Source organism: Roseateles sp., from assembly GCF_019237615.1.
Lineage (GTDB): Bacteria > Pseudomonadota > Gammaproteobacteria > Burkholderiales > Burkholderiaceae_C > Pelomonas.
This window is the reverse complement of sequence record NZ_JAFAGT010000029.1, coordinates 1-43,156: the sequence shown is the minus strand read 5'-3', so window position 1 is coordinate 43,156 and position 43,156 is coordinate 1. Positions and strand designations below refer to the sequence as shown.

Here is a 43,156-nt window from a genome sequence, read left to right as displayed (position 1 = left end):
CCACTCGAGCACGGTGATGGAATGGATGGTCACGGCGCGCGGCTGGCGTTGGATCTCGACGCCCTGGCGAGCGTATTCATAGAGCGCCTTGCCTTCGTGCTTGAGCGCGGAGTGCATCGGCGGCAGCTGCGAGATCGGCCCGGTATGGGCGGCGCAGGCGGCCAGCACCTGCTCAGGCGTGACGGCCACCGCGCGCGTCTCGACGGGTTCACCTTCGGCGTCGCCGGTCGTCGTCGTCTGGCCAAGCTGGAGCGTCGCGGTGTAGCGCTTGTCCGAATCGAGGCTGACCTGCGCGAACTTGGTCGCCGCGCCAAAGCACAGCGGCAGCAGGCCAGTGGCGAGCGGATCGAGCGTGCCCGTGTGGCCGGCTTTTTCAGCGCGCAGCAGCCACTTGGCCTTCTGCAATGCATCGTTGCTCGACAGGCCGAGCGGCTTGTCGAGCAGCAGCACGCCGTGGATCGGGCGGCGCTGGATGCGTTGCTTGGGTTCGCGCGGTGCGTTCATCGGCGTCTTGCCAGCTCAGTCGTTGGGCTCTTCGCCCGCCACTTCATCGACCGCGCGCATGGCATTGGCGCGGCTGATCAGCGAATTCATCTCGGCCGCCCGTTCGGTCGTGCGGTCGAAGTGGAAATGCAGCGTCGGCACGGTGTGGATCTGCAGGCGCTTGAACAGGCCGTTGCGCAGGAAGCCGGCGGCCTCGTTGAGCGCCTCTTCGGTTTCCTTCGGATCGCCGATCAGCACCGAGAAGAATACCTTCGCGTGCGCGTAGTCGGGCGTGACCTCGACGGCGGAGATCGTCGGCATCTTGATGCGCGGATCCTTGAGCTCGCGGATGAGCTCGGCCAGATCGCGCTGGATCTGGTCGGCCACGCGGAAACCGCGGTTGGGGATGGCACGTTTATGTCGCATCTTCAACTCCTGCAGAAGTGGCGAACCCCGCCCAGGGCGGGGTTTACACCAAGACCGATGACGGTCTTTACAGCGTGCGGGCCACTTCCTTGATTTCGAAGATTTCCAGCTGGTCGCCTTCGGCGATGTCGCTGTAGTTCTTCAGCTTGATACCGCACTCGAAGCCTTCCTTGACTTCGCGGACGTCGTCCTTCTCGCGGCGGACCGATTCGACCTCGCCGGTGTAGATCACGACGTTCTCGCGCAGCAGACGGAACCTTGCGCCACGGCGGACCAGGCCCGACGTGACCATCGAACCGGCCACCGTGCCGATCTTCGAGGCATTGAACACCACGCGGATCTCGGCCGTGCCGAGCGCTTCCTCGCGCTGCTCGGGCGCCAGCATGCCGCCCATCGCCGCCTTCACCTCGTCCACGGCGTCGTAGATGATGTTGTAGTAGCGCAGGTCGACGCCATTGCCCTCGGCGAGCTTGCGCGCGCCGGCATCGGCACGCACGTTGAAGCCGATGATGATGGCCTTGGAGGCGATCGCCAGATTGACGTCCGACTCGCTGATGCCACCGACCGCGGCGTGCACGATCTGCACCTTGACCTCGTCGGTCGAGAGCTTGAGCAGCGAGGTCGCGAGCGCTTCCTGCGAGCCCTGCACGTCGGCCTTGACGATCAGCGGCAGTGTCTGCACGTCGCCGGCAGCCATGTCGGAGAACATGTTCTCCAGCTTGGCGGCCTGCTGCTTGGCCAGCTTGACGTCGCGGTACTTGCCCTGGCGGAAGGTTGCGACTTCACGGGCACGGCGTTCGTCGCCGAGGACCATGAATTCATCGCCGGCCTGCGGCACTTCGGTGAGACCCTGGATCTCGACCGGAATCGACGGGCCCGCTTCGGTCGAGGGCTTGCCGTCCTCGTCGAGCATGGCGCGCACGCGGCCGAAGGTCGAGCCGGCCAGGACCACGTCGCCGCGCTTGAGCGTGCCGGACTGGACCAGCACGGTCGCGACCGGGCCGCGGCCCTTGTCGAGCTTGGCTTCGATCACGAGGCCCTTGGCCATCGAGTCCTTAGGTGCCTTGAGTTCCAGCACTTCGGCCTGCAGCAGCACTTGCTCCAGCAGTTCGTCGATGCCCTGGCCGGTCTTGGACGACACGCCCACGAACGGCGACTCGCCACCGAAGTCCTCGGGCACGACTTCCTCGGCCACGAGCTCGCTCTTGACGCGCTCGACGTAGGCGTCGGGCTTGTCGATCTTGGTCATGGCCACGACGATGGGCACGCCCGCCGCCTTGGCATGGTGGATGGCTTCCTTGGTCTGCGGCATCACGCCGTCGTCTGCGGCGCAGACGAGGATGACGATGTCGGTGGCCTTGGCGCCACGGGCACGCATGGCCGTGAAGGCCGCGTGACCCGGGGTGTCCAGGAAGGTGATCACGCCACGCGGCGTCTCGACGTGATAGGCGCCGATGTGCTGCGTGATGCCACCGGCTTCGCCTGCGGCCACGCGGCTGCGGCGGATGTAGTCCAGCAGCGAGGTCTTGCCGTGGTCGACGTGACCCATCACGGTGACGACCGGTGCGCGCGGCAGCAGCTCGTGCTGCTGGTCGGCGCTGGCGCCCTCTTCCTCGAGGAACGCGTCCGGATCATCGAGCTTGGCAGCGAAGGCCTTGTGGCCCATTTCCTCGACGAGGATCATGGCCGTTTCCTGGTCCAGCTGCTGGTTGATGGTGACCATCTGGCCCAGCTTCATCAGCTGCTTGATGACCTCGGCAGCCTTGACCGACATCTTGTGGGCGAGGTCGGCCACCGAGATGGTCTCGGGGATATGGACCTCCTGCACCTGCTGCTCGACCGGTGCCTGGAAGCTCGAGCCCCCGTTGCCACCACGGTCGCCGCGGCGGCCCGCGGCACCGCGTGCCGGAGCACGCCAGTTGCCGCCGCCACCCGGGCGGCCGGCGCCGGCGGGGCCGGCACCGATGGTCTTGAGGCCGCGCTTCTTGGCGGCGTCATCGGCCCAGCTGGACGACAGCTTCTCGGACTTGACCGACTTCTTGTCGCCAGGCTTGCCGGTGCCTGCGCTGGCGGGGGCGCCGGCCGGTGCCGGTGCGCCAGCCTTCTTGTGGATGGTGCCCTTGATGCCCGCGCCTTCGGCCGGCTTGGGCTCCTCGGGCTTCTTCGCGATCAGCACCTTCTTGGGCGCATTCATCATCGCGCGGATCTTGGCGGCCTCGTCCTCTGCGGCCTTGCGGCGGCGGGCCAGGTCGTCCTGCTTCTGCTTCTCCTCGGCCGCGGCATCCACGGCCTTGACGACACGCAGTGCCGGCTTGGCGGCCTCGGCGGGCGCGGGCGGCGGCGGGGCCACGACTTCGGGGGCCGGAGCGGGCGGCGGCGGGGCCACGACCGCACTAGGCGCCGGCGCGGACTTGGCGCCGCGCTTGGTGGCCGCAGCCTTGTTGATGGCAGCGGCCTCGGCTGCTGCTGCTGCCGCACTGCGGGCGCGGGCCTCGGCCTGATCTTCGACCTTCTCTTCGGCCTTGGCGGCGGCCGCAGCTGCCGCTGCAGCCGCGGCGGCTTCGGCGGCGGCCTTGGCGGCGGCTTCCGCGGCCGCGGCTTCGGCGGCGGCCTTGGCAGCGGCGGCTTCGCGCGCGGCGCGCTCGGCCTCCTCGCGGGCCTTCACCTTGGCAGCCAGCTCTTCCTCCTGGGCACGCAGTGCGGCGGCCTGGGCCTGAGCCTCTTCCTCGCGGCGCAGCAACTCGGCCTCGTCCGTGCTGGCGCTGGTTTCGTCGGCGGCTTCGTCACGCTTGACGAAGGTGCGCTTCTTGCGCACTTCGACCTGGATGGTGCGGGCCTTGCCGGAGGCATCGGCCTGCTTGATCTCGGTGGTCGACTTCTTGACGAGGGTGATCTTCTTGCGTTCGGTGCCGGCGGTGCCGTGGGCAGAGCGCAGGTGGTCGAGCAGGCGTTCCTTGTCGGTCTCGCTGAGCGAGTCGTCGACGGAAGACTTCTTGACGCCCGCGGCTTGCAGCTGCTCCAGCAGCGTGCCCGCCGGCTTGCTCAGCTCGGCGGCGAATTGGGCGACGGTAGTCACGGCCATGTGGGGATCCTTCAAATTGCTTTCGGTGCGGCGCGGCTTGAGTGCTTGATCAGGCGTTGAACCAGTGTTCGCGGGCCTTCATGATCAGCGCGCGCGCGGCCGCCTCGTCCATGCCGGACAGTTCGACCAGTTCGTCCACGGCCAGGTCGGCCAGGTCGTCGCGGGTGTTGATGCTGCCTTCGGCGAGCTTGGCGAGCAGCTCGGGCGTCATGCCTTCCAGGTCGCGCAGGTCCTGGGAGACTTCCTCGACCTTCTCTTCCTTGGCGATTTCCATCGTCAGCAGCGCGTCCTTGGCACGGGTGCGCAGCTCGGTAACGGTGTCCTCGTCGAAGGCCTCGATCTCCAGCATCTCCTGCATCGGCACGTAGGCGACTTCTTCCAGGCTGGTGAAACCCTCGGCGATCAGGATGTCGGCGACCTCGGCGTCCACGTCGAGCTTGTCGACGAAGAGCTTGCGCACGCTCTCGGTCTCCTGCTCATGCTTGGCGGCGGACTCCTCAGCCGACATGATGTTGATGCGCCAGCCGGTCAGCTCGGACGCCAGGCGAACGTTCTGGCCGCCACGACCGATGGCGATGGCGAGGTTCTCCTCGTCGACAACGACGTCCATCGCGTGACGCTCTTCATCGACGACGATCGACTGCACGTTGGCCGGCGCCAGCGCGCCGATGACGAATTGGGCGGGGTCTTCGCTCCACAGCACGATGTCGACGCGCTCGCCGGCCAGCTCGGTCGTCACGCCGTTGACGCGCGAGCCGCGCACACCGACGCAGGTGCCGATGGGGTCGACGCGGCGGTCATGGCTGACGACAGCGATCTTGGCGCGCGAACCGCTGTCACGGGCGCAGCTCTTGATCTCCAGCAGGCCTTGCTCGATCTCGGGCACTTCCTGGGCAAAGAGTTCCTTCATGAACTCAGGGCTGGAGCGCGACAGCATGATCTGCGGGCCGCGTTGCGTCGGGTCCACGCCCAGGATGACGGCGCGCACGCGGTCACCGGTGCGCAGGTTCTCCTTGGAGATCATCTCGCTGCGCTTCAGGCGGCCTTCGACGCGACCGCTCTCGACGATCATGTCGCCCTTGTCCAGGCGCTTGACGGTGCCGACGAAGATCTTCTCGCCGCGCGACATGAAGTCGTTCAGCAACTGCTCGCGCTCGGCGTCGCGGATCTTCTGCAGGATGACCTGCTTGGCGGCCTGCGCGCCGATGCGGCCAATGGGCACGGACTCGACGGGCTCCTCGATGTGGTCGTCCACCTCGATGTCGGCGATCTGCTCCTGGGCCTCGAACAGCAGGATCTCGGCGTCGGCGTTCTGCAGGCCGGCCTCGTTGGGCACGACATGCCAGCGGCGGAAGGTCTCGTACTCGCCGGAATCGCGGTCGACGCTGACGCGGATGTCGGCTTCACCGCCGTAAATCTTCTTGGTGGCCGAGGCCAGCGCGGCTTCCACCGCACCGAACACGACATCGCGCTCCACGCTCTTCTCGCGCGAGATCGCGTCCACCAGCATCAACATTTCGCGGTTCATTGCTTGAGACCTCCGTCAACCTTGTCTTGGCCGGGCGCAGCCTGGGGCTCTCCCGTTTGTTTCTTAGCCGCTGCCTGCTTCGGCTTGATGACGCCCCGCTGGCCGGGCTTGCGATCGGGCGCCGGCTCGCCGCCGCGCCCCTTGAAACTGAAGGCCGGCACCAGGCGCGCCTCGCGCACCTCGTCCAGCGTGAAGTCCATCGCCTGCTCGGCCGTGCCGTCGTCGAACACCAGGCGCCAGGCCTGGCCGTCGGCCGCGCCGGGCTGCGCGCCGAGCACGCCGCGGTATTTCTTGCGCCCCTGGAAGGGCAACTTCAGAGTGATGTCGATTTCCTGACCGGCAAAGCGCGCGTAATGCGCGGTATTTTTCAACGGCCGATCCAGCCCCGGCGAGGAAACCTCCAGCCGGGCATAGTCAAAGCCTTCGACTTCCAGCACATACTGCAACTGGCGCGTCACCTTCTCGCAGTCATCCACCGTGATCAGCTCACCGGCGTCGGCTTGCGCGGGCAGCTTGTCGATCGTCACGCGCAGCAATCCGCCGGCACTGCGTTCGCAGTCCACGAGTTCGTAACCCAGGCCGGTCACGGTCGTTTCCACAGCGGTTTGCCAACTCATTCGGTGTTACGGTCTTCGCGTCGAAAAGAAAATCGAAAAAGCAAAAAAAATGGGCTGGATGAATCCGCCCACTCGTTCACCGGATATCGCGCACCGGGGGATGCCGTCCGGTACTCGTCGGGAACCTCTGTCGAGATCTCCCGTTTCTGGTGAAGCTCGGATTGTACTGTGCAAGTCCCGTGCCGGCAAGCCGCCTCCCCCTAGACATGCCAGAATCGCGGGCTGTTTGAGACCTCACAGGAGACAAGAATGGGCTTTCTCGCCGGCAAGCGGCTGCTGATCACGGGCGTGCTGTCCAACCGCTCCATCGCCTACGGCATTGCCCGCGCCTGCCACCGCGAAGGCGCAGAGCTGGCCTTCAGCTACCAGGGCGAGCGCTTCAAGGACCGTATCAGCGAGTTCGCCGCCGAATTCGGCTCCAGCCTGATCTATGACTGCGACGTCACCAGCGACGAGCAGATGCAGGCCTTGTTCGACCAGCTCGGCGAGGTGTGGCCGGAGTTCGACGGCTTCGTCCACTCCATCGGCTTTGCGCCGCGCGACGCGATCGCGGGCGACTTCCTCGACGGCATGACGCGCGAGAACTTCCGCATCGCCCACGACATTTCGGCCTACAGCTTCCCCGCCATGGCCAAGCTGGCCGCGCCGCGGCTGCGCCAGGGCTCGTCGCTGCTGACGCTGAGCTACCTGGGCGCCGACCGCTTCGTGCCCAACTACAACACCATGGGCCTGGCCAAGGCCAGCCTGGAGGCCAGCGTGCGCTACCTGGCCCACTCCCTGGGCGACAAGGGCGTGCGCGTGAACGGCATCTCGGCAGGCCCGATCAAGACGCTGGCGGCCTCCGGCATCAAGGACTTCGGCAAGCTGCTGAGCCAGTTCGCCAGCGCCGCACCGATCCGCCGCAACGTGACCATCGACGACGTGGGCAACGCCGCGGCCTTCCTGCTGTCGGACCTGGCCGGCGGCGTCAGCGCCGAGATCCTCTACGTGGACGGCGGCTTCAGCCACGTCGCGCTCGCCGGCGAATAAACCGCGCGCCTCCCCAAGCAACAAGGGCTCCTCTCGGAGCCCTTGTTTTATTGCTTCACGCAGTCCACGTAGTAGTGGCCGCGCCCGGTCTCCTCGTCCACCTCGTGCACGAGGCCGTGCACATCGGTCGCAAAGCCCGGGAACTTGGCATTGAAGCCACGCGTGAACTTCAGGTAGTCGACGATCTTCCTGTTGAAGCGCTCGCCCGGGACCAGCAGCGGAATGCCGGGCGGGTAAGGCGTCAGCAGCGAGGTCGTGATGCGGCCTTCCAGCTCGTCGATGCCGACACGCTCGGTCTTGCGCTGCGCGATGTGGGCATAGGCATCCGTGGGCGTCATGGCCGGCTGCAGGTTGGACAGGTACATGTCCGTCGTCAGGCGCGCGATGTCACCCTCGGCATAGGCCTGGTGGATGGCCTGGCAGAGGTCGCGCAGGCCCATGCGCTCGTACTTGGGATGCTGGGCACAGAACTCGGGCAGGATGCGCCACAGCGGCGCGTTCTTGTCATAGTCGTCCTTGAACTGCTGCAGTGCGGTCAGCAGCGTGTTCCAGCGGCCCTTGGTGATGCCGATGGTGAACATGATGAAGAAGGAGTACAGCCCCGTCTTCTCGACGACCACGCCGTGCTCCACGAGGAACTTGGTGACGACGGACGCCGGGATGCCGGTGGCGGCAAAGCGGCCTTCCATGTCCAGCCCCGGCGTGATGATGGTGGACTTGATCGGGTCCAGCATGTTGAAGCCCTCGGCCAGCGCGCCGAAGCCATGCCATTCCTCGTCGGCATGCAGCATCCAGTCGGCCGCCACCGGCTCCCCACCCTCCTCGGCACGCAGGAAGTCAGGCCCCCAGACCTTGAACCACCAGTCGTCGCCGTAGTCGCCCTCCACCTTGCGCATCGCGCGGCGGAAGTCCAGCGATTCGCGGATGCTTTCCTCCACCAGCGCCGTGCCGCCGGGCGGCTCCATCATCGCGGCGGCCACGTCGCAGCTCGCGATGATGGAGTACTGCGGCGAGGTCGACGTGTGCATCAGGTAGGCCTCATTGAAGAGGTGCTTGTCGAGCTTCACCGACTGCGAGTCCTGCACCAGCACCTGCGAGGCCTGCGAGATGCCGGCCAGCAGCTTGTGGGTGGACTGGGTCGCATAGACCATGGCCTCCTTGGGGCGCGGGCGGTTCTTGCCCATCGCGTGGAACTGCCCATAGAAGTCATGGAAGGCCGCGTGCGGCAGCCAGGCCTCGTCGAAATGCAGCGTCGGGATGTACCCGTCGAGCTTCTTCTTGATGGTCTCGGTGTTGTAGAGCACGCCGTCGTAGGTGCTCTGCGTCAGCGTGACGATGGAGGGCCTGACGGTCGCCGGGTCGACATGGGCCAGCAGCGGGTTGGCGGCGATCTTGGCGCGGATCGCCTCGGGGCTGAACTCACTCTCGGGGATGGGCCCGATGATGCCGTAGTGGTTGCGCGTCGGCGTCATGAAGACGGGGATGGCGCCGCACATGATGATGGCGTGCAGATTGCTCTTGTGGCAGTTGCGGTCGATGACGACCACGTCGCCCGGCGCGACCGTGTGGTGCCACACCATCTTGTTGGAGGTGGACGTGCCGTTGGTGACGAAGAAGCAGTGGTCGGCATTGAAGATGCGCGCGGCGTTCTTCTCCGACGCGGCGACCGGGCCGGTGTGGTCCAGCAGCTGGCCGAGCTCCTCCACCGCATTGCAGACGTCGGCGCGCAGCATGTTCTCGCCGAAGAACTGGTGGAACATCTGGCCCACGGGGCTCTTCAGGAAGGCGACGCCGCCCGAGTGGCCCGGGCAGTGCCAGGAGTAGGAGCCGTCCTGGGCGTAGTCCATCAGCGCCTTGAAGAAGGGCGGCGCCAGGCCGTCGAGATAGCTCTTGGCCTCGCGGATGATGTGGCGGGCCACGAACTCAGGCGTGTCCTCGAACATGTGGATGAAGCCGTGCAGCTCGCGCAGCACGTCGTTGGGCAGGTGCTGGCTCGTGCGCGTCTCGCCGTAGACGTAGATGGGGATGTCCGGGTTGCGGTTGCGGATCTCGCCGATGAATTTGCGCAGGTTCAGCACGGCCGGATCGAGGTCGGGGCCGGAGGTGAACTCCTCGTCGTCGATGGACAGGATGAAGGCCGAGGCGCGGCTCTGCTGCTGGGCGAACTGCGACAGGTCGCCATAGCTCGTCACACCCAGCACCTCCATGCCCTCTTTTTGGATGGCCTCGGCCAACGCACGGATGCCCAGGCCCGAGGTGTTCTCGGAGCGGTAGTCCTCGTCGATGATGACGATGGGAAAGTGAAAACGGATCATCGCGGCCTCCAGCGGGCGGGCATCAAAAAAACGAAGCCGCGAAGTGTAGGGCCGCAGCGTGTCCCGGCCATGTCGCCGCAGCCCCTGCGCCGCCCTACACTGACCTTTCAACAAAGACCGAGGGAGACGGCATGGACTGGAGCTGGAGCACCTATTGGTGGATCGCCGCGGGCATACTGGTCGCCGCAGAGCTGGCCAGCGGCACCTTCTATCTGCTGATGCTGGCCCTGGGCGCCGCGGCAGGCGCCCTGGCCGCCCATCTCGGGCTGGGTCTCCCGGGCCAGATGCTGGTCGCGGCCGCCGTTGGCGGCGCGGCGACTACGGCCTGGCATATGCGCCGCCGCGGGGGCGAGCCGGCGGCGCCGGCAGCCAGCAATCCCGACGTGAACCTGGACATTGGCCAGACCGTGCATGTCGAGGCCTGGTCGGCCGAAGGCACGGCCCAGGTCCAGTACCGCGGCGCGGCCTGGCAGGCCCGCTACATCGGCCAGACGCCCGCCGAAAGTGGCCGGCACGTGATCCGCGCCATCGAAGGCAGCCGCCTGCTGCTGGACCGTTGACCCACCTCCCCTAGCAAACCCGTTCGAGAGGCCACATGGAAATCGCACTCGTCATCCTCGTCATCGCCGCCATCTTCGTGGCCCGCTCGATCAAGGTCGTGCCCCAGCAGCACGCCTGGGTGGTCGAGCGCCTGGGGCGATATCACGCCACGCTGACGCCGGGCCTGAACTTCCTCGTACCTTTCGTCGACCGCCTGGCGTACAGGCACTCGCTGAAGGAAATCCCGCTCGACGTGCCCAGCCAGATCTGCATCACCAAGGACAACACGCAGCTGACCGTCGACGGCATCCTCTACTTCCAGGTCACCGACCCGATGCGCGCCAGCTACGGCGCCAGCAACTACGTTGTCGCGATCACGCAGCTGGCGCAGACCACGCTGCGCTCTGTCATCGGCCGCATGGAGCTGGATCGCACCTTCGAAGAACGCGCCGTCATCAACACCTCGGTCGTGGAGGCGCTGGACGAGGCGGCGCTGAACTGGGGTGTCAAGGTGCTGCGCTACGAGATCAAGGACCTGACGCCGCCGCCGGCCATCCTGCACTCCATGCAGGCCCAGATCACTGCCGAACGTGAAAAGCGCGCGCTGATCGCCGCATCGGAAGGCCGGCGCCAGGAGCAGATCAACATCGCCACCGGCGAGCGCGAGGCGGCGATCGCGAAGTCCGAAGGCCAGAAGCAGGCCGAGATCAACAAGGCCCAGGGCGAGGCGGCCGCCATCACGGCGGTGGCCGATGCGACGTCCGACGCGATCCGCAAGATCGCCGCCGCCATCGAGCAGCCGGGCGGTGGACAGGCCGTGCAGCTCAAGGTCGCCGAGAAGGCCGTCGATGCCTACGCCCACCTGGCACAGAAGAACAACACGATGATCGTGCCGGGCAACATGACCGAGGTCGCCGGCCTGATCGGCACCGCCATGGCGCTGCTCAAGGGCGGCGTGAAACCCTGAGACCTGAAAATAAAAAAACCCGCGAAGCCGCCCTAAGGGCGGTCGCGGGTGCAAGACGTTCGGGGGGCGCCGAACGAAAGCGATGGAGGTGTCGCTTTTCCTGTTAAGGGTCCTGTCAAAGGTCTCGCTGCAGGCTTAGTTACCACCGCCGTAAGGCAGACCCAACAATTCGGCAATCAGTGTCCACATAACTTGCTCCCATCTGGCCATCGGGCCGTACACAGATGAGCGCAGTTTGTCGGAGGGTCGCTCGGCAGGGAACTACAAACCCTGGTAGGGGCGCATTCAAAGCAGGCCCAACTCCATCGCCTTCAAAACGGCGTGAGGCTTGTTCGAAACATCCAGCTCCTTGAAGAGCTGCTTCATGTGGTAATTGACCGTGTTCTCGCTGATGCCGAGGATGCTGCCTACGACCCAGGCACTTTTGCCTTCCATCGTCAGCTTGAGGATCTCAAGCTGACGCACAGACAGCTTCGGCTTGTTGTCCTGGCCCTTGGACGACAACAGCAGCCGCGCTGCCGCGTCCTGAGCATGAACCGCCAGAAGCTGAAGATCGGCAATCATCCGATTGAGCTTGACCGAGTCCTTCGGCAGCGCCTTGTCGCGGTCGACGCCGAGCAGAAACCGTCGATAGCCGGGCATGTGAACGCTGACCGCCAGACCTGCCCTATACCCGAACGGGGCCTGCATTTCCCATAGATCGCCGGCGTCGGCGTTGACGTAGAGGCTTTGGTCGTAGATCAGCGGCGTTGAATGCCGCATCACATGCTGGTGGACCGGATCCCTCTTGGCGTTCGACGCGTCATTGAACGCTTCCAGGAAAGCAGTCGGCGTGTTGCTGATCGTGACGTATTCGGTCTTGGCCCCCGGCCCACGGTGCTCATAGGCCAGAACTCCTGCAATCAAACCAAAGTCCAGGTCATTGGCGAAGTCGATCAGCCCTTGCTTGAAGGACGCGAAATCTTCCGCTTGACTGACTTGTTCGTACCGCTGCAGGTTCATGCGCTACTAGGGTTGGTAGGAGCAGCCTGGCCCGGGTGAACGCAAACTGCAAACCATCCAAATGAGAGGAGTCCCGAATGCAGATTGCAGCTTGGCAACTGATGGCCTGCGAGACGGTCGTCAAGACTGTAAACGAGTTCGAATTAGCGACCCATGAGCTGCGGCAAGTGGGAAGTAGTGTCAGAGTGCACGATTCACGCTCTGGGCTGCGTTCTGGGCAGGAGGTCTGGGCCACGTCGGATGGCGGCGAGCCCATCCAGATCGCCTGGGAGTGGACCGAGATCCAACCTGACGTCGTCGCGCTGTTCGATCCGATGAACATCCTCTGCAATGTCGCGCTGATTGATGGCCACGGGCATACGCTGGCACGCTCGCGCCGCATGCTGCACCTCAACAATGTCATCCATCAACTCGACTGGCGCGATGCATTGGACAGGCGCGGCGCAAATCGAACCCGTAATTTGCAGGCATGAGCCTCGTATTGCGCTATGATGGCGGGCTTGCAGGAGAGGTGGATGAGCGGTTTAAGTCGCACGCCTGGAAAGCGTGTGTGGGTTAATAGCCCACCGCGGGTTCGAATCCCGCCCTCTCCGCCAAGCATGAACGGGCCCCTCAGGGCCCGTTTTGCTTTCCGCGCCGCTCCATTCGCATCGCTCGACTGCAATTCGTCCCCGGGAAAGCGCAATTCGTCGCTCGACGCTGGCTTGCCGGCCTCACATGCTGAACACTGCAACGCGTGCCTTGCCGTCTGCAAGGCGGGAGGTAGAGATGACGCGACTGCTTAGGGGATGGATGAGCCTGTGCCTGGCGCTCGGCCTGGTGGCTGGCGGCTTTCCAGCGCAGGCCAGCGAGGTCGTCAAGCTGGCGCGCCTGGTCGTCAGCGGCAAGCGCAGCCCCAGCGAAGCTCCGCGCACCAGTTCCGCCGAGTCCCGCCCGGCCGGCACCGCCGGCCCGCAAGCCCATGGCAGTGACGGTGGCACCGATGAGGCCGGCACGGCGCCGGCGCCCTCACGCGGAGTCTCCTGACGATCCCCATACCTCTCGAGCCCAAAAGAAAATGCGCCGAGGCCCGCGAGGGCTTCGGCGCATTGGCATTTTGGCGGAGTGGACGGGGCTCGAACCCGCGACCCCCGGCGTGACAGGCCGGTATTCTAACCAACTGAACTACCACTCCGCGTGGGATGAATTCGATACCGTCTTTCGACAATATCCAAGCTCATCAAACTTGGCGTCCCCTAGGGGATTCGAACCCCTGTAATCACCGTGAAAGGGTGGTGTCCTAGGCCTCTAGACGAAGGGGACTGAATTTTCAAAACTACTGCGAAGCCACCGAATATCCCAAGGGATATCTGGTGGAGGTAAGCGGGATCGAACCGCTGACCTCTTGCATGCCATGCAAGCGCTCTCCCAGCTGAGCTATACCCCCGTCAAATGACGGTCGCAAAAAATAAACGGCCGTATTGGCCGTTCATTTATCGGGCGAACCCGATGGAATCCTTGGCGGAGTGGACGGGGCTCGAACCCGCGACCCCCGGCGTGACAGGCCGGTATTCTAACCAACTGAACTACCACTCCGCGTGGGATGATTTTAATACCGTCTTTCGACAATATCCAAGCTCATCAAACTTGGCGTCCCCTAGGGGATTCGAACCCCTGTAATCACCGTGAAAGGGTGGTGTCCTAGGCCTCTAGACGAAGGGGACGAAACCTTCGCGACTTGAACTGCGCGCCACTCAAAAACCCCTAAGGATTCTTGGTGGAGGTAAGCGGGATCGAACCGCTGACCTCTTGCATGCCATGCAAGCGCTCTCCCAGCTGAGCTATACCCCCAATGTGCTTACGTTTTGATTTGCGATCTTGTCGTTACCGACTCAATCGCTCATCGCTTCGTTTGCAGCGCTGTTCAAGCGAGACCAAGAGTATATGACGAAATTCAGGTGGATTGCAAGCGATCGAGAACTTTTTTCTGTTCGAAGTGCTCCAGCACCGCATCCAGGCTGGGCGTCTGCGTGCGGCCGCACACCAGCACGCGCACCGGCACCGCCAGTTGCGGCATCTTCAATCCGGTCGCCGCCAGCGTGTCCTTCAGCGCCTGCTGGATGCCGGATTTGCTCCACTCCGTCAGGGCAGCCAGGCGCTCGGCCAGCATGGCCAGCGCGGGGCGCACCGCATCCGTGACGTGGGCCGCCCGGTCCTCCGCGGAGGGTGCGACCGGCGCGAAGTACATGGCCAGCCAGCCGGCCAGCGCCGCAACGGTCGCGCAGCGCTCCTTGAACAGCCCGACCTTGGGCTGGACCTGCTCCAGCGTCACGGCGATGCCCTGGGCTGCCAGCTGCACCACGGCCAGCTCTGCCAGCCGGGTTTCGTCGATCTGCTTCACGTAGTGGCCGTTGACCCAGTCCAGCTTGGCCGGGTCCCATTGCGCAGGACTCTTGGAAAGGTGCGAGCCGTCGAACCAGCTCACCATCTGCGCGGCCGAGAACAGCTCGTCATCGCCATGGCTCCAGCCCAGGCGGGCCAGGTAGTTCAGCATGGCCTCGGGCAGGTAGCCGTTGGCGGCGTAGTCCATCACGCTGACGGCGCCACGGCGCTTGGACAGCTTCAGGCCGTCGTCGCCCAGGATGATGGGCAGGTGGCCGAAGGCAGGCAGCGGCGCGCCCAGCGCGTTGAAGATGTTGATCTGCCAGGGCGTGTTGTTGACATGCTCGTCGCCGCGGAACACATGGCTGATGCGCATGTCCCAGTCGTCGACGACGACGGCGAAGTTGTAGGTCGGCACGCCATCGGCACGGGCGATGATGAGATCGTCGATCTCGCGGTTGTTGATCGTGATCGAACCCTTGACGACATCGTCCCAAGTCACGTCGCCATCGACGGGGTTGGCGAAGCGCACGACCGGCTTCACGCCCTCGGGCGGCACAGGCAGCAGCTTGCCGGGCTCCGGGCGCCAGCGGCGGTCGTACAGCGTCTTCTCGCCGCGGGCACGCTGGGCCTCGCGCATGGCGTCCAGCTCCGCCGGCGTGGCGTAGCAGTGGTAGGCCTTGCCTTCGGCGATCAACTGCTCGATGACGGCCTGGTAACGGTCCAGGCGTTGCATCTGGTAGATCGGGCCCTCGTCGTAGGAGAGGCCCAGCCAGTTCATCGCCGCGATGATCTGGTCCACCGAGTCCTGCGTGGAGCGCGCGACGTCGGTGTCCTCGATGCGCAGCACGAACTCGCCGCCATGGTGGCGGGCATAGGCCCAGGAATAGAGCGCGGTGCGGGCCGTGCCCAGGTGCAGGAAGCCAGTCGGCGACGGCGCGATGCGCGTGCGGACCTTGTCGAATTGGGAAGTCATCGGGTCGTGAGGGTGGAAAGGCCGCGCAGCAGGTCGTCGCAGATGTCGTCGACATGCTCCAGGCCGACGGCCAGGCGGATCAGGCCCTGGCCTATGCCCGCGGCCTGGCGCTGCGCCTCGCTGAGGCGGCCGTGCGAGGTCGTCGCGGGGTGGGTGATGATGGTCTTGGTGTCGCCCAGGTTGGTGGCGATGGAGACAACGCGCGTGCTGTCGATGACGTGGAAGGCCGCGGCGCGTTGGGCCTCGGGCGTGTCGCCCTTGAGGTCGAACGACACCACCGCCCCGCCCTGCCCGCTCTGCTGGCGCATGGCCAGTTCATGCTGGGGGTGCGAGGCCAGGCCCGGGTAGTAGACGCGGTCGACCTCGGGCTGGGCTTCGAGCCAGCGCGCGACGGCCAGCGCCTGCTCGCTCTGCGCCTTCATGCGCAGCGACAAGGTCTCCAGGCCCTTCAGCACGACCCACGCGTTGAACGGCGCCAGGGTCATGCCCACCGTGCGCAGGATGGGGCCGAAGACGTCGCGGATCAGCTTGTTGGGGCCGCACAGCGCACCGGCCATCACGCGGCCCTGGCCATCCATGTACTTGGTGGCCGAGTGCATGACGATGTCGGCGCCCATGCCGGCCGGGCGCTGCAGGGCTGGCGTCGAATAGGTGTTGTCGACCGCCAGGATGGCGCCCGCGCCATGGGCCAGCTCGGCCAGCGCGCGGATGTCGCAGACCTCGGTCAGCGGGTTCGTGGGCGTCTCGGCGAACAAGAGCCTGGTCGTCGGCTTGATGGCCGCGCGCCATTCGGCCAGGTCAGTCTGCGACACGAACGTCGTCTCGACGCCGAACTTGCCGAATTCCTTGGCGAACAGGTTGATCGTGGAGCCGAACACCGAGCGCGAGCAGACGACATGGTCGCCTGCCTTCAGCACGCCCATGCCCAGCAGCAGGATGGCGCTCATGCCGGTGGACGTCGCGATGGCGGCCTCGGTGCCCTCCATCGCGGCCAGGCGGGCCTCCAGGCTGCGCACGGTCGGGTTGCTGGTGCGCGAGTAGGTGAAGTCCTCGGAGTTGGAGAACTTGCGCGCCGAGGTCTCGGCATCCGACTGCACGTAGGCCGTCGTCAGGAACAAGGCCTCGGAGTTCTCGCCGTGCTGGCTGGGCGCCAGCGCCGTGCGCACGGCCAAGGTCTCTGGCCGCAGTCCTTCGGGCAGGGGGCGGTGGTCGCTCATGGGTCAGCCCCTCACGGCTCGCTGCCGCTTTGCAGCGCCAGCCGGCTGCGCGCGTCGGCATCCTCGTCGCCCGGCTGGCTGGTGCGCTGCTCGCGCATCGCGGCGAAGTCCGCCAGGCTGACGTCGCCCGTCACGTAGTGGCCGTCGAAGCAGCTCGCCTCGAAGCCTGCCAGGCCCGGGTGCAGCGCGGCGACGACGCGCTTCATCGCGTCCACGTCCTGGTAGATCAGCGCATCGGCGCCGATGTACTCGCGGATCTCCTCGATGCTGCGGCCATGGGCGATCAGCTCCTCCTGCGTCGGCATGTCGATGCCGTAGACGTTGGGGAAGCGCACCGGCGGCGCCGCCGAGGCCAGGTAGACCTTGCGGGCGCCGGCGTCACGCGCCATCTGCACGATTTCCTTGGACGTGGTGCCGCGCACGATGGAGTCGTCCACCAGCAGCACGTTGCGGTTCTTGAACTCCAGGCCTATGGCGTTGAGCTTCTGGCGCACACTCTTCTTGCGCGCGCCCTGCCCCGGCATGATGAAGGTGCGGCCCACGTAGCGGTTCTTCACGAAACCCTCGCGGTAGGGCTTGCCGATGCGGTGCGCCAGCTGCATGGCCGACGGGCGGCTGCTCTCTGGGATGGGGATGACGACGTCGATCTCGTTGGGCGGCATCGTCGAGATGACGCGCTGGGCCAGCGTCTCACCCATGTTGAGCCGCGCCTGATAGACCGAAATGCCGTCCATCACCGAGTCCGGGCGCGCCAGGTAGACGAACTCGAACATGCAGGGGTTGAGCGCCGGGCTATCGTTGCACTGCTCGGTGTGGAGCTGGCCGGCCATGTCGATGAACAAGGCCTCGCCGGGCGCCACGTCGCGCTCGAGCTGGTGACCCGTACCTTCGAGGGCGACGCTTTCGCTGGCCACCATGAAGTCGCCGCTGCCCGAACGACCGAAACACAGCGGGCGGATGCCGAAGGGGTCGCGGAAGGCCAGCAGGCCATAGCCGGCGATCAGCGCGATGACGGCATAGCTGCCCTTGATGCGCTTCTGCACCGCGCGCACCGCGGAGAAGATCTCCTTGGGCGCCAGCGGCAGGTCGCGCGCAGCCTGTTGCAGCTCGTGGGCCAGCACGTTGATCAGCACCTCGGTGTCGCTCTCGGTGTTGATGTGGCGGTGGTCGACGGCGAACAGCTCCTCCTTCAGGGCGTGGGCATTGGTCAGATTGCCGTTGTGCACCAGCACGATGCCGAACGGTGCATTCACGTAGAAGGGCTGGGCCTCTTCCTCGCTGTAGGCGTTGCCGGCCGTCGGGTAACGCACCTGGCCCAGGCCGATGTTGCCGGGCAGCGCGCGCATGTTGCGGGTGCGGAACACGTCGCGCACCATGCCGCGCGCCTTGTGCATGAAGCACTTGTGGCCCTGCATGGTGACGATGCCGGCGGCGTCCTGGCCGCGGTGCTGCAGCAGCAGCAGCGCGTCGTAGAGGAGCTGGTTGACGGGGGAGGCAGCGAGAGTGCCGACGATGCCGCACATGGCAGGGGTCCTTATTCGGTCGATTCCGCCTCAGATGGGGTCATCGAGCGGGAAATGAAACGGGCAACGGGTTCGGGCAGCAGCGGCGTGACGTCGCGCAGCACGCCGGCCAGCAGGGGCGCGGCGCGCGAGGCCTGCCAGGTGGTCGACTGGGCCAGGGGCGACGCGCCGATGACCAGCACCAGCAGCAGCGCGATGAAGACGCCGCGCAGCGCGCCGAAGCCGGCGCCGCCAAGGCGGTCCAGCACGGACAGCGGCGTGGCATGGATGAGCGTCTTGACGAGGCGCGTGGCCAGGCTCCACACGACCAGCACGCAGCAGAAAGCCAGCACCAGCGCAACGAGGTGCAGCGCGGCGGGGCCGAACTTGTCCTGGGGCAGCAAGGCCTCCACGACGGGCGCCAGCGGCGGCGCGGCGAAATAGGCGACGACCCAGCCGGCCAGCGACATGACCTCGAACACGAGGCCGCGCCACAGGCCGATGCCGATGGAGATCAGCAGCAGCGCGAGCAGCGCGAGGTCGACCCAGCTCAGCGCGACGTCCATGGCAGCGTCCTTACAGCGTCAGGATGGCGCCGGGCAGGCCCGCACCCTTGAGCTTGGCGGCAGCACGCTCGGCCTCGTCGCGGCTGGCGAACGGGCCCAGGCGCACGCGCACGCGGCGGCCGTCAGCCGTGTCCACGGCCTGGGCATAGGTCTTGAGGCCCAGCTTCTCGACCTTGCTGCGCATGTCCTGGGCGGCCTTGTTCTCGCCATAGGCACCCACCTGCACGATGAAGCGGCCGGCCACGGCCGGCGCGGCGGCCGGCTCCTTGCCGTCCAGCAGCGCCTGGGCGCGGGCACCGTCGGCGGCGTGGGGCTTGGGCTTGTCGACGGGCTTGTCGCCGGACTTCTCGACGTGCTTCTCGGCGACCTTGACGGGAGGCTTCTCCTGCGACCTCTCGGCCACCGGCTTCTCGGCGGGCTTCTCGAGCGGCTTCTCTGCCGGCTTCTCGACGGGCCTTTCGACCGGCTTTTCAACGGCCTTCTCGGCCATCGGCGGCGGGCTGGCCGCTGCCACCACCGGCTCGGGCGTCGACGCCGGTTCGGCCTGCGCCAGCGGCTCGCGCGTGGGCACGACCAGCGGCGGTGCGGTCTCCTTGCGCGGGATGTCTATGGGCAAGTCCACGGGAATGGGCCGCGGCTGCGTCTCGAAGATGAGCGGAAAACCCACCACGCCGGCCGCCACCAGCACCGCCGCACCGATGAGGCGGCGGCGGGCGCGGACGCGCAGCACCTGCACGTCCTCGGCCGCGGAGGCCTTGGCGCCGGACTTGGCCGACTTCTTGGGCGCCGCCGCGGTGGCGGCGGCATCGCGCTTGAGGAAGGAAAACAGGCCCATCGGCGGCGTCTGGCTTCAGTGGAGGGTGGGAGGCTGAGGTTCGGCGGCGCCGGCGGTCACGCGGGGCAGGCCCTGCTGCAACACGCCCCCCACGGTGTAGAAGGATCCGAAGACGAGGATTCTATCGGCCGTGGTCGCGCCGGTCGCCGCAGCATGCAGGGCGTCGAGAGGGTTGGCATGGGTATGCGTCGCCACGCCGGGCGGCGTCTTCAGGCCGGCGGCGAGGAAGGCGGCCTGCAGCTGCCCGGCTGTCGCGGCGCGCGGGATGGGCAGGTCGGTGAAGTGCCAGACATCCACCAGCGGCGCGATCCGGGCCAGGATGCCGGCCAGATCCTTGTCCGCCATCGCGCCGAAGACGGCATGGGTGCGCGGGAAGAAACCCATCTGGTCCAGGTTTTGTGCCAGTGCCGCCACGGCGTGCGGGTTGTGGGCCACGTCCAGAACGACGGCCGGCTGGCCGGCCAGCACCTGGAAGCGGCCGGGCAGCTCGACCAGGGCCAGGCCGGTGCGCACGGCCTGGGCGCTGATGGGCAGGCGATCGGCCAGCGCCTCGAAGGCGGCCAGCACGCCGGACGCGTTCAGCAACTGGTTCACGCCGCGCAACGCCGGGTAGGCCATGCCGGAGAAGCGCTTGTCGCGCCCGGCCCATTGCCACTGGGTGCGGTCGCCGCTGAACGTGAAGTCGCGCCCCAGTTGGCGCAGGTCGGCGCCGATCTCCAGCGCCCGCTCAGCCAGCGAGGCCGGCGGCATGGGGTCGCTGACGACGACCGGCCGGCCGGTGCGCATGATGCCGGCCTTCTCGCGGCCGACGCTGTCACGGTCCGGGCCGAGGAACTCGGTGTGATCCAGGTCGATGCTGGTGATGACGGCGCAGTCGGCGTCGATGACGTTGACGGCGTCCAGCCGCCCGCCCAGGCCCACCTCGAGGATGACCAGGTCCAGCGGCTCGTGCTGCAGCCGGCGCATGATGGCCAGCGTGGTGAACTCGAAGTAAGTCAGCGTGATGTCGCCGCGCGCGGCCTCGACGGCCTCGAAATGCGGCTCCAGCGACTCGGCTGCCACCGGCGCGCCGCCGACGCGGCAGCGCTCCTGGAAATGCACGAGATGGGGCTTGATGTACAACCCCACGCGATAGCCCGCATGCAGCGCGATGGACTCCAGCATCGCGCATGTCGAGCCCTTGCCGTTGGTGCCGGCGACGACGATGGTGGGACAGTCAAAGGCGATGCCCAGCCGCCGCTTCACCGTCGCCACGCGGTCCAGCGTCATGTCGATGGTCTTGGGATGCAGGCGCTCGCAGTGCGCGAGCCAGTCTTCAAGCGTCATGGCGGATCGAAAAAAACAAAGCCAGGCACGGGGGCCTGGCTCGGAACTCTGGGGACGACGCTCAGGCCACCGCGTCGGCGCTCTGACGCTGAAGCATGGCGAGCTGGCGGGCGATCGTTTCGCGCAGTTGGCGACGGTCCACGATCATGTCGACGGCACCCTTCTCCAGCAGGAACTCGGCGCGCTGGAAGCCCGGCGGCAGCTTCTCGCGCACGGTGTTCTCGATGACCCGCGGGCCGGCGAAGCCGATCAGCGCCTTGGGTTCGGCCAGCACGATGTCGCCGACGAACGCGAACGAGGCCGACACGCCGCCCATGGTCGGGTCGGTCAGCACGCTGATATAGGGCAGCTTGGCCTTGGCCAGGCGGGTCAGCGCCGCGTTCGTCTTGGCCATCTGCATCAGCGACAGCAGGCCTTCCTGCATGCGCGCGCCGCCGGTGGCGGTGAAGCAGATGAAGGGCGTCTTCTGCTCTATGGCCGTCTCGACGCCGCGCACGAAGCGCTCGCCAACGACGGAACCCATGGAGCCGCCCATGAAGTCGAACTCGAAGCAGGCCGCGACGACCGGCACGCTCATGATGGCGCCGCCCATGACGACCAGCGCGTCGGTCTCGCCGGTGTTCTCCAGCGCTTCCTTCAGGCGGTCAGGGTACTTCTTGCTGTCCTTGAACTTCAGCGCGTCGACCGGCAGCACCTCTTGACCGATCTCGTAGCGACCCTCGCCGTCGAGAAAGGCGTCCAGGCGCGCACGCGCGCCGATGCGGTGGTGATGCGAGCACTTGGGGCAGACGTTGATGTTCTGCTCCAGGTCAGTCTTGTAGAGCACCGTCTCGCAGCTGGGGCACTTGATCCACAGCCCTTCCGGCACGGTGCGCCGGTCTGCCGGGTCGCCTTGCTGGATCTTGGGCGGGAGCAGTTTGTCGAGCCAACTCATGTCTCAGTCCTTGTCGAGTGCGGCGCGGATTTCACGGATGAAGGCCGCGCCAGTCAAGGCGACATTATCGGCTGGCTGGCGCTCCAGCAACTCGACCAGCTTGGAACCGATGACCACGGCGTCCGAAACGTCGGCCACCGCCCGTGCCGTCACGCCGTCGCGGATGCCGAAGCCCACGCCCACCGGCACGCTGACATGCCGGCGTATGCGGGGCACGGCTTCCGCCACGGCGGCCGTGTCCAGGTGGCCGGCACCGGTCACGCCCTTCAGCGACACGTAGTAGACGTAGCCGCTGGCGAGCCGCCCCACCTGGGCCATGCGGGCCTCGGTGGACGTCGGCGCGAGCAGGAAGATCGCGTCCATGCCGGCGGCGCGCAACCTGGCGGCGAACTCCTCGCACTCCTCGGGCGGGTAGTCGACGATGAGCACACCGTCGACGCCGGCCGCCTTGGCATCGGCCACGAAGGCGTCCAGGCCGTAGCGCTCGACCGGGTTGGCATAGCCCATCAGCACCAACGGCGTCCTGTCGTTGCGGGCGCGGAACTCTCGCGCATAGGCCAGCACCGTACGCAGACTGACGCCCTGCTTCAGGGCGCGCTCGCCGGCACGCTGGATGACGGGGCCGTCGGCCATGGGGTCAGAGAACGGCACGCCCAACTCGATGACGTCGGCGCCGGCCTCGGCCATGGCCAGCAGCAGGTCCACCGTGGCCGTCGGGTGCGGATCACCGGCGGTGACGAAGGGGATCAGCGCCTTGCGGCCGCTCGCCTTGAGCGCGTCGAAGGTGGTCTTGATGCGGCTCATTGCACACCTCCCTTGACCTTTTCGCCGGCCTGCGAGGGGCGGTCGAAATAGGCTGCGCCGGACAGGTCGGCGACGGTGCCGATGTCCTTGTCGCCACGGCCGCTGAGGTTCACGAGCAGCACCTTGTCCTTGGCAAGCGTCGGGGCGAGCTTCATCGCATGCGCGACGGCATGGCTGGATTCGAGCGCCGGGATGATGCCTTCCGTGCGGCAGAGCCTGTGGAAGGCGGCCAGCGCCTCGCTGTCCGTGATGCCCACATACTCGGCGCGACCGATGTCCTTCAGATGGGCATGCTCGGGGCCCACGCCGGGGTAGTCCAGGCCGGCGGAAATGGAATGCGTCTCGATGATCTGGCCGTTCTCGTCCTGCAGCAGATAGGTGCGGTTGCCATGCAGCACGCCGGGACTGCCGGCGGTCAGCGTCGCGGCATGCTTGCCGCTGGCGACGCCCTGCCCTTCGGCCTCGACGCCGATGAGACGCACGTTCTCATGGGGGATGTAGGGGTGGAAGATGCCGATGGCATTCGACCCCCCACCCACGCAGGCGATGACGGCGTCGGGCTGGCGACCGGCCAGCTCGGGCATCTGCTCCAGGCACTCCAGGCCGATGATGCGCTGGAAGTCCCGCACCATCATCGGATAGGGATGCGGGCCGGCCACGGTGCCGATGATGTAGAAGGTGTTCTCGACATTGGTGACCCAGTCGCGCATGGCCTCGTTGAGCGCGTCCTTCAGCGTCTTGCTGCCGCTCTCCACCGGCACGACCGTCGCGCCGAGCAGCTTCATGCGGTAGACATTGGGCGACTGGCGCTTGACGTCCTCGCTGCCCATGTACACGACGCATTCCAGGCCGTACCGCGCGCAGATGGTGGCGGTGGCCACGCCATGCTGGCCGGCGCCGGTCTCGGCGATGACCCGCGGCTTGCCCATGCGCTTGGCCAAGAGGGCCTGGCCGATGACATTGTTGATCTTGTGCGCGCCGGTGTGGTTCAGGTCCTCGCGCTTCAGGTAGATCTGTGCGCCGCCCAGTTCCTGGCTCAGGCGCTCGGCGTGGTAGATGGGGCTGGGGCGGCCGACGAAATGCTTGAGCTCCTTCTGGAACTCCTTGATGAATTCCGCGTCATCGCGGTAATGGGCGTAGGCATCCCTGAGCTGGTCCAGCGCATGGACGAGGGTCTCGGAGACGAAGCTGCCGCCATAGGTGGGCGCGCCGGCATGGCGGAAATGCCCGGTCGCATCGGGCTGGTCGTAGGCAAACATGGTCTTTCCTAGCGGGTCGGTTCGGCATCGGCGCGCCCATCGGCGAGACGGACCGCGTTGCAGAACTCGTGGATCAGGTCGGCGCTCTTGATGCCCTTGGACACCTCGACGCCGGAACTCACATCAACGGCCCAGGGCCGCACCCGGGCGATGCCATCGGCTACGTTGGCAGCATTCAACCCACCAGACAAAACGAGGCGAGAGCTGACGCTTGGAGGAACGAGTGACCAATCGAAGACCTTGCCGCCGCCGCCATAGCCGTCGACATGGGCGTCGAGCAGGATGGCCTGGGCGTTGGAAAAACGTGTTGCGAAGTCTAGCAAATCGACTCCCGGCGCCATGCGGGCGGCGCGCAGATAGGGGCGGCGCATGCGGTCGCAGTCGGCGGGCGTTTCGTCGCCGTGGAACTGCACCAGCATGTTGGGCAGCGCCTCCAGGCCCGCCTGCAGCTCGGCATCGGTCGCGTTGACGAACAGGCCCACCGGCGTCACGAAGGGCGGCAGCAGCCTGGCCAGCGCCCTCGCCCTCTCCGGCGTCACGGCGCGCGGGCTCTTGGCGTAGAAGACGAAGCCGATGGCATCGGCGCCGGCCTCGACGGCGGCCTCGACATCGGCCTCGCGCGTGAGGCCGCAGATCTTGATTCGGGTCATGGCAACCAGTCGAGCGCGGCCACATGCCGCGGGATGTCCAGCTCGGCATCGTAGGTCGGGCCGAGGAAATAGAGGCCGTCGGGGGCAAATGTCGGCGCCGCGGCCTTGCGGTCGCGGGCGGCAAGCACCTCGGTGACCCAGTCCGGCGCGCGCGTGCCGCTGCCCACCGCGAGCAGGCAGCCCATCAGGTTGCGCACCATGTGGTGCAAGAAGGCGCTGGCCTCGAACTCGAAGCGCCAGTAGGCGCCGCGCCGCTGCACGTTGATCTCCCGCAGCGTCTTCACCGGCGACGCGGCCTGGCATTCGGACGAGCGGAAGGACGAGAAGTCGTGCTCGCCGATCAGGCGCTCGGCGGCGGCCTCCAGCGCAGCCTGGTCCAGCGGCCGGAACACCCAGCCGCATTGGCCGGACTCGATGGCCGGCCGCACGGCCGACTCCAGCAGCAGATAGGCATAGCGCCGGCCGCGCGCCGAGTTGCGGGCATGGAAATCGTCGCCAGGGAAGCGGCACCACTGGATGGCGATGTCGGGTGGCAGATATCGGTTGCTGCCGCGCACCCAGGAGAAGGGCTCGCGATCGACCTCGGTATCGAAGTGCACGACCTGGTTGATGCCGTGCACGCCGGCGTCGGTCCGGCCGGCGCAGAGGGTGCGGATGGGCCGGGCCGCGAAGGCAGACAGGCCTTTCTCCAGCGCGTCCTGGACGGTGCGACCGTCGGGCTGGCTCTGCCAGCCGTTGTAGCCGCCTCCGCGGTAGCTGACTCCTAGTGCGACTCTCATGGGCTCCAAAGTAAAAACGCCCGGCCAAGGCCGGGCGTCGAAGTATCGCGGCTGCGCCTCAGCGAAGCTCGCCCAGCATGGCCCGCGCCTTGTCGCGCAGCGCACCGCTGGAGCGCTGGACCAGCTCCTGCAGCACCTCGCGGGCGCCTTCGGTGTCGCCGATCTGGCGGAACTCGTCGGCCAGCTCCAGCTGGCGCAGCAGCGGGTCGCCCTCGTCGTCGCCCAGCGCCTTCAGGGCCTGCCCGAGCGGATCCGTGCCGCCCTCGCCGGCGGGGATGAGCTCGCCCAGATCGAAGTCCAGATCGGTCGCCGCGGACATGGGCGCCGGCGCCGCGTTGACCGGCAGGTCGCCCATGCCGCTGAGGTCGAAGTTCAGGTCCGGCGCGGGCGGCGCCGTGCGGGTGCCCCGGCTGGAGATGTCAAAGTCCATCTTCATCGGCGCCTGCTCCACCGAGGCCGGCATGGCCTGCGTGGCGGCCATCGCCGTCGGCGACACCGGCTCCGGCGCGTCCAGGTCCAGGTCCAGGGCAAGGTCGAAGCCGCTCACGGGGCCCGTGTCCGGGCCGCCGCGCATCACGTCGGTCGCCAGATGGGCCCCAGTGGCGGCGGCCACAACGTTCGGCGGCAGCGCCGTTTGCGGCAGCGTGCTGGCGTTCATCGGCTCGGGACGCAGTTCGGGGCCGGTCTCGGCCAGGGCGGGGGCGCCGCCAGGCTGGTAGAGCGGGTTGTCCGGATCGATGCCGCGGCCCAGCTCCTGGGCCTTGGCCCAGTCCTCGCCCGTGCCCTTGGTCTCGGCGAAGAGCTGCACGGCCAGTTGCTCGAAGCCCTTGGCGTCGCGACGCTTGGCATAGACCTCCAGCAGCTTGAGGCGGATGGCCAGCCGCGTCGGGTTGGCGCGCAGTGCTTCCTTGAGGATTTCCTCGGCCTGCAGGTCGCGGCCATAGGCCAGGTAGACATCGGCCTCGGCGACCGGGTCCACGTCGCCGATGGCGTCCAGCTGGCTGAGCGAGTAGCTCATCGACGACTGGCCGCTGTTCTGCGTGTCGCGCGTGTCGACGCGCTGGCCGCCGGTGCCGCCGAAGAAGGAGTCCGGCTGCATCCGGCTTTCGTGGAAGCCGGTTTCCACCGCATGCGCCGGACGACGCGAACGCAGGCGGTACAGGCCCAGGCCGCCCAGCACGGCCACGAGGACGCCGGCCAGCGGCAGCACGATGGGGCTGTCCAGCAGTTGTTCGATGAAGCCCGGCGGCTCCGCGGCCGGCGGCGGGGCCAGCGGCGCGCTGGCGCGGACGGCTGGCCTGGAAGCAGCCGCGCTGGCCGCGGCCGGCATCGTCGCCGATGCGGCCTCGGCGGCGGCCACCAGCGGCGCAGGGGCCGGCAGCGCCGCGCCCGATGCGGAAGCACCGGGCGTCGCGGGCTTGGTGGCGCTGGAGAGCTTCTTCAGTTCCTCGACGTTGCGCGTCAGCTCGGCGACCCGCGCCGCGGCGTCCTTCTTCTCCGCGTCCTTCGACAGCTTGGCCTCGGCGGCGCTGGCGGCGGCGCCACCGGCCTTGCTGAGGGTGAGCTTGTCGGGGGTGGGGGCCGCGGCGGGCCTGCGGTCTTCGATGGCGGCCTGCACCTGCCCCTTGGACTGGCGCTCGCTCTCGGTGTTCTGCAGCGTCGGCGCGGCTGACGCAAGGCGCTGGCGATAGGCGGAGAAATCGGCGCTCTGGGCCTGGATGACCTGGCGCGCCTCGCCGTGGGAGATGGCGGCCAGCGTGTCGCTGCCCGGCACGCGCAGCGTCGAGCCGGCCTTGAGCCGGTTCATGTTGCCGTCGATGAAGGCGTCGGGGTTGTTGCGGAACAGGCCCACCAGCATCTGGTCCAGGGAGATGCCGCTGACCTGGGTCCGGGCCGCGACCTTGGACAGCGAATCGCCCGAGCGCACCGCGTACTCGGAGGCCGCGGTGACGGGTGGGCGCTGGACCTCGGCGGCCGGGGCCGGCGCACGCGTCGCGGCGACCGGCGCCGGTGCGGCCGCGTTGCGCGGCAACGCCACCGTGGCGGCCGGTGCCGGCGCGGGTACGGCCTCGCTGGAGGCGGCCGCGGCGGGTGCAGGCGCGGCGGCGATGGCCGGCGGCGCGGTGATGACGGGGGCCGGCTTGGTCAGGCTGGGCGGGTCGAACAGCAGCGTGTATTCGCGCACCAGGCGGCCGCTGGACCAGCTCAGCTCGAGGATGACATCGACGAAGGGCTCCTGCACCGAGCGGTCGCTGCTGACGCGCAGCACGGTGCGGCCGTTGTTGCGCACGACCTGGACATGGGTCGAGGTCAGCACCGGGTTGTAGTCGATGCCGGTGGCGCGGTAGGCATCGGGCAGCGCGATGCGCGCCTTGAGCGTGGCGGCTTCCTCGGGCGTCAGGCTGGTGACGTCGATCTCGGCGCGCATGGCCTCGCCGAGGGCCGACTGCACGTTGAGCTTGCCCAGGCCCAGGGCCTGCGCACCGCCGCTGACCATGAGCAGTGCGGCAAGCGCGAGGTGATGGCGAGCGAAGCCCATGGGTCGAACTCCCTCGAATGCGTCGCGGATGTGGTCTTTCAAGGCATTCCCCAAAGCAACAAGGCGGGGCTGATGAGGGCCCCGCCTGTCTCGATCTTCAGCACGCGCTGCATGAACCTGGTCTGCACGGTGTGGCATGCATCGAGTTTCGAATCAAAAACACAACGGCATCAAGCATATACGCGGAAATGCTCACGCGATACCTCATGTGTAGTTTGGTTTCAATATCGATGTTCGGGTGAACCCTAGGTCCAAGCGTAAAAGACCGTAAGCAGATTCCCACCCTGCGCCTGTATGGACCAGCCCTGCGTCGGGCGTCAAACAGGCCCCGGCAGGGGCCTGTTCCCGATCCCGGCTCAGCGCTCCAGCAGGATGCGCAGCATGCGGCGCAGCGGCTCGGCGGCGCCCCACAGCAGCTGGTCACCGATGGTGAAGGCACCCAGGTACTCCGGGCCCATGGCCAGCTTGCGCAGGCGACCCACGGGGATGGTCATGGTCCCGGTGACGGCCACGGGCGTCAGGTCACGGAGGGTGGCCTCGCGCGTGTTGGGCACCACCTTCACCCAGGCGTTGTCGGCGGCGATCATGGCCTCGATATCGGCCAGCGGCACGTCCTTCTTCAGCTTGAAGGTCAGCGCCTGGCTGTGGCAGCGCATGGCGCCCACGCGCACGCAAAAACCATCGACAGGAATGGCGCCGGAGCCGAGGATCTTGTTCGTCTCGGCCATGCCCTTCCACTCCTCCTTGGACATGCCGTTGCCCAGGTCCTTGTCGATCCACGGGATCAGCGAGCCGCCCAGCGGCACGCCGAAGTTGGCCGTCTCGTCGGCGGACAGTGCACGCTGCTTGGCGATGACCTGACGGTCGATCTCCAGGATGGCGCTCTTGGGGTCGTCCAGCAGCGGCCTCACGGCGGCGTTCAGCGTGCCGTACTGCGTCAGCAGTTCGCGCATGTGCTGCGCGCCACCGCCGGACGCGGCCTGGTAGGTCTGCGTGGACATCCACTCGACGAGGCCGGCCTTGTACAGCGCGCCCACCCCCATCAGCATGCACGACACCGTGCAGTTGCCGCCGATCCAGTTCTTGCCACCCTGGCTCAGCGCCTGGTCGATGACGGGACGGTTGACGGGGTCGAGGATGATGACGGCGTCATCGGCCATGCGCAGCGTGGAGGCGGCGTCGATCCAGTGGCCGGACCAGCCCGCGGCGCGCAGCTTGGGGTAGACCTCGGTCGTGTAGTCGCCACCCTGGGCGGTGATGATGATGTCGCAGCGCTTGAGCTGCTCCACGTCATAGGCGTTCTGCAGCGACTTCTCGTTCCTGGCCTGGGCCGGGGCGGCGCCGCCGGCGTTGGAGGTGGAGAAGAACAGCGGCTCGATGAGGTCGAAATCGCGCTCGGCGGTCATGCGCTCCATGAGCACCGAACCCACCATGCCGCGCCAGCCTACAAGGCCTACCAAGGTCGTCATCTTCAAATCCTTTGTCGTTCAGTCACCAAACCCCATCCACTTTGGGCCCCGGCTCGTTCGCCGGGTTTGGTCGGGGCGAGACGAGACGGAGCGATCAGCTCTTGATGGTTTTGGTGGTCGTGATGGCTTTGACGACAGCGTCGCCCATCTCGAGGGTCGTGACCTTCGAGGTACCTTCACTCCAGATGTCGGCGGTGCGCAAGCCCTCAGCCAGCACCGACTGCACGGCCGCCTCGATACGAGCGGCAGCGTCGGGCAGGTTGAGCGAGAACTTGAGCATCATGGCAGCGGAGAGGATTGTAGCCAGAGGGTTGGCAATCCCCTTGCCCGCGATGTCCGGCGCGCTGCCATGGCTCGGCTCGTAGAGGCCCTTGTTGTTCGCATCCAACGAGGCGGACGGCAGCATGCCGATGGAACCGGTCAGCATCGCGGCCTCGTCGGAAAGGATGTCGCCGAACATGTTGCCGGTCACGACGACGTCGAACTTCTTGGGCGCCTTGACGAGCTGCATGGCGGCGTTGTCCACATACATGTGGTCCAGCTCGACGTCGGGGTACTGGGCGTGGACCTCGATGACGACGTCTTTCCAGAGCTGCGAGGTCTCCAGCACATTGGCCTTGTCGACGCTGGTCAGACGCCTGGACCGCAGACGCGCGGCCTGGAAGGCGACGTGGGCGATGCGCTCGATCTCGGGACGCGAGTAGCGCATCGTGTCGAACGCCTCGTCGGCGCCGGGGAAGTGGCCGTCCACCGCCGTGCGGCGGCCGCGCGGTTGGCCGAAGTAGATGTCGCCGGTCAGCTCGCGGATGATGAGGATGTCCAGGCCCGCCACCAGTTCGGGCTTGAGCGACGACGCATGCGTCAGCTGCTCGTAGCAGATCGCCGGGCGGAAGTTGGCAAACAGGCCCAGCGCCTTGCGCAGGCCCAGGATGGCCTGCTCGGGCCGCAATGCACGCTCCAGCTTGTCGTACTTCCAGTCGCCCACGGCGCCGAACAGCACCGCGTCGGCCTCCTGGGCCAGCTTGAGCGTGGCGGGCGGCAGCGGGTGGCCGCTGGTCTCGTAGGCCTTGCCGCCGACGTCGGCCCATGCCAGTTGCAGCGGCAGATCCAGCGCATTCAGCACCTTGACCGCCTCGGCCATGATCTCCGGGCCAATGCCATCGCCCGGAAGGACTGCAATCTTCTTCATCAAATCACTCGGTTGTTCAGCCAGGGCTTGGCAGCGATGCGGGCGGCCTCGAAGGCGCGGATCTTGTCGGCGTGCTGCAGCGTGAGGCCGATCTCGTCCAGGCCCCCCAGCAGGCATTCCTTGCGGAAGGGCTCGATGTCGAACGGGATCTCCGCGCCATCGGGCTTCACGACGACCTGGCGCGGCAGGTCGACGACGAGCTGGTAGCCCGGGAAGGCCTTCACCTCGTCGAACAGCTGGTTCATCGCGGACGCCGGCATCACGATGGGCAGCAGGCCGTTCTTGAAGCAGTTGTTGAAGAAGATGTCGGCGAAGCTGGGCGCCAGGATGGCGCGGAAGCCGTACTGCTGCAGCGCCCAGGGCGCGTGCTCGCGGCTGGAGCCGCAGCCGAAGTTCTGGCGCGCGATCAGCACGCTTGCCGCCGCGTAGCGCGGCTGGTTCAACACGAAGTCGGGATTGGGCCGACGGCTGGCCGGGTCCTGCCCGGGCTCGCCATGGTCCAGGTAGCGCCACTCGTCGAACAGGTTGGGGCCGAAGCCGCTGCGCTTGATCGACTTCAGGAACTGCTTGGGGATGATCGCGTCGGTGTCGACGTTCTCGCGGTCCATGGGTGCGACCAGGCCCTTGTGGAGGATGAACTTGTCCATGGCGGTCAGGCGAAGGTTCGGACGTCGACGAAATGGCCGGTCATCGCGGCGGCAGCGGCCATCGCCGGGCTGACGAGATGGGTACGACCACCGGCGCCCTGCCGGCCTTCGAAATTGCGGTTGCTGGTGGATGCGCAGCGCTCGCCCGGCTCCAGCCGGTCGGCGTTCATCGCCAGGCACATGGAGCAGCCCGGCTCCCGCCATTCGAAGCCGGCGGCCTTGAAGACCTGGTCCAGCCCTTCGGCCTCGGCCTGGGCCTTCACGAGGCCGGAGCCCGGCACGACCAGCGCCAGCTTGATGTTGCGGGCCACGCGTCCGCCGACGCGGCGCACGATGGCCGCGGCCTCGCGCATGTCCTCGATGCGGCTGTTGGTGCAGGACCCGATGAAGACCTTGTCGACGTGGATGTCGGCGATGGCCTTGTTGGGCTCAAGCGCCATATAGGTCAGCGCACGCTCGATGGCGCCGCGCCTGACGTCGTCCTTCTCCTTGTCGGGGTCGGGCACGCGATCATCGATGGACAGCACCATCTCGGGCGAGGTACCCCAGGTGACCTGCGGGCGGATCTGGTCGGCGGCTATCTCGACGACCTTGTCGAAATGCGCGCCGGGGTCGGAGTGCAGCGTGCGCCAGTAGGCGACAGCCTGCTCCCACTCCACGCCTTGCGGCGAGAAGGGGCGGCCCTTCACGTAGGCAATGGTCGTGTCGTCCACGCCGATCAGGCCGGCGCGGGCGCCGGCCTCGATGGCCATGTTGCAGACCGTCATACGGCCTTCCATGCTCAGCGCACGGATGGCGGAGCCAGCGAACTCGATGGTGTAGCCCGTGCCGCCAGCGGTGCCGATCCTGCCGATGATGGCAAGCACGATGTCCTTGGCGCCGACGCCCTTGGGCAGCTGGCCTTCCACCCTGACGAGCAGGTTCCTGGCCTTCTTGGCCGACAGCGTCTGCGTGGCCAGCACATGCTCCACCTCGCTGGTGCCTATGCCATGCGCCAGCGCGCCGAACGCACCATGCGTGGACGTGTGGCTGTCGCCGCAGACCACCGTCATGCCGGGCAGCGTCGCGCCCTGCTCCGGGCCGATGACGTGCACGATGCCCTGCCGGCGGTCGCTCATCTTGAACTGCGTGATGCCGAAGCGGTCGCAGTTGGCGTCCAGCGTGTCCACCTGCAGACGCGAGACCGGGTCGGCGATGCCGGCGCTGCGGTCCGTCGTCGGCACGTTGTGGTCGCTGACGGCCAGGTTGGCCGAAAGGCGCCAGACCTTGCGGCCGGCCAGGTCCAGGCCCTCGAAGGCCTGCGGGCTGGTCACCTCGTGGACGAGGTGACGGTCAATGTAGAGCAGCGCCGTGCCGTCAGGCCCGGTGTGCACGACATGCTCATCCCAGAGCTTGTCGTAGAGAGTGCGGGAAGTCATTGCTTGTCTCGTGGAATCAGCGTGTCGACGAAGCGCTGCACGACCGTCGGCAGCCGCTGTTGGCGCAACACGCCCAATACATATTCGCGCTCGGCCCAGGGTTCTTCCAGCCGCAGCGCACGCACGCCGAAAACGCGCGTGAAGCGTTCGGCCGGCTGCTCGGGCAGCACGGCCACGCCCAGGCCCGCCTCGACGAGCTGGGCGATGGCATCGAAGCCGCGCACCTGCCAGCGCGCGTTCAGCGTCTTGCCGCGCGCAGCCGCCTGCTCGCGCATCAGCTCCTGCGCGCTGGCGCCGGCATGCAGCCCGATGAGGTCGTAGGACAGCAGGTCGTCGAACCTCACCTCCTCGCGCTGCGCCAGCGGATGCTTCAGCGGCACCAGCGCGGCCAGCCGGCCATGGGCGAAGACCCAGGTCTGCAGCCGGTTGTCCAGCAGCGGCGGCGTGAAGACGCCCACGTCGGCGCGCCCCTCCGCCACCGCGGCCTGCACCTCGGCGCTGGTCAGGTCTTCCAGGCTGATGCGGATCTGCGCATGGGCCTGCGAAAAGCCCACCAGATGGGGCGGCAGCGCCTCGGTGATGGCGCTGCTGTTGGCGGCTATGCGCAGATGCCCCTTGATGCCGCGCGAGAACTCCATGACCTCGGTCTCGAGGGCATAGAGCGACGCATGCAGCGAACGTATGTGACGCACCAGCGCCCGCCCCGCCTCGGTCGGCTCGACGCCGCGCGCGCGCCGCTCGAAGAGTTGCACGCCCAGGCGGCTTTCCAGGTCCGAGAGACGCTTGCTGGCGGCAGCCAGCGCCAGGTGCTCCTGGGCGGCGCCGCGCGTGATCGAGCGGGTCTGCTCGATGGCCAGCACGAGGTTGAGGGTGGTGAGGTCGTGTCGCATGATGAGTCGGACTCCAGCATAGCCTTCGCGAATCGCGCGATTCTGCGCCAGAAAGCGACTTTTGTTTCGCCGCTCACGAAATCACTGCAGGATCTGGCCAGCCTGCTTCAACAGCCCGCGCAAGGCGTTGCGGCTGTGGGCACCGAAATGCCCCAGGAGTTCGGCGACGGCAGCATGCAGGCCGTCGCGCTGGCCCTGCAGGTCACGCACCAGTTCGGGGCCGAAGCGATCCTCGTTGGCGGCGAAGTCGAAATTGGGGTCGGTGACGAATTTCGCCGGCGCGCCGACAACGATGGCCGCATCCGTCGCCAGGCCGGCCTGGAAGGCCTCGGCGGCCACGGTGTCACGCACATAGCCGGCGCTCCAGGCCGGGTAGCGCGCGTCGCGGGCCGCGTCCCGCAGGGCCAGCTCCAGCGGCCCGTCACGGCGCTGGCGGGCGCCGTCCATGATCCAGCGCGTCTGGAACTCCTCCAGCACGAAGTGGCGGTTGCCCTGCAGCACCACCAGCCCCTGGCGGTCCGCCGGCGCGCCGAGCTGTGCCTTGAGGTTGACCCACATCATGCGGCCCAACGTGGCGCCCGGCGCGGCGCTGGCATGGTAGGGCTGGGTCATGTCCTCGACATGGTGCAGCGCCATGCCGGCAAAGCGCCAGCCCCAGTAGGCATGGCCGGTCTGCCAGGCCAGCACGGCCAGGCCACCGTACTGCTGCACGCGCAGCTCGGTGAAGGTGCGCGCAAAACTGGGCGCCAGCGTGTTGAAGATGCCGCCCTGGTGGAAGAAGCCCATGTGGAAGGGCGCCTGCGAGCCGATGGCAACGGCCGGGTTGCCGAAGGGCTGCCTGCCGAAGCCATAGGGCGGGTTGTCGGGGTGGCCCGGGTTGTCGTCGAAGAGGTTGAGGTCGTGGCCGTAGTCGGGCTCGTCGCAGGCCGACGCCAGCACGGCCAGGGCCGGGACCGCCTCGCCCGGCCGCAGCGCGACAAAACGCTGCGTGGCGCCAGCCCCCGGCTTGGCGGCGGTGACGAGGGGCGCATCGATGGGCGGCCGCATCGACGCAGCCTCGCGCGGGTCCGGCTGCAGATACAGGGCCAGCCGGGACTGCGGCGACAGGCGCAGTGCGCGCAGGAAGGCGGCACGGCGGTCGGCGTCGCTGCGCCCGGCATCGGGCATGAAGCGCAAGGACGCGGGGCGTGGCGCATGGCCTTTCAGGTACTCGCGCGCCCAGTCCTCCTGCGCATCCAGCGCACGGGCGATGGCCGGCTCCTGGTCGCGCAGGAAATCCGCCAGGGACTCGGCCTTCACCGGCGCTGCGTTCGCGACCTCGGGCATGCGCTCGAAGGCGCGATAGCACATGGGTGTGTGGTTACCCCAGGCCTGCGCTAGGGCGGGCAGCAGCAGGGTCAACGTGACAAGGGCAAGGCGCATGGGGCGGCTCGGAATTCGGAGGCGCCGATTCTGGCCCGCGCAAAGCCTTGCGACCGAATCCACGAAGCAGCTTGTGGCCGCCCCGCCTCCCGGTGTGCCACGGGCCGGTCAGCCCAGCGAGGCACGCGCAAGTCTTGCTGTTCCGCAGATTAGGCGCCGGCAGGCGCGCGCAGAAGCCGCGATTGCGCAACCCGCACTTCGCCAAAGCTACATCTGCTTGAAGCGCGCCTGAAAACTCTGACTGATGCCCAGCCTCTCGGGATGGTTCTTGAGGTGGACGGTCATGTGGCCCAGCGCGTTGCGCTCCACCCAGTCGACATGCGCGAGGTTGACGATGGCGTTGCGATGAACCTGCCAGAACTGCTGGCCATCCAGCCGCTCGACCAGTTCCTTCAACGACAGTCGCACCCACCAGCTGCCGCCGCCGGTGACCACCTGCGTGTACTTGGTCTCGGCACGAAAGAACAGCACGTCGCCGACGGTGATCAGCCGCAGCTGATCACCCTGCCCCACCTGCAGCCAGCGCAGCGGCCCGGTCGTGCCCGTGTCGGTGCCGGCGGCGCCCGCCTGCAGTGCGCGCAACAGGCCGCCGAGATCGGGTGGCGCCTGCTGCAGCCGTTGCCTGAGCCGCTGCACCGTCTGCGCCAGGCGGGCCGGCTGCAGGGGCTTGAGCAGGTAGTCGACCGCGCCCTGCTCGAAGGCGGCCAGCGCATGCTGGTCCAGCGCGGTGACGAATACCAGATGCACGTGGCGGCTGATGCCCTGGGCCAGCTCGATGCCACTCATGCCTGGCAGGCGAATGTCCACGAACGCGATGTCGGGCCGCCGCGCGCTCACCAACGCCAACCCCTGCAGCCCGTCCTCGGCTTCACCGACGATTTCCAGTTCGGGCCAGAGCCGTTCCAGTTGCTCGCGCAGGTCGGCGCGGGGCAGCGCTTCGTCTTCGATCAGTACGGCCGTCGGCATGGATTCAAGAGTCCTGATGGGGCACCCAGATGACTGCGCTGACGCCCCCCTGCGCATTGGCCCCGACGTCGAGGCGGGCCGCCTGGCCGTAAAGCAGCAGCAGGCGTTCACGCAGGCTGCTGAGGCCCAGGCCGCTACCGGCCGACTGGCCGAGCGCCGCGGCCTGCAAGCCGACGCCGCTGTCGCTGACCTCCAGCTCAAGCCCACCCTCCCGCGCCCGCGCCTGGACGTGCAGCGCGCCGCCGCCGGGCTTGGGCTCGATGCCATGCTGGACGGCGTTCTCGATCAGGTTGCCCAGCATCAGTGGCGGAAACGGGCGGCCGGCCAGCGCCTGGGGCAGGTCGATCGTGACCCGCAGGCGCTCACCCAGCCGCATCTGCATCAGCGCAAGATAGGCGTCCGCCAGCGCGAACTCGCTGCCCAGCGTGGACATGGGCTGACGCATCGCAGGCAGGGCCAGGCGCAGATAGTCGTGCAGGCGGCCCAGCATGCGGTCGGCCAGCACGGCGTTGTGCCGCACCAAGTACTGGATGCCGGCCAGCGTGTTGTAGAGGAAGTGCGGCTCGACCTGGGCCTGCAGAGTCTTCAGCTCCGCCAGCGTGACCTGCCTTGACAGGTCGGCCACCGCCGCGGCCTGCCGCAGTCGCGAGGCCTCGGCGGCGTGTTTGCGCCGCTCTCTCCAGCGAGCCGCAAGCGGCAGCAGATGCAGGGCCAGCGCGAGGCTGATGGCCGGCAGCAATTGCATGGCGAGCGCAGGCCCCGCGACGAGCCGGTGCCAGGAAAAGTCAGCCGTCAACGGAAGCCCCAGCAGCGCGCCAAGCGTGGCCGCCAGCAACAGGCCCGCCGGCACCCATCCGCCCGGCCAGACGCGGCGACTCACCGCCAGCCCGGACAAGGCCCACCACACCAGGGCGTAGGCGATCCAAAACTGCGCCGCGAGGCCCATGGCGCGCTGCGGCGGGCCTGCGGGGAGTTGCCATCGCAGCAGCGCCCACGCCAGCCAGAACAGCGCAGCCGGCAGCAGGTGCGCACGGCGCGGCCGATAGTCGTGCAACAGCTCGACAGCCGGCCGGCTCATTCAAGGCTCAGGTTGGGCGGGATGCGACGTGATGCCTTCTCTACCAGCCGGCGGGCTTCGGCCTCACGCTGCGCCGAGGTCGGCAACGGCATGCCGATGCGCGCCGACGTCACGGGCACCTCTGGGCCGACCTCCTCGAACCGCATTGCACTCAACCACACCTTGCCCTCGCCAACCACCATGGCGCCCATCGACACCATGGCTGCCGGCGTGTTGGGTACGTCGGCCACGATACTCACCTCGACCCAGCGATCCTGGGCCGCGGCACTGCCGGCGCCAAACGGCAGGTCCTCAGTCTTCAGGTCCGACCGACCTGAGCCGAAGAAACGCTCCGTCCCTTCCGCATCCACGCGCAGGAATGCGCCCGCCCACTGCTTGACGTCAGCACTGCGCATCCAGCCACTGAAGCGCACGCGTCGCCCCTGGTAGCCGAAGGCGTTCTGGATGACCGCGCCATGCGAGTCCGCCTTGGTCAGCCCCTCCTGGGACTGCACCGACACGCTGCGCTGCCCCTGGAACTGCACGCCGTTGTCTATGCCCATCTGGTAGGCCTTGGACGAGATGCCCATCGACCCGGACGACCAGCCATTGAGCGGCGACAGCGGTGCAGCGCTGGCCACCAGCAGCGCCGCCGCGAGCGGGGCGGCGGCGAATATTTTCCAGTCCATGGAAGCTTTCGAAGTAGTGGATGACGTCGCCACTGTGCGGCGGCCCCGTTCAGCCCGGGGCGCTGTGCGACGAGCCAACTCCCCGGGCGATGAGCCAGCCCGGTGACCGACGATCGCCCGGCTCAGCCCAGGGCCTTCACCACCTCCGGCGGCGCCTGCACCAGCTCGATCAGCACACCCTCGCCGCCGAACGGGAACTGCTCGTTGCCCTTGGGGTGGACGAAGCAGATGTCGTGGCCGGCCGCACCGCGGCGGATGCCGCCCGGTGCGAAGCGCAGGCCCTGCGACTCCAGCCACTGCACGGCCGTGGGCAGATCGTCCACCCACAGGCCGATGTGGTTCAGCGGCGTCGCGTGGACGGCCGGCTTCTTCTCGGGGTCCAGCGGCTGCATCAGGTCCACCTCCACGGCGTGGGCGCCCTGCCCCAGCGTGCAGATGTCCTCGTCGACGTTCTCGCGCTCGCTCTTGAAGTTGCCGGTCACAGGCACGCCCAGCAGGTCCACCCAAAGGTGGCGCAGCTTGGCCTTGTCGAGGCCGCCGATGGCGATCTGCTGCAGGCCGAGGACTTGGAAAGGTCGGGTGTTGCTCATGGTCGTCGTCACAGTTTGAGCCGTCCCCACAGCCAGCCGGTCTTGACGCCGGCCAGGGTGGCGATGGATTGTTGATGGATGTAGGGCAGCCGGCCACCCCAGCCGAAGAAACGGTCGCGCAGCCAGGGGGCCACCACGGCGTGAGACTGGAACATCGGCGTCAGGCCCTTGCTGGCCTGGCCGTAGAAGCGCAGGTGGGCGCGGCGGCGGCGTGTGTAGCGCTCGAAGACCTGCGGCCAGTCGCCTCCGACTTCGGCGGCGAGTTCATGCGCATCGATGAGGGCCATGTTGGCGCCCTGCCCCAGTTGCGGGCTCATGCCATGGGCGCAGTCGCCGATGGCCAGCACGCGGCCATCGTGCCAGCGCCGCATCCAGACATCGGCATAGCGCGCCTCGCGCAGCTGGGCCGCGTCGGTCAGGCCCGCGATCAGCGGCGCCACGTCGGGGAAGAGTTCGGCCATCTGCTGCTTGAGCCGGTCCAGGCCCATGCGCGTGGACCAGCCGTCCAGCTCGGCCACAGGCAGGCTCCAGAACAGGTTGACGCCGCTCTGCGCGTCGGCATGGGTCGCCCGGCCGACGGGCATCAGGCCCAGCATCTGCGAGGCCGAGCGAAAGCGCTGGCGCAGCTCGATCTGCGCAAAGCCCGCGGGCGCGGGCAGCACGGTCCAGACGGCGCCCCAGGGAAACGGCCGGGCGCTCTGCCCGACGTTCATGCCTTCGCGCAGCCTGGAAAAGCTGCCATTGGCAAGGACCAGGGCGGAATGGCGCTCGGTTTCCCGCCCAGCCAGGCGCAGCGTCACGCCCCGGACGTCCTGATCGAAGCCATCGACCGCCACGCCGCAATGCCAGCGCACGCCCAGTTCGCGCAGGCGCCCCCACAGCAGGCCCATCAGCGCACCGCGCTGTATGCCCAGGCCATAAGCCTCGGGGTGGAAGCGGCGATAGCTCATGTCCAGCACCGTGCGGCCCGCGGGCGTGTCGCCGAACAGCCGGTCCACGCGCGTGCCCAGCGCCAGCGCCTCGTCCAGCAGGCCCATCGCGGCCAGCACGCGCTGGCCGGTGGGCTGCAGCAGCAGGCCGGCACCTATGGGGCGCGGCTCGGGCACGGCCTCGTAGACGTCGACCTCGATACCGCGCTCGGCCAGCCGGGCGGCCGCCGCCGCGCCGGCGACGCCCGCGCCGACGATGGCGACCGACCCGTCAGGCAAAGCGCAGGATGGGCTGGTCCACCGACAGGCTCTCACCCGGCTTGGCCAGGATCTCGGCGATCGTCACGTCCTGCTGGGCCGCCAGGATGTTCTCCATCTTCATCGCCTCGATGACGGCCAGCCGCTCGCCGGCCTGCACGGTCTGGCCCACCTGGGCGGCCAGGTGCACGAGCAGGCCCGGCATGGGCGACAGCAGCAGCTTGGAGGTGTCGGGCGGTGCCTTGTAGGGCATCAGCGCCTGCAGCTCGGCCGCACGCGGGCTCAGCACGGTCAGCTCGACGGAGCGGCCGCCATGCTGGATGCGATATGCCAGCGGGTTCCTGGCCGTGCCGCGCTCGGCCTGGGCCGTGAAGGCCAGGCCGTTGACGGTACCCGTGATGCGCACATCGTTGAGCCGCGAGCCGGAGACGATGCGGTAGTCCTTGCCGCCCACCTGCACCCGCGCTTCGCCCAGGGCACCGGCGAATTCGGTGATGCGCAGCGCATGCTGCTCGCTGCGCCCCCCGCCCAGGTTCACGACGGCGACATAGTCATGCTCGATCTTCACCTCGTGGCCCGGCATCTGGCCGCTGATGCCGGCCTCACGCTCGCGTGCCTTGCGGCGGATGAAGCCGGCCAGTGCGACGAGGAACAGCGGGTCGGCATGCGGCACGTCCTCGGCCTTGAAGCCGCCGGCATAGTGCTGGGCGATGAAGCCGGTGTTGAAGTTGCCGGTCGCGAAGTCCGGATGGGACAGCAGCGCCGCCTGGAAGGGAATGTTGCTGGACACGCCGCGGATGACGAAGCCGTTCAGCGCCTCGCACATCTTGGCGATGGCCTCGGTGCGATCCTGCCCGTGCACGATGAGCTTGGCGATCATCGAGTCGTAGAACATCGGGATCTCGCCGCCCTCGTAGACGCCGGTGTCCACGCGCACGCCAAAGCGCTGCGGCTCGGCCTGCTGCATGGTGGTTTCCGGCGGCTGGTAGCGCACCAGGCGACCGGTTGACGGCAGGAAGTTGCGGAAGGGGTCTTCCGCGTTGATGCGGCACTCGATGGCCCAGCCGTCACGCTTGATGTCGGCCTGCGTGAAGGCGAGCGCCTCGCCGGCCGCGACGCGGATCATCTGCTCGACGAGGTCCAGCCCCGTGATGCATTCGGTGACCGGATGCTCCACCTGCAGCCGCGTGTTCATCTCCAGGAAGTAGAAGTCCTGGTCCTTGCCGACGACGAACTCCACCGTTCCGGCGCTCTGGTAGTTGACGGCCTTGGCCAGGGCCACGGCCTGCTCGCCCATGGCGCGACGGGTGGCCTCGCTGATGAAGGGCGACGGCGCCTCCTCGATGACCTTCTGGTGGCGGCGCTGTATGGAGCACTCGCGCTCGTGCAGGTAGACGACGTTGCCCTGCGAGTCTCCCAGCACCTGGATCTCGATGTGGCGCGGCTGCTCGACGAACTTCTCCATGAAGACGCGGTCGTCGCCGAAGCTGTTGCGCGCCTCATTGCGGCAGGACGTGAATCCGTCGAAGGCGTCCTTGTCATTGAAGGCCACGCGCAGGCCCTTGCCGCCGCCGCCCGCGCTGGCCTTGATCATCACCGGGTAGCCGATGCGCTTGGCGATCTGCACCGCCTCCTCGGGCGACAGGATGGGCTCGTTGTGCCCTGGGATGGTGGAGACCTTGGCCTCGTTGGCCAGCTTCTTGGACGCGATCTTGTCGCCCATGGCAGCGATGCTGTGGTGCTTGGGGCCGATGAAGACAATGCCCTCGGCCTCGCAGCGGCGCGCGAAGTCCTCGTTCTCGGACAGGAAGCCATAGCCCGGATGCAGGGCCTGGGCGCCGGTGGCCTTGCAGGCGGCAATGATCTTGTCAGCCACGAGATAGCTCTCCCGCGATGGCGCCGGCCCCAGAAGCACGGCCTCGTCGGCCAGCTCCACGTGACGGGCGTCCTTGTCGGCCTCGGAGTAGACGGCGACGGTCTGGATGCCCATCTTGCGGGCCGTGGCGATCACGCGGCAGGCGATCTCGCCACGGTTGGCAATGAGGATCTTGGTGAACATGTTGAGCCTCGTTATTTCTTTGTGCCGAGCAGCTTCTTGCGCCGCTCGGTGAAGTTCCACCACGGCTGGGCAGGCCCGCCGTTCATGAAGTCGTGCGCGGCCAGGAAGGTGTCCAGCACGCAGGGGTCATGCCGCCGGCCCATGGGGTCGCGCAGGCGGTCATACGTCTCAAAAGGATCCATGCGCTTCACGTCGGCGGGCGTCGCGATGCCCAGCCCCACCAGGTCGGCGGCCATGGCCTTGCCGATGTTGGGGATGTCGGTCAGCTGGCGCGCCTGGTCGGCCAAGGTCGCCTTGGGCATGCTCACTGCAGCCCCAGCTGCTTGCGCATGGCCTGATTGCGCTCATGGGCGCGCTGGTAGGCAGGGCGCGCGTTCAGGCGATCGACATAGGCCTGGAACAGCGGCGTCGGCTCGATCTGCTTGAACTCCAGCATGAAGCGCAGCGTGCCGCCGAACACCACATCTGCCATGGAGAACTCGTCGCCCAGCACATAGGGTCGGTCAGCAATGGCGCTATGCGCGGCGGCGAGCATGGCCGCGTAATTGCCCCAGCCCGCCGCGACCTCGCGCACTTCCCATTTGCCGCTGTGGGCCATGACGGCGGGCTCGATGACACCGGGCGCGAAAAACGACCAGCGCAGATAGGTGCCGCGCCGCGGATCGTCGAGCGCCGGGGCCAGGCGGCCGGCGGCATAGCGGTCGGCCAGGTACAGGCAGATGGCGGCGGCCTCGGTCACCACCACGTCGCCGTCGACCAGCGTCGGCAGCTTGCCCATCGCGTTCTTCGCCAGCAGCTCGGGAGCCTTCTGCTCGCCCCTCATGATGTCGGTGACTTGCAGCTCGTAGGGCACGCCCGCTTCCTCGAGCGCCCAGAGCGTGCCCGCGGCGCGGGAGTACGGGTGGTAGTACAGGCGGATGGTCATGGTCGCTCCTGGTTACAACGGGATGTTTCCGTGCTTGCGCCACGGGTTCTCGAGCTTCTTGTCCTTCAGCATCGCCAGCGAGCGGCAGACGCGCTTGCGCGTCTCGTGCGGCTGGATCACGTCGTCGATGAAGCCGCGGCTGCCGGCAACGAAGGGGTTGGCGAAGCGGGCCTTGTACTCGGCCTCGCGGGCCGCAAGCTTCTCCGGGTCGCCCTTGTCCTCGCGGAAGATGATCTCCACCGCCCCCTTGGCGCCCATCACGGCGATCTCGGCATTGGGCCAGGCGAAGTTGACGTCGCCGCGCAGGTGCTTGGAAGCCATCACGTCGTAGGCGCCGCCGTAGGCCTTGCGCGTGATGACGGTGATCTTGGGAACCGTCGCCTCGGCGTAGGCGTACAGCAGCTTCGCACCATGCTTGATGATGCCGCCGTACTCCTGCGAGGTGCCGGGCATGAAGCCGGGCACGTCGACGAAGGTGATGACGGGAATGTGGAAGGCGTCGCAGAAGCGCACGAAGCGCGCGGCCTTGATGCTGCTCTTGATGTCCAGGCAGCCCGCCAGCACCAGCGGCTGGTTGGCCACGATGCCCACAGTCTGGCCCTCCATGCGGCCGAAGCCGATGATGATGTTCTTGGCGTAGTCGGGCTGGAGCTCGAAGAAGTCGCCGTCGTCGACCGTCTTGACGATCAGCTCCTTCATGTCGTAGGGCTTGTTGGGGTTGTCGGGCACCAGGGTGTCCAGGCTCAGGTCCATGCGGTCGGCCGGGTCGTTGCTCGGGCGCACGGGCGCCTTTTCCTTGTTGTTGAGCGGCAGGTAGTTGTACAGGCGCCGCAGCATCATGAGCGCCTCCACGTCGTTCTCGAACGCCATGTCGGCCACGCCGCTCTTGGTGGTGTGCGTCATGGCGCCGC

At 67.5% G+C, this 43,156-nt stretch carries 39 protein-coding genes and 7 tRNA genes; 6 read left to right on the top strand and 40 right to left on the bottom strand.

All coding sequences use genetic code 11. The features are described 5' to 3' along the window. The 5 genes from truB to rimP form a co-directional block, all read right to left on the bottom strand. On the bottom strand, positions 1–504 hold a 504-nt coding region (gene truB, locus JOY88_RS05305), incomplete at its 3' end, for a tRNA pseudouridine(55) synthase TruB (protein WP_293500982.1). A 15-nt stretch (positions 505–519) separates the two neighbouring features. Continuing rightward, positions 520–909 (bottom strand): 30S ribosome-binding factor RbfA, encoded by a 390-nt coding sequence (gene rbfA / locus JOY88_RS05300; RefSeq protein ID WP_293500980.1) that lies wholly within the window; start codon positions 907–909, stop codon positions 520–522. Between the two features lie 67 nt (positions 910–976). Next, the gene (infB, locus tag JOY88_RS05295; protein ID WP_293500978.1) at positions 977–3,991 is read right to left on the bottom strand and encodes a translation initiation factor IF-2; all 3,015 of its coding nucleotides are present in this window, start codon (positions 3,989–3,991) and stop codon (positions 977–979) included. A 49-nt stretch (positions 3,992–4,040) separates the two neighbouring features. Then, positions 4,041–5,519, bottom strand: a complete 1,479-nt coding sequence (gene nusA / locus JOY88_RS05290; protein WP_293500976.1) for a transcription termination factor NusA — start codon at positions 5,517–5,519, stop codon at positions 4,041–4,043. After that, positions 5,516–6,136: a ribosome maturation factor RimP gene (gene rimP / locus JOY88_RS05285; protein WP_293500974.1), complete on the bottom strand. Its 621-nt coding sequence runs from the start codon at positions 6,134–6,136 to the stop codon at positions 5,516–5,518. The genes nusA and rimP overlap by 4 nt, the downstream gene beginning before the upstream one ends. Before the next feature lie 249 nt (positions 6,137–6,385). On the opposite strand from rimP, the gene fabI reads away from it, so the two are divergent. Next, positions 6,386–7,165, top strand: coding sequence for an enoyl-ACP reductase FabI (gene fabI / locus JOY88_RS05280; protein WP_293500972.1), 780 nt, complete (start codon positions 6,386–6,388; stop codon positions 7,163–7,165). A gap of 47 nt (positions 7,166–7,212) precedes the next feature. On the opposite strand, the gene JOY88_RS05275 is transcribed toward fabI, so the two are convergent. Then, positions 7,213–9,480 (bottom strand): arginine/lysine/ornithine decarboxylase, encoded by a 2,268-nt coding sequence (locus JOY88_RS05275; protein WP_293500970.1) that lies wholly within the window; start codon positions 9,478–9,480, stop codon positions 7,213–7,215. A gap of 131 nt (positions 9,481–9,611) precedes the next feature. On the opposite strand from JOY88_RS05275, the gene JOY88_RS05270 reads away from it, so the two are divergent. Both JOY88_RS05270 and JOY88_RS05265 read left to right on the top strand, forming a co-directional pair. Further along, positions 9,612–10,040: an NfeD family protein gene (locus tag JOY88_RS05270; RefSeq protein WP_293500968.1), complete on the top strand. Its 429-nt coding sequence runs from the start codon at positions 9,612–9,614 to the stop codon at positions 10,038–10,040. Positions 10,041–10,075: 35 nt separating this feature from the next. Then, entirely contained in the window at positions 10,076–10,987 is a 912-nt protein-coding gene (locus tag JOY88_RS05265; protein ID WP_293500966.1) for an SPFH domain-containing protein, read from the top strand. A gap of 285 nt (positions 10,988–11,272) precedes the next feature. On the opposite strand, the gene JOY88_RS05260 is transcribed toward JOY88_RS05265, so the two are convergent. Further along, positions 11,273–11,989: a helix-turn-helix transcriptional regulator gene (locus JOY88_RS05260; protein WP_293500964.1), complete on the bottom strand. Its 717-nt coding sequence runs from the start codon at positions 11,987–11,989 to the stop codon at positions 11,273–11,275. A gap of 77 nt (positions 11,990–12,066) precedes the next feature. Between JOY88_RS05260 and JOY88_RS05255 the strand changes: the two genes are divergently transcribed. The 3 genes from JOY88_RS05255 (at position 12,067) to JOY88_RS05245 (ending at position 13,015) form a co-directional block, all read left to right on the top strand. Beyond that, positions 12,067–12,462, top strand: a complete 396-nt coding sequence (locus JOY88_RS05255; RefSeq protein ID WP_293500962.1) for a DUF4902 domain-containing protein — start codon at positions 12,067–12,069, stop codon at positions 12,460–12,462. A 32-nt stretch (positions 12,463–12,494) separates the two neighbouring features. Then, positions 12,495–12,585 (top strand) — tRNA-Ser (locus JOY88_RS05250). 172 nt (positions 12,586–12,757) lie between these two features. Further along, the gene (locus JOY88_RS05245) at positions 12,758–13,015 is read left to right on the top strand and encodes a hypothetical protein (protein ID WP_293500960.1); all 258 of its coding nucleotides are present in this window, start codon (positions 12,758–12,760) and stop codon (positions 13,013–13,015) included. Positions 13,016–13,086: 71 nt separating this feature from the next. Here JOY88_RS05245 and JOY88_RS05240 read toward each other — a convergent pair. The 33 genes from JOY88_RS05240 to JOY88_RS05080 form a co-directional block, all read right to left on the bottom strand. Then, positions 13,087–13,163: transfer RNA gene (locus JOY88_RS05240), tRNA-Asp, on the bottom strand. 52 nt (positions 13,164–13,215) lie between these two features. After that, positions 13,216–13,291 (bottom strand) — tRNA-Glu (locus JOY88_RS05235). Positions 13,292–13,339: 48 nt separating this feature from the next. Next, a tRNA-Ala gene (locus JOY88_RS05230) sits at positions 13,340–13,415 on the bottom strand. A 72-nt stretch (positions 13,416–13,487) separates the two neighbouring features. Continuing rightward, a tRNA-Asp gene (locus JOY88_RS05225) sits at positions 13,488–13,564 on the bottom strand. A gap of 52 nt (positions 13,565–13,616) precedes the next feature. Next, a tRNA-Glu gene (locus JOY88_RS05220) sits at positions 13,617–13,692 on the bottom strand. Between the two features lie 51 nt (positions 13,693–13,743). Continuing rightward, positions 13,744–13,819 (bottom strand) — tRNA-Ala (locus tag JOY88_RS05215). Positions 13,820–13,922: 103 nt separating this feature from the next. Next, positions 13,923–15,326 carry a glutamate--tRNA ligase gene (gltX, locus tag JOY88_RS05210; protein ID WP_293500958.1) on the bottom strand — a complete coding sequence of 468 codons (1,404 nt, stop codon included), beginning with the start codon at positions 15,324–15,326 and terminating at the stop codon, positions 13,923–13,925. Then, positions 15,323–16,543, bottom strand: coding sequence for an O-succinylhomoserine sulfhydrylase (locus JOY88_RS05205; protein ID WP_293500956.1), 1,221 nt, complete (start codon positions 16,541–16,543; stop codon positions 15,323–15,325). Before JOY88_RS05205 ends, gltX begins: the two co-directional genes overlap by 4 nt. A gap of 11 nt (positions 16,544–16,554) precedes the next feature. Next, positions 16,555–18,066 carry an amidophosphoribosyltransferase gene (gene purF, locus JOY88_RS05200; RefSeq protein ID WP_293500954.1) on the bottom strand — a complete coding sequence of 504 codons (1,512 nt, stop codon included), beginning with the start codon at positions 18,064–18,066 and terminating at the stop codon, positions 16,555–16,557. A gap of 11 nt (positions 18,067–18,077) precedes the next feature. Continuing rightward, the gene (locus tag JOY88_RS05195) at positions 18,078–18,611 is read right to left on the bottom strand and encodes a CvpA family protein (protein WP_293500952.1); all 534 of its coding nucleotides are present in this window, start codon (positions 18,609–18,611) and stop codon (positions 18,078–18,080) included. A gap of 10 nt (positions 18,612–18,621) precedes the next feature. Continuing rightward, a complete protein-coding gene (locus JOY88_RS05190) occupies positions 18,622–19,446 on the bottom strand; it encodes an SPOR domain-containing protein (protein WP_293500950.1) in 825 nt (274 codons plus the stop codon). Between the two features lie 15 nt (positions 19,447–19,461). Beyond that, on the bottom strand, positions 19,462–20,772 hold the full coding sequence (gene folC, locus JOY88_RS05185; protein WP_293500948.1) for a bifunctional tetrahydrofolate synthase/dihydrofolate synthase: 1,311 nt from the start codon (positions 20,770–20,772) through the stop codon (positions 19,462–19,464). 61 nt (positions 20,773–20,833) lie between these two features. After that, positions 20,834–21,706 carry an acetyl-CoA carboxylase, carboxyltransferase subunit beta gene (gene accD, locus JOY88_RS05180; RefSeq protein ID WP_293500946.1) on the bottom strand — a complete coding sequence of 291 codons (873 nt, stop codon included), beginning with the start codon at positions 21,704–21,706 and terminating at the stop codon, positions 20,834–20,836. A 3-nt stretch (positions 21,707–21,709) separates the two neighbouring features. Further along, the gene (gene trpA / locus JOY88_RS05175; protein ID WP_293500944.1) at positions 21,710–22,510 is read right to left on the bottom strand and encodes a tryptophan synthase subunit alpha; all 801 of its coding nucleotides are present in this window, start codon (positions 22,508–22,510) and stop codon (positions 21,710–21,712) included. Continuing rightward, complete coding sequence (gene trpB, locus JOY88_RS05170) at positions 22,507–23,769, bottom strand: tryptophan synthase subunit beta (protein WP_293500942.1); 1,263 nt, start codon at positions 23,767–23,769, stop codon at positions 22,507–22,509. Before trpB ends, trpA begins: the two co-directional genes overlap by 4 nt. An 8-nt stretch (positions 23,770–23,777) precedes the next feature. Then, positions 23,778–24,419 carry a phosphoribosylanthranilate isomerase gene (locus tag JOY88_RS05165; protein WP_293500940.1) on the bottom strand — a complete coding sequence of 214 codons (642 nt, stop codon included), beginning with the start codon at positions 24,417–24,419 and terminating at the stop codon, positions 23,778–23,780. Further along, positions 24,416–25,198, bottom strand: a complete 783-nt coding sequence (gene truA / locus JOY88_RS05160) for a tRNA pseudouridine(38-40) synthase TruA (RefSeq protein WP_293500938.1) — start codon at positions 25,196–25,198, stop codon at positions 24,416–24,418. Before truA ends, JOY88_RS05165 begins: the two co-directional genes overlap by 4 nt. Positions 25,199–25,256: 58 nt before the next feature. Next, entirely contained in the window at positions 25,257–27,737 is a 2,481-nt protein-coding gene (locus tag JOY88_RS05155; RefSeq protein ID WP_293500936.1) for a motility hub landmark protein FimV, read from the bottom strand. A gap of 356 nt (positions 27,738–28,093) precedes the next feature. Continuing rightward, on the bottom strand, positions 28,094–29,206 hold the full coding sequence (gene asd / locus JOY88_RS05150; protein ID WP_293500934.1) for an aspartate-semialdehyde dehydrogenase: 1,113 nt from the start codon (positions 29,204–29,206) through the stop codon (positions 28,094–28,096). A gap of 94 nt (positions 29,207–29,300) precedes the next feature. Next, positions 29,301–30,395, bottom strand: coding sequence for a 3-isopropylmalate dehydrogenase (gene leuB, locus JOY88_RS05145; RefSeq protein WP_293500932.1), 1,095 nt, complete (start codon positions 30,393–30,395; stop codon positions 29,301–29,303). Beyond that, on the bottom strand, positions 30,395–31,042 hold the full coding sequence (gene leuD / locus JOY88_RS05140; protein WP_293500930.1) for a 3-isopropylmalate dehydratase small subunit: 648 nt from the start codon (positions 31,040–31,042) through the stop codon (positions 30,395–30,397). Before leuD ends, leuB begins: the two co-directional genes overlap by 1 nt. Before the next feature lie 5 nt (positions 31,043–31,047). Next, positions 31,048–32,460, bottom strand: coding sequence for a 3-isopropylmalate dehydratase large subunit (gene leuC / locus JOY88_RS05135; protein WP_293500928.1), 1,413 nt, complete (start codon positions 32,458–32,460; stop codon positions 31,048–31,050). Beyond that, on the bottom strand, positions 32,457–33,350 hold the full coding sequence (locus JOY88_RS05130; RefSeq protein ID WP_293500926.1) for a LysR substrate-binding domain-containing protein: 894 nt from the start codon (positions 33,348–33,350) through the stop codon (positions 32,457–32,459). The genes leuC and JOY88_RS05130 overlap by 4 nt, the downstream gene beginning before the upstream one ends. A gap of 81 nt (positions 33,351–33,431) precedes the next feature. After that, positions 33,432–34,772, bottom strand: coding sequence for a phospholipase C/P1 nuclease family protein (locus JOY88_RS05125; protein WP_293500924.1), 1,341 nt, complete (start codon positions 34,770–34,772; stop codon positions 33,432–33,434). A 207-nt stretch (positions 34,773–34,979) separates the two neighbouring features. Next, positions 34,980–35,738, bottom strand: coding sequence for a LytR/AlgR family response regulator transcription factor (locus JOY88_RS05120; RefSeq protein WP_293500922.1), 759 nt, complete (start codon positions 35,736–35,738; stop codon positions 34,980–34,982). Positions 35,739–35,742: 4 nt separating this feature from the next. After that, entirely contained in the window at positions 35,743–36,816 is a 1,074-nt protein-coding gene (locus JOY88_RS05115) for a sensor histidine kinase (RefSeq protein WP_293500920.1), read from the bottom strand. Then, a complete protein-coding gene (locus JOY88_RS05110; protein ID WP_293500918.1) occupies positions 36,813–37,484 on the bottom strand; it encodes a hypothetical protein in 672 nt (223 codons plus the stop codon). Before JOY88_RS05110 ends, JOY88_RS05115 begins: the two co-directional genes overlap by 4 nt. A gap of 122 nt (positions 37,485–37,606) precedes the next feature. Continuing rightward, a complete protein-coding gene (locus tag JOY88_RS05105; RefSeq protein ID WP_293500916.1) occupies positions 37,607–38,074 on the bottom strand; it encodes a VOC family protein in 468 nt (155 codons plus the stop codon). Between the two features lie 8 nt (positions 38,075–38,082). Then, positions 38,083–39,282, bottom strand: coding sequence for an FAD-dependent oxidoreductase (locus JOY88_RS05100; RefSeq protein WP_293500914.1), 1,200 nt, complete (start codon positions 39,280–39,282; stop codon positions 38,083–38,085). Further along, complete coding sequence (locus JOY88_RS05095; RefSeq protein ID WP_293500912.1) at positions 39,275–41,320, bottom strand: acetyl-CoA carboxylase biotin carboxylase subunit; 2,046 nt, start codon at positions 41,318–41,320, stop codon at positions 39,275–39,277. The genes JOY88_RS05100 and JOY88_RS05095 overlap by 8 nt, the downstream gene beginning before the upstream one ends. 11 nt (positions 41,321–41,331) lie before the next feature. Beyond that, positions 41,332–41,622, bottom strand: coding sequence for a helix-hairpin-helix domain-containing protein (locus JOY88_RS05090; protein WP_293500910.1), 291 nt, complete (start codon positions 41,620–41,622; stop codon positions 41,332–41,334). Positions 41,623–41,624: 2 nt separating this feature from the next. Beyond that, a complete protein-coding gene (locus JOY88_RS05085; RefSeq protein WP_293500908.1) occupies positions 41,625–42,245 on the bottom strand; it encodes a glutathione S-transferase family protein in 621 nt (206 codons plus the stop codon). Between the two features lie 12 nt (positions 42,246–42,257). Then, a partial coding sequence (locus JOY88_RS05080; RefSeq protein ID WP_293500906.1) for an acyl-CoA carboxylase subunit beta occupies positions 42,258–43,156 on the bottom strand: 899 nt, incomplete at its 5' end.

What these genes read in the sequence shown, in the direction of transcription:
- rbfA (WP_293500980.1), bottom strand. Translation starts at nt 909, where the DNA reads ATGCGACATAAACGTGCCATCCCCAACCGCGGTTTCCGCGTGGCCGAC.
- infB (WP_293500978.1), bottom strand. Translation starts at nt 3,991, where the DNA reads ATGGCCGTGACTACCGTCGCCCAATTCGCCGCCGAGCTGAGCAAGCCG.
- nusA (WP_293500976.1), bottom strand. Translation starts at nt 5,519, where the DNA reads ATGAACCGCGAAATGTTGATGCTGGTGGACGCGATCTCGCGCGAGAAG.
- rimP (WP_293500974.1), bottom strand. Translation starts at nt 6,136, where the DNA reads ATGAGTTGGCAAACCGCTGTGGAAACGACCGTGACCGGCCTGGGTTAC.
- fabI (WP_293500972.1), top strand. Translation starts at nt 6,386, where the DNA reads ATGGGCTTTCTCGCCGGCAAGCGGCTGCTGATCACGGGCGTGCTGTCC.
- JOY88_RS05275 (WP_293500970.1), bottom strand. Translation starts at nt 9,480, where the DNA reads ATGATCCGTTTTCACTTTCCCATCGTCATCATCGACGAGGACTACCGC.
- JOY88_RS05270 (WP_293500968.1), top strand. Translation starts at nt 9,612, where the DNA reads ATGGACTGGAGCTGGAGCACCTATTGGTGGATCGCCGCGGGCATACTG.
- JOY88_RS05265 (WP_293500966.1), top strand. Translation starts at nt 10,076, where the DNA reads ATGGAAATCGCACTCGTCATCCTCGTCATCGCCGCCATCTTCGTGGCC.
- JOY88_RS05260 (WP_293500964.1), bottom strand. Translation starts at nt 11,989, where the DNA reads ATGAACCTGCAGCGGTACGAACAAGTCAGTCAAGCGGAAGATTTCGCG.
- JOY88_RS05255 (WP_293500962.1), top strand. Translation starts at nt 12,067, where the DNA reads ATGCAGATTGCAGCTTGGCAACTGATGGCCTGCGAGACGGTCGTCAAG.
- JOY88_RS05245 (WP_293500960.1), top strand. Translation starts at nt 12,758, where the DNA reads ATGACGCGACTGCTTAGGGGATGGATGAGCCTGTGCCTGGCGCTCGGC.
- gltX (WP_293500958.1), bottom strand. Translation starts at nt 15,326, where the DNA reads ATGACTTCCCAATTCGACAAGGTCCGCACGCGCATCGCGCCGTCGCCG.
- JOY88_RS05205 (WP_293500956.1), bottom strand. Translation starts at nt 16,543, where the DNA reads ATGAGCGACCACCGCCCCCTGCCCGAAGGACTGCGGCCAGAGACCTTG.
- purF (WP_293500954.1), bottom strand. Translation starts at nt 18,066, where the DNA reads ATGTGCGGCATCGTCGGCACTCTCGCTGCCTCCCCCGTCAACCAGCTC.
- JOY88_RS05195 (WP_293500952.1), bottom strand. Translation starts at nt 18,611, where the DNA reads ATGGACGTCGCGCTGAGCTGGGTCGACCTCGCGCTGCTCGCGCTGCTG.
- JOY88_RS05190 (WP_293500950.1), bottom strand. Translation starts at nt 19,446, where the DNA reads ATGGGCCTGTTTTCCTTCCTCAAGCGCGATGCCGCCGCCACCGCGGCG.
- folC (WP_293500948.1), bottom strand. Translation starts at nt 20,772, where the DNA reads ATGACGCTTGAAGACTGGCTCGCGCACTGCGAGCGCCTGCATCCCAAG.
- accD (WP_293500946.1), bottom strand. Translation starts at nt 21,706, where the DNA reads ATGAGTTGGCTCGACAAACTGCTCCCGCCCAAGATCCAGCAAGGCGAC.
- trpA (WP_293500944.1), bottom strand. Translation starts at nt 22,510, where the DNA reads ATGAGCCGCATCAAGACCACCTTCGACGCGCTCAAGGCGAGCGGCCGC.
- trpB (WP_293500942.1), bottom strand. Translation starts at nt 23,769, where the DNA reads ATGTTTGCCTACGACCAGCCCGATGCGACCGGGCATTTCCGCCATGCC.
- JOY88_RS05165 (WP_293500940.1), bottom strand. Translation starts at nt 24,419, where the DNA reads ATGACCCGAATCAAGATCTGCGGCCTCACGCGCGAGGCCGATGTCGAG.
- truA (WP_293500938.1), bottom strand. Translation starts at nt 25,198, where the DNA reads ATGAGAGTCGCACTAGGAGTCAGCTACCGCGGAGGCGGCTACAACGGC.
- JOY88_RS05155 (WP_293500936.1), bottom strand. Translation starts at nt 27,737, where the DNA reads ATGGGCTTCGCTCGCCATCACCTCGCGCTTGCCGCACTGCTCATGGTC.
- asd (WP_293500934.1), bottom strand. Translation starts at nt 29,206, where the DNA reads ATGACGACCTTGGTAGGCCTTGTAGGCTGGCGCGGCATGGTGGGTTCG.
- leuB (WP_293500932.1), bottom strand. Translation starts at nt 30,395, where the DNA reads ATGAAGAAGATTGCAGTCCTTCCGGGCGATGGCATTGGCCCGGAGATC.
- leuD (WP_293500930.1), bottom strand. Translation starts at nt 31,042, where the DNA reads ATGGACAAGTTCATCCTCCACAAGGGCCTGGTCGCACCCATGGACCGC.
- leuC (WP_293500928.1), bottom strand. Translation starts at nt 32,460, where the DNA reads ATGACTTCCCGCACTCTCTACGACAAGCTCTGGGATGAGCATGTCGTG.
- JOY88_RS05130 (WP_293500926.1), bottom strand. Translation starts at nt 33,350, where the DNA reads ATGCGACACGACCTCACCACCCTCAACCTCGTGCTGGCCATCGAGCAG.
- JOY88_RS05125 (WP_293500924.1), bottom strand. Translation starts at nt 34,772, where the DNA reads ATGCGCCTTGCCCTTGTCACGTTGACCCTGCTGCTGCCCGCCCTAGCG.
- JOY88_RS05120 (WP_293500922.1), bottom strand. Translation starts at nt 35,738, where the DNA reads ATGCCGACGGCCGTACTGATCGAAGACGAAGCGCTGCCCCGCGCCGAC.
- JOY88_RS05115 (WP_293500920.1), bottom strand. Translation starts at nt 36,816, where the DNA reads ATGAGCCGGCCGGCTGTCGAGCTGTTGCACGACTATCGGCCGCGCCGT.
- JOY88_RS05110 (WP_293500918.1), bottom strand. Translation starts at nt 37,484, where the DNA reads ATGGACTGGAAAATATTCGCCGCCGCCCCGCTCGCGGCGGCGCTGCTG.
- JOY88_RS05105 (WP_293500916.1), bottom strand. Translation starts at nt 38,074, where the DNA reads ATGAGCAACACCCGACCTTTCCAAGTCCTCGGCCTGCAGCAGATCGCC.
- JOY88_RS05095 (WP_293500912.1), bottom strand. Translation starts at nt 41,320, where the DNA reads ATGTTCACCAAGATCCTCATTGCCAACCGTGGCGAGATCGCCTGCCGC.
- JOY88_RS05090 (WP_293500910.1), bottom strand. Translation starts at nt 41,622, where the DNA reads ATGCCCAAGGCGACCTTGGCCGACCAGGCGCGCCAGCTGACCGACATC.
- JOY88_RS05085 (WP_293500908.1), bottom strand. Translation starts at nt 42,245, where the DNA reads ATGACCATCCGCCTGTACTACCACCCGTACTCCCGCGCCGCGGGCACG.